The organism is Streptomyces sp. 549 (genome assembly GCF_030124175.1).
GTDB lineage: Bacteria > Actinomycetota > Actinomycetes > Streptomycetales > Streptomycetaceae > Streptomyces.
Genome location: NZ_JASKMT010000025.1, coordinates 1 through 56,493, shown reverse-complemented (window position 1 = coordinate 56,493; position 56,493 = coordinate 1). Strand labels below are relative to the sequence as shown.

At 72.9% G+C, this 56,493-nt stretch carries 49 protein-coding genes and 2 pseudogenes (1 of these 51 only partly in view); 22 read left to right on the top strand and 29 right to left on the bottom strand.

Annotated elements, in window-relative coordinates; all coding sequences use genetic code 11:
* Positions 1-806 carry the 3' portion of a Na+/H+ antiporter NhaA gene (gene nhaA, locus QNO07_RS22515; RefSeq protein WP_283994087.1) on the top strand. 598 nt of this gene lie to the left of the window's left edge, so the window shows 806 of its 1,404 coding nt (coding positions 599-1,404); the start codon falls outside the window, past its left edge; it ends in the stop codon at positions 804-806.
* A gap of 52 nt (positions 807-858) precedes the next feature.
* On the opposite strand, the gene QNO07_RS22510 is transcribed toward nhaA, so the two are convergent.
* Complete coding sequence (locus QNO07_RS22510; protein WP_283994085.1) at positions 859-2,169, bottom strand: DUF5005 domain-containing protein; 1,311 nt, start codon at positions 2,167-2,169, stop codon at positions 859-861.
* Positions 2,170-2,188: 19 nt separating this feature from the next.
* A complete protein-coding gene (locus QNO07_RS22505; RefSeq protein WP_283994084.1) occupies positions 2,189-4,375 on the bottom strand; it encodes an FUSC family protein in 2,187 nt (728 codons plus the stop codon).
* A 184-nt stretch (positions 4,376-4,559) separates the two neighbouring features.
* Here QNO07_RS22505 and QNO07_RS22500 point away from each other — a divergent pair, with 184 nt between their 5' ends.
* The 3 genes from QNO07_RS22500 (at position 4,560) to QNO07_RS22490 (ending at position 6,320) form a co-directional block, all read left to right on the top strand.
* A complete protein-coding gene (locus QNO07_RS22500) occupies positions 4,560-5,771 on the top strand; it encodes a helix-turn-helix domain-containing protein (protein WP_283994083.1) in 1,212 nt (403 codons plus the stop codon).
* A 157-nt stretch (positions 5,772-5,928) separates the two neighbouring features.
* Positions 5,929-6,162, top strand: coding sequence for a hypothetical protein (locus QNO07_RS22495; protein WP_283994082.1), 234 nt, complete (start codon positions 5,929-5,931; stop codon positions 6,160-6,162).
* Complete coding sequence (locus QNO07_RS22490) at positions 6,162-6,320, top strand: hypothetical protein (RefSeq protein ID WP_283994081.1); 159 nt, start codon at positions 6,162-6,164, stop codon at positions 6,318-6,320. The genes QNO07_RS22495 and QNO07_RS22490 overlap by 1 nt, the downstream gene beginning before the upstream one ends.
* Positions 6,321-6,340: 20 nt before the next feature.
* On the opposite strand, the gene QNO07_RS22485 is transcribed toward QNO07_RS22490, so the two are convergent.
* Positions 6,341-6,883: a GNAT family N-acetyltransferase gene (locus tag QNO07_RS22485; RefSeq protein WP_283994080.1), complete on the bottom strand. Its 543-nt coding sequence runs from the start codon at positions 6,881-6,883 to the stop codon at positions 6,341-6,343.
* A pseudogene (locus tag QNO07_RS27755) lies at positions 6,880-8,102 on the bottom strand (NsdA family TPR-like regulatory protein). The gene QNO07_RS22485 and the pseudogene QNO07_RS27755 overlap by 4 nt, the downstream one beginning before the upstream one ends.
* A gap of 139 nt (positions 8,103-8,241) precedes the next feature.
* Here QNO07_RS27755 and QNO07_RS22470 point away from each other — a divergent pair.
* Positions 8,242-8,499: a hypothetical protein gene (locus QNO07_RS22470; RefSeq protein ID WP_283994077.1), complete on the top strand. Its 258-nt coding sequence runs from the start codon at positions 8,242-8,244 to the stop codon at positions 8,497-8,499.
* A gap of 338 nt (positions 8,500-8,837) precedes the next feature.
* Here the strand turns inward: QNO07_RS22470 and QNO07_RS22465 are convergent, their stop codons facing one another.
* The 5 genes from QNO07_RS22465 to iolC form a co-directional block, all read right to left on the bottom strand.
* Positions 8,838-10,334: a CoA-acylating methylmalonate-semialdehyde dehydrogenase gene (locus QNO07_RS22465; protein ID WP_283994076.1), complete on the bottom strand. Its 1,497-nt coding sequence runs from the start codon at positions 10,332-10,334 to the stop codon at positions 8,838-8,840.
* Positions 10,335-10,390: 56 nt separating this feature from the next.
* Positions 10,391-12,355: a 3D-(3,5/4)-trihydroxycyclohexane-1,2-dione acylhydrolase (decyclizing) gene (gene iolD, locus QNO07_RS22460; RefSeq protein ID WP_283994075.1), complete on the bottom strand. Its 1,965-nt coding sequence runs from the start codon at positions 12,353-12,355 to the stop codon at positions 10,391-10,393.
* Positions 12,352-13,368 (bottom strand): 5-deoxy-glucuronate isomerase, encoded by a 1,017-nt coding sequence (iolB, locus tag QNO07_RS22455; protein WP_283994074.1) that lies wholly within the window; start codon positions 13,366-13,368, stop codon positions 12,352-12,354. Before iolB ends, iolD begins: the two co-directional genes overlap by 4 nt.
* A 17-nt stretch (positions 13,369-13,385) precedes the next feature.
* Entirely contained in the window at positions 13,386-14,264 is an 879-nt protein-coding gene (locus tag QNO07_RS22450) for a Cgl0159 family (beta/alpha)8-fold protein (protein WP_283994073.1), read from the bottom strand.
* 68 nt (positions 14,265-14,332) lie between these two features.
* Positions 14,333-15,277 (bottom strand): 5-dehydro-2-deoxygluconokinase, encoded by a 945-nt coding sequence (iolC, locus tag QNO07_RS22445; protein WP_283994072.1) that lies wholly within the window; start codon positions 15,275-15,277, stop codon positions 14,333-14,335.
* Positions 15,278-15,692: 415 nt separating this feature from the next.
* Here iolC and QNO07_RS22440 point away from each other — a divergent pair, with 415 nt between their 5' ends.
* From QNO07_RS22440 to QNO07_RS22415, 6 genes are all read left to right on the top strand, one after another.
* On the top strand, positions 15,693-16,727 hold the full coding sequence (locus QNO07_RS22440; protein ID WP_283994071.1) for a sugar ABC transporter substrate-binding protein: 1,035 nt from the start codon (positions 15,693-15,695) through the stop codon (positions 16,725-16,727).
* Positions 16,727-17,830 (top strand): ABC transporter permease, encoded by a 1,104-nt coding sequence (locus QNO07_RS22435; RefSeq protein ID WP_283994070.1) that lies wholly within the window; start codon positions 16,727-16,729, stop codon positions 17,828-17,830. Before QNO07_RS22440 ends, QNO07_RS22435 begins: the two co-directional genes overlap by 1 nt.
* A gap of 6 nt (positions 17,831-17,836) precedes the next feature.
* Entirely contained in the window at positions 17,837-18,709 is an 873-nt protein-coding gene (locus QNO07_RS22430) for an ATP-binding cassette domain-containing protein (protein ID WP_283994069.1), read from the top strand.
* A gap of 116 nt (positions 18,710-18,825) precedes the next feature.
* Positions 18,826-19,740 carry a sugar phosphate isomerase/epimerase family protein gene (locus QNO07_RS22425; protein ID WP_283994068.1) on the top strand — a complete coding sequence of 305 codons (915 nt, stop codon included), beginning with the start codon at positions 18,826-18,828 and terminating at the stop codon, positions 19,738-19,740.
* A gap of 47 nt (positions 19,741-19,787) precedes the next feature.
* Positions 19,788-20,804, top strand: a complete 1,017-nt coding sequence (locus QNO07_RS22420; protein WP_283994066.1) for a Gfo/Idh/MocA family protein — start codon at positions 19,788-19,790, stop codon at positions 20,802-20,804.
* Positions 20,805-21,218: 414 nt separating this feature from the next.
* Positions 21,219-21,419 (top strand): helix-turn-helix transcriptional regulator, encoded by a 201-nt coding sequence (locus QNO07_RS22415; RefSeq protein WP_283994064.1) that lies wholly within the window; start codon positions 21,219-21,221, stop codon positions 21,417-21,419.
* On the opposite strand, the gene QNO07_RS22410 is transcribed toward QNO07_RS22415, so the two are convergent.
* Entirely contained in the window at positions 21,395-21,520 is a 126-nt protein-coding gene (locus QNO07_RS22410) for a hypothetical protein (protein ID WP_283994063.1), read from the bottom strand. The genes QNO07_RS22415 and QNO07_RS22410 overlap by 25 nt on opposite strands.
* 201 nt (positions 21,521-21,721) lie before the next feature.
* Between QNO07_RS22410 and QNO07_RS22405 the strand changes: the two genes are divergently transcribed.
* Positions 21,722-21,961: a heavy-metal-associated domain-containing protein gene (locus tag QNO07_RS22405; protein ID WP_283994061.1), complete on the top strand. Its 240-nt coding sequence runs from the start codon at positions 21,722-21,724 to the stop codon at positions 21,959-21,961.
* Positions 21,961-24,324, top strand: coding sequence for a heavy metal translocating P-type ATPase (locus QNO07_RS22400; RefSeq protein WP_283994060.1), 2,364 nt, complete (start codon positions 21,961-21,963; stop codon positions 24,322-24,324). The genes QNO07_RS22405 and QNO07_RS22400 overlap by 1 nt, the downstream gene beginning before the upstream one ends.
* Positions 24,325-24,717: 393 nt before the next feature.
* Here QNO07_RS22400 and QNO07_RS22395 read toward each other — a convergent pair whose 3' ends face one another.
* Together QNO07_RS22395 and recD2 are read right to left on the bottom strand one after the other, a co-directional pair.
* Positions 24,718-26,037 (bottom strand): citrate synthase, encoded by a 1,320-nt coding sequence (locus tag QNO07_RS22395; protein WP_502961909.1) that lies wholly within the window; start codon positions 26,035-26,037, stop codon positions 24,718-24,720.
* 120 nt (positions 26,038-26,157) lie between these two features.
* On the bottom strand, positions 26,158-28,398 hold the full coding sequence (recD2, locus tag QNO07_RS22390; RefSeq protein ID WP_283994058.1) for an SF1B family DNA helicase RecD2: 2,241 nt from the start codon (positions 28,396-28,398) through the stop codon (positions 26,158-26,160).
* A 226-nt stretch (positions 28,399-28,624) separates the two neighbouring features.
* Here recD2 and QNO07_RS22385 point away from each other — a divergent pair, with 226 nt between their 5' ends.
* Positions 28,625-29,569, top strand: a complete 945-nt coding sequence (locus QNO07_RS22385; protein WP_283994056.1) for a substrate-binding domain-containing protein — start codon at positions 28,625-28,627, stop codon at positions 29,567-29,569.
* A 186-nt stretch (positions 29,570-29,755) separates the two neighbouring features.
* Here the strand turns inward: QNO07_RS22385 and QNO07_RS22380 are convergent, their stop codons facing one another.
* The gene (locus QNO07_RS22380) at positions 29,756-31,048 is read right to left on the bottom strand and encodes a methyltransferase family protein (RefSeq protein WP_283994054.1); all 1,293 of its coding nucleotides are present in this window, start codon (positions 31,046-31,048) and stop codon (positions 29,756-29,758) included.
* Positions 31,045-32,142, bottom strand: coding sequence for a hypothetical protein (locus QNO07_RS22375; RefSeq protein ID WP_283994053.1), 1,098 nt, complete (start codon positions 32,140-32,142; stop codon positions 31,045-31,047). The genes QNO07_RS22380 and QNO07_RS22375 overlap by 4 nt, the downstream gene beginning before the upstream one ends.
* 74 nt (positions 32,143-32,216) lie before the next feature.
* Here QNO07_RS22375 and QNO07_RS22370 point away from each other — a divergent pair, with 74 nt between their 5' ends.
* Entirely contained in the window at positions 32,217-32,852 is a 636-nt protein-coding gene (locus tag QNO07_RS22370; protein ID WP_283994052.1) for a TetR/AcrR family transcriptional regulator, read from the top strand.
* Between the two features lie 211 nt (positions 32,853-33,063).
* On the top strand, positions 33,064-33,696 hold the full coding sequence (locus QNO07_RS22365; protein ID WP_283994051.1) for a hypothetical protein: 633 nt from the start codon (positions 33,064-33,066) through the stop codon (positions 33,694-33,696).
* A gap of 30 nt (positions 33,697-33,726) precedes the next feature.
* Here QNO07_RS22365 and QNO07_RS22360 read toward each other — a convergent pair whose 3' ends face one another.
* Positions 33,727-35,211, bottom strand: coding sequence for a S28 family serine protease (locus QNO07_RS22360; RefSeq protein WP_283994050.1), 1,485 nt, complete (start codon positions 35,209-35,211; stop codon positions 33,727-33,729).
* Between the two features lie 191 nt (positions 35,212-35,402).
* Here QNO07_RS22360 and QNO07_RS22355 point away from each other — a divergent pair, with 191 nt between their 5' ends.
* A complete protein-coding gene (locus QNO07_RS22355) occupies positions 35,403-35,879 on the top strand; it encodes an NUDIX hydrolase (RefSeq protein ID WP_283994049.1) in 477 nt (158 codons plus the stop codon).
* 156 nt (positions 35,880-36,035) lie between these two features.
* On the opposite strand, the gene QNO07_RS22350 is transcribed toward QNO07_RS22355, so the two are convergent.
* Complete coding sequence (locus QNO07_RS22350; protein ID WP_283994048.1) at positions 36,036-36,839, bottom strand: alpha/beta fold hydrolase; 804 nt, start codon at positions 36,837-36,839, stop codon at positions 36,036-36,038.
* Positions 36,840-37,179: 340 nt separating this feature from the next.
* Here QNO07_RS22350 and QNO07_RS22345 point away from each other — a divergent pair, with 340 nt between their 5' ends.
* Positions 37,180-37,332 (top strand): hypothetical protein, encoded by a 153-nt coding sequence (locus QNO07_RS22345; protein ID WP_283994104.1) that lies wholly within the window; start codon positions 37,180-37,182, stop codon positions 37,330-37,332.
* A gap of 47 nt (positions 37,333-37,379) precedes the next feature.
* Here the strand turns inward: QNO07_RS22345 and QNO07_RS22340 are convergent, their stop codons facing one another.
* Both QNO07_RS22340 and QNO07_RS22335 read right to left on the bottom strand, forming a co-directional pair.
* Positions 37,380-41,114, bottom strand: a complete 3,735-nt coding sequence (locus QNO07_RS22340; RefSeq protein ID WP_283994047.1) for an ABC transporter ATP-binding protein — start codon at positions 41,112-41,114, stop codon at positions 37,380-37,382.
* A 565-nt stretch (positions 41,115-41,679) separates the two neighbouring features.
* A complete protein-coding gene (locus tag QNO07_RS22335; protein ID WP_283994046.1) occupies positions 41,680-42,306 on the bottom strand; it encodes an ATP-binding protein in 627 nt (208 codons plus the stop codon).
* Positions 42,307-42,622: 316 nt separating this feature from the next.
* On the opposite strand from QNO07_RS22335, the gene QNO07_RS22330 reads away from it, so the two are divergent.
* Together QNO07_RS22330 and QNO07_RS22325 are read left to right on the top strand one after the other, a co-directional pair.
* Positions 42,623-42,871: a DUF397 domain-containing protein gene (locus QNO07_RS22330; RefSeq protein WP_283994101.1), complete on the top strand. Its 249-nt coding sequence runs from the start codon at positions 42,623-42,625 to the stop codon at positions 42,869-42,871.
* Between the two features lie 163 nt (positions 42,872-43,034).
* Positions 43,035-43,940 (top strand): Sco1979 family transcriptional regulator, encoded by a 906-nt coding sequence (locus QNO07_RS22325; protein WP_283994044.1) that lies wholly within the window; start codon positions 43,035-43,037, stop codon positions 43,938-43,940.
* A gap of 147 nt (positions 43,941-44,087) precedes the next feature.
* Here QNO07_RS22325 and gdhA read toward each other — a convergent pair whose 3' ends face one another.
* The gene (gene gdhA / locus QNO07_RS22320) at positions 44,088-45,428 is read right to left on the bottom strand and encodes an NADP-specific glutamate dehydrogenase (RefSeq protein WP_283994042.1); all 1,341 of its coding nucleotides are present in this window, start codon (positions 45,426-45,428) and stop codon (positions 44,088-44,090) included.
* A 937-nt stretch (positions 45,429-46,365) separates the two neighbouring features.
* Complete coding sequence (gene speB / locus QNO07_RS22315; protein ID WP_283994041.1) at positions 46,366-47,346, bottom strand: agmatinase; 981 nt, start codon at positions 47,344-47,346, stop codon at positions 46,366-46,368.
* A gap of 114 nt (positions 47,347-47,460) precedes the next feature.
* On the opposite strand from speB, the gene QNO07_RS22310 reads away from it, so the two are divergent.
* Positions 47,461-48,261 (top strand): phosphatase, encoded by an 801-nt coding sequence (locus QNO07_RS22310; protein WP_283994040.1) that lies wholly within the window; start codon positions 47,461-47,463, stop codon positions 48,259-48,261.
* Between the two features lie 19 nt (positions 48,262-48,280).
* Here QNO07_RS22310 and QNO07_RS22305 read toward each other — a convergent pair whose 3' ends face one another.
* From QNO07_RS22305 to QNO07_RS22285, 5 genes and pseudogenes are all read right to left on the bottom strand, one after another.
* Positions 48,281-49,504 (bottom strand): class I SAM-dependent methyltransferase, encoded by a 1,224-nt coding sequence (locus QNO07_RS22305; protein ID WP_283994039.1) that lies wholly within the window; start codon positions 49,502-49,504, stop codon positions 48,281-48,283.
* A 135-nt stretch (positions 49,505-49,639) separates the two neighbouring features.
* Positions 49,640-50,523, bottom strand: a pseudogene (locus tag QNO07_RS22300) (acyl-CoA thioesterase).
* 10 nt (positions 50,524-50,533) lie between these two features.
* Positions 50,534-51,691, bottom strand: a complete 1,158-nt coding sequence (locus QNO07_RS22295; RefSeq protein ID WP_283994038.1) for an acyl-CoA dehydrogenase family protein — start codon at positions 51,689-51,691, stop codon at positions 50,534-50,536.
* Positions 51,692-51,879: 188 nt separating this feature from the next.
* Positions 51,880-53,112, bottom strand: coding sequence for an RNA polymerase sigma factor (locus QNO07_RS22290; RefSeq protein ID WP_283994037.1), 1,233 nt, complete (start codon positions 53,110-53,112; stop codon positions 51,880-51,882).
* 131 nt (positions 53,113-53,243) lie between these two features.
* The gene (locus QNO07_RS22285) at positions 53,244-53,600 is read right to left on the bottom strand and encodes a YciI family protein (RefSeq protein WP_283994036.1); all 357 of its coding nucleotides are present in this window, start codon (positions 53,598-53,600) and stop codon (positions 53,244-53,246) included.
* Positions 53,601-53,853: 253 nt separating this feature from the next.
* On the opposite strand from QNO07_RS22285, the gene QNO07_RS22280 reads away from it, so the two are divergent.
* On the top strand, positions 53,854-54,339 hold the full coding sequence (locus QNO07_RS22280) for a hypothetical protein (protein ID WP_283994035.1): 486 nt from the start codon (positions 53,854-53,856) through the stop codon (positions 54,337-54,339).
* A gap of 138 nt (positions 54,340-54,477) precedes the next feature.
* Here QNO07_RS22280 and QNO07_RS22275 read toward each other — a convergent pair whose 3' ends face one another.
* The 4 genes from QNO07_RS22275 to QNO07_RS22260 all read right to left on the bottom strand — a co-directional run bounded on the left by QNO07_RS22275 (position 54,478) and on the right by QNO07_RS22260 (position 56,146).
* Positions 54,478-54,951, bottom strand: a complete 474-nt coding sequence (locus QNO07_RS22275; RefSeq protein ID WP_349636866.1) for a GNAT family N-acetyltransferase — start codon at positions 54,949-54,951, stop codon at positions 54,478-54,480.
* Positions 54,952-55,149: 198 nt separating this feature from the next.
* Positions 55,150-55,404: a helix-turn-helix domain-containing protein gene (locus tag QNO07_RS22270; RefSeq protein ID WP_349636865.1), complete on the bottom strand. Its 255-nt coding sequence runs from the start codon at positions 55,402-55,404 to the stop codon at positions 55,150-55,152.
* On the bottom strand, positions 55,401-55,937 hold the full coding sequence (locus tag QNO07_RS22265) for a DUF6879 family protein (protein ID WP_283994034.1): 537 nt from the start codon (positions 55,935-55,937) through the stop codon (positions 55,401-55,403). The genes QNO07_RS22270 and QNO07_RS22265 overlap by 4 nt, the downstream gene beginning before the upstream one ends.
* Positions 55,934-56,146, bottom strand: a complete 213-nt coding sequence (locus QNO07_RS22260; RefSeq protein ID WP_283994033.1) for a hypothetical protein — start codon at positions 56,144-56,146, stop codon at positions 55,934-55,936. Before QNO07_RS22260 ends, QNO07_RS22265 begins: the two co-directional genes overlap by 4 nt.
* Positions 56,147-56,493: the final 347 nt, after the last annotated feature.

The window sequence follows — 56,493 nt, the reverse complement described above, 5'->3', positions numbered from 1 at the left end:
GGGCACTGGCCGGCGCGTTCGCCGGCCTCGCCCTGTTCTGGTTCCTGCACCAGCAGTTGGGCGTGCGGGGCTGGTACTACTACGTGCCGCTGGCCGTGACCATCTGGGCGCTGATGTACAACAGCGGCGTGCACGCCACCATCGCCGGCGTGGCCATGGGCATGCTGCTGCGGGTGCGGTCCCGCGACGGCGAGGACCACTCCCCCGCCGAGCGGATCGAGCACCTGGTGCGGCCGGTGTCGGCCGGGGTGGCCGTGCCGGTGTTCGCGCTCTTCGCCGCCGGGGTCGGCGTCAGCGGCGCGGCGCTCGCCGAGGCCGCCCGGCAGCCCGAGGCGATCGGCGTGGTGCTGGGCCTGTTCGCGGGCAAGGTGATCGGCGTATTCGGCGGCACCTGGCTGGCCGCCCGCTTCACCCGCGCCCGGCTCAGCTCCGACCTGGCCTGGTCGGACGTGGCGGGGGTGTCGATGCTGGCCGGCATCGGCTTCACGGTGTCGCTGCTCGTCACCGAGCTGGCGTTCGTCGGTGACGCGGAGACCACCGAGCACGTGAAGGCCGCCGTCCTGATCGCCTCGCTGATGTCGGCCGTCGCCGCGGTGGCGGTGCTGCGCGTCCGGGACGCGAAGTACCGCCGCATGTGGGAGGAGGAGACCCTCGACGAGGACGGCGACGGCATCCCCGACCTGGACCAGCGCGAGGAGGCCGAGCTGCTGGCCCGCGAGCAGGAGGCGGCGCTGCTCGCCGAGCAGCGCGCGGCCGCGGCCCGCGGCGCCCGGCCCGGCGAACGCCCCGGCGGCGACACCCCCTGACCCCGTGGCGCCCCCGCCCGGGTGTGGAGCCGGGAGCGGGCTGCCCGGGGCGTCACTCGCCGGGGCGGCCCAGCTCCAGGCGCACGAACCGCGGCCGGTACAGCGCGACGTCCCGCTGCACCGCCGCCACCGACTCCGGCACGTTCACGTCGTAGCTGAGCACCAGCTCGCGCGGCGGGTCGCCGCCGTCCGGCGCGTCGAGCGCGGGGTGCGCCTGCGGGTTGTAGGGCGCCGCACCGGCCGCCTCGCCGCCGGGCGGCAGCGGCGGCTCCAGCACGTCGGACGGGCCGCGCCACGGGCCCTGCGGCGAGCACGACCAGTACGAGGTGACGGTGGTCAGCCCCCGCCCGTCCGGGCCGCCCGCGTCCGTGGTCAGCAGCAGCCAGGTGCCGCCGCGCCGGACCACGGTGTAGGTGTTGCTGGCGCCGCGCGCCTCGTCGGGGCCGACCGGCAGTTCGGCGGAACGGGCGGCCTCCCGCTGCCAGCGGGAGCCGTCCCACCAGCGCCACGCCGACGGGTCGGCCAGCCGGCCGGGCGGCACCCGCGCCACGTGCGCGCCGGACGCGCCGCCGCGGGCGGTGCCCTCGTCGGCGCCGAACACGTACGTCCAGCCGCCGGAGCGGACCGCGGCCGTGCCGTAGAGCACGCGGCGGGCCGGGTCTGCGTCCTCCGGGGTGTCCACCGGCGTGATCGACTCCACGGCCAGGTCGGGCAGCGACAGCGTCGCCACCTCCGTCGCCCGCGGCACCCCGTAGACCCACTCGCCCGAGCCGGCCTCCCGCTGCCACAGCAGCACCCGCACCACCTGCTCCTCGGCGCCCGGGGTGCGCGGCTCCACCACGGCCTGGACGGGCCAGCGCCACACCTCCCGACCGTCGGCGGCGGCAAGCCCGGGGAACAGCGCACCGGGGCCCGCGCCCAGCACCGTCCGCTCCAGCCGGCCGTCCTCGTCCATCACCAGCGCCGCGTTGCGCACCCACACCGGGCGCTCGTCCCTGGACCGGCCGCCGTGCACCCGGTCCAGGAAGGTGTCGGCGGACAGCCACAGGGTCCGGCCGTCGGGCAGCCGCACCGAGCGGCTGCCGTCGCCGCCGGTCCAGTCGTCCAGGCGGGTGTTGTCGTTGCCGTAGCGGGTGAACTCGCCGGTGGTGCGGCGGTCGGGCTGCCAGCCGGTGACGGCCAGCGGACGGCACGCGTCCGCCCCCCGGTCGTCGCGGTCCTGCCGTTCGTCCCCCGGCACGGTCAGCCAGACCAGCACCAGGGCGGCGACGACCAGCAGGCCGAGCGGGCCTAGCAGCCGGGGCCTTCGGGGCAGCCGGAAGCGCGGGGCGCGGGTGCGGGCGGCGGCTCGCGTCTCGGTCATAGGCCGCCCAGGATACGGATCACCCCGGCGGCGCACCGGAAGACGGACCGGAAGACGGATCGGGCGAGGGCCCGGACGACGGACCGGGCTGCTGCCCTCGGCGTCCGGTCGGGCCGGGGCGCGGGGTGACGGCGGCGGCCAGCTCGTCCAGCGCGTCGGTCAGCAGTTCCGCGACGCGGACCGCGACGCCCTCGGAGTGCTCGGAGTTGCGCCGCCACTCGTCCAGGGCCGTGTGCACGGTGTCCCAGCGCGGCGCGACGCCGGCCCGCAGCGCGTCGGCAGCCGGGCCGGCCGCCGCGGTCAGGGCCCGCGCGAACTGCTCGGCACCCGGGTCGGGCGGCAGGGCGGGGTCCGTGGGCTGCGCCTCCAGCAGCATGGTGACGCGTCCCATGGTCAGCAGCGCGCTCTGCGCCTCGGCCGCGCTGCGCCGGGACAGCCCGCGGTGCCGGACCGGTTCGGCACCGGCCCTGGCAGTGGCCTGCTCCCACTCCGAGCGGGCCGCGCGGGCGTCCAGCTGCGCCTCCCTGACCTGCCGGGGACGGGCCTGGGCCGGCCGGTCCCAGGTGTGCACGACGGCGGCGGCGTAGCGGCAGTTGGCGGCCAGCCAGTCCGCGAGGCGGTCCCGCAGGCGCGGTGTCTCCCAGACGGGCAGCACCGGGTAGGACAGCAGCGCCAGCACACCGCCGACCAGGGTCAGCTCGATGCGCTCGGGAACCGTCTGCGCCCAGTCCTGGCCGACGACGCCGAGCAGGAACACCACGTAGGCGCTGGTCCACCCCGACACCACGCTGTACCCGGTCCGCATCAGCAGGTACAGCGCGAACACGCTCAGCACCGCCAGCGCCGCGCACACCGCGGGCCCGGGGCGGGCCAGCGCGAGCACCACGCCGGCGACCGCGACCCCGGCGACCGTGCCGACCAGCCGGGCGCTGCCGCGCTCGAAGGTCTGCGAGAAGTCGGGGCGCAGCACCATCACCACGGTCAGCGCGATCCAGTAGCCGTGCTCGGGTGAGAGCCAGCCGCCGATCACCTGACCCACCGCCACCACCGCGGCCAGCCGCAGCGCGTGCCGCAGCACCGCGGAGTCGGAGCGCAGTTCGCGACGCACCGCCCGCAGCGCCACCGCGACGGCGCTCGGCCCGCCGGGCCGCCGCAGGTACGGCGGGCGGCCTCCGGCCGTGACCTCGACGGGCTGCTCGGCGGCGTCCACCGCCTCCTCGCTGAGCGCGATCAGCCGCAGCGCTGCCTTGCGGGCGGGCCCGGCTGGCAGCACCGGCCCGTCCGCGGGCACCTTCAGGCTGTCCAACGCGTCGGAGGGCACCCTGACGGGCTCGGCACGGCGGATCGCACGGGCGGTGGAGTCCAGCACGGTCGCCGCCGCGCCGAGCAGTTCCCGTACCCGGTCGCGTTCCGGGCCGTCGGCCGCGGCGCCGCCGACCACGGGGTCGGCGAGGGAGGCGAGCACCGGCCGGAACCGTTCGGCCAGCGCGCGGTAACCGCGCAGCTGGCGGGGACGGCGGCGGGCCTGGCGGGGGCTGACGGCGGCGGCGCTGCGGGCCTCCATCAGCGGCTGCGGGTCGAAGGGCGCCACCGGGTCGTGCCGCAGGCGGCGGGCGTAGTCGGCGACCCCGGCGAGCGCGTCGGCCAGCGCGTCCCGGCGGGCGCCCCAGCGGCGGATCGGGAACACCACGATCAGCCCCGCCTGGACGACCCCGCCCAGCGCGATGGTCAGCGCGTGCAGGCCGGCGTCGGGCACCGAGCCGGGCAGCGTGACGACGATCAGCATGCAGGCCACGGTGAAACCCGCGACCACACCGGAGACCGGCCCCACGGCCCAGGCCATGCCGGCCGCGAACGACCACAGCAGGAGCAGGGCGAAGAACGCTGGCGGGCTGCCCGCCAGCAGGTAGCCGAGGAAGGCGCTCGCCGACAGTCCGGCGGCGGCGCCCAGGGCCAGTTCGGGGCGGGGCCGCCAGCTGCGCTGGAAGGTGGCGATGCCGGAGGCGAACGCGCCGAACGCGGACGATACGGCGAGCGCGGGGGTGCCCAGCCACAGGGCGAGGCCCACCACGAGCGCCACGCCGCAGGCGCCGCGCACGGCGATCAGCGGCGTGAGGGCCGCGCGCTCCACGCGGACCCCGGAGCGCGCGGTGTCGCGCAGCGCCTTCGCCCAGGACCTGAGGGTGTCCCGGCCGGTTGCTGTCATGATCGGCAAGGATACGGAACGGTCCGGGCGAAGGCGGGAGCGGCGGGCGGTGGTGACGCGAGGAACGCCCGGCTGCGAGGTCTGCCCGAGAGCAGCGACGGTGACGCCGACTACGTCTGGACCCTGCCGTCCGTTCGCGGGTAGGACGTAGCTTGGAACCACATCCACCCGGCGGGGGCTGCTCATGCACGAGGAACAGACCAGCATCGGCGACCGGATCGCCCGGCTTCGAAACCGGCGCGACCTGACGCAGGAACGGCTCGCCGAGGCCGCGGGCCTGTGCGTCGACGTGGTCCGCAAGCTGGAGCAAGGTCGTCGGCAGACCGCACGGCTGTCGACCATCAACCGGCTCGCCCGCGCCCTGGACGTCGAACCGTCCGTACTCATCGGACAACCCATCACCTTCGAGGCGCACCGCGACGGTGACAACCCCTCCGTCCTCGCCCTCAGGCAGGCCGTCTCCCCCGTGTCCGATCTCCTCGGGGAGGACAACGACCCGGAGGAACCGCCCAGTATCGGCGCGCTGAAAGCCGCCCTGCGCTCGACCGCCGATGTGCGGCGCAGGGGCGAGATGCACGCCATCGGCCTGATGCTGCCGCAGCTCATCCGCGACGCCCGCGCCGCGGCCCGCGCCCACACCGGCGCCGAGCAGGCCGCCGCCTACGCGGTGCTTGCCGAGGCGTACCAGGTCGCCGCCACCACCTTGACGGCCCTGTCGAAAGAAGACGCGGCGTTCACCGCGATGGAACGAGCGATGACGGCAGCTCACCACTCCGACGACCCGCACCTGGTGACCGTCGGCATCTCGTCCCTGGCGTGGATCTTCACCAAGCAGGGTCGGCTGGAAGACGCCGAACGCATCGCGCTGAAGCGAGCCGAGGCTATCGAACCGGGTTTCCGCTCACCTGAGCTGGACCTGTCCCTGTGGGGCATCCTGCTGCTGCGCGCAGCGACCGCGGCCGTACGGCAGGGACGCCACGACACAGTGACGGAACTGCTGAACATGGCGACGGCGGCCGGCGCGAGGATCGGCCGTGACCGCCTGGACTACGGCACTCCCTTCGGCCCGACGAACGCCGGAGTCGCGAAGGTCAACTTCCTGGTGGAGATGGAGCAGGGCGCGCAGGCGCTGAGCGCGGCCCGGCAGGTACCCGAGGTCGGGAAGTTGCCGCCGACGTGGCGGGCCCGCTTCCACGTGGACCGGGCGTTGGCGTATTCCGACCTCGGCAAGGACGACCTCGCCACACGCGCGCTACTCACCGCGGAGAGCGACGCCCCCGAGTGGATGCGCTACCACGGGACCGCCCGGCGGGTCGTCGCTGAACTCCGCAGCAGGGAGCGGCGCCGCACCTCCACGGTGACCGAACTGGCCGATCGCCTGCACCTGGACGGCTAGCTAGGACGAGGTGTCCTACCCTCGCGGGAGAATAGGGCGGAGCGTCACTGTTCCCTCACTCTGCGCGCCCATAGCGTGCGCTCACTGACAGCGGCACCGGCCGGAACACCCCGACAGGCCGACCGGTTCCGCCTCGCCGAGCAGTGAGGACACACGGATGCTCCACGCCTGCAAGGTTCTGTGCGGGGCCCGACGCCCCCCGTGGCAGGACAGGCCCGAAGACCTGGACGAACGGCTGCCCTGCGCCCGCCAGGCCCACCACGACGGCCCGCACGCGGACGCCGACGGCCGCACCTGGATCATCACCACCGCAGAAGTCCGCTACGCGCTGTCGGTGGTCTTCGCCGCCGAGGCCCTGCGTGACGCGCTCACGGAGGAGTTGGCCCCGTGATGTGGCTGCGCGTGTACCGTCTCCGGCCGGACGGCAGCCGCGTCACCGTGGTGCGGACCACCACGCGGCCCACCCGCGACGGCCGGTTGCCGCTGACGCTCGCCTGGCCGCCCTGTGCCTGCCCCCGCTGCCGGAAGCAGCCACCGGGCGCCGACTGACAAGCTGGAGCTGCTCCGGCTCAGCGGTCCAGCACCATCGCGCACAGGTCCGGCGCCCCTTCGAACGGCACCACGTCACCCACCGTCCGGTACCCCCACCCCTCGTACAGGGCTCGCACCTTGCTGTGCGCCCTCTGAACCAGCAGCGTGACCCGGTGCTCCGGACGGGATCCGATCAGCGCATCGTGGAGGGAGCGGGCCGCGCCGGTCTTCCGCCACGGTGTGCGCACCATCAGCTCGGACAGGGCGAAGGTTCGCGCACCGCTCTCCGCGGTGAACTCCGCGGGCAGCGGCGGATTCACTTCCGCCCACCAGGCCGTGTCCGGGCCGAGCGGAGCACCGTAGGCGTAGCCGACCGGCACACCCTGGTCGTAGCCGACCACGCACGCGAAGCCCTCCCGACCCGACCAGTGGTCCACGAACTCCGCGAACACCTCCCGGCCCGCGAGCGGGTCGCCGCTGCCCTCGTACACCTCGTCATGGACATCGAGGAGAAGCGGGCGGATCGCGGCGGCGTCAGCGTGGCCGTACTGCCTCAGATCAAGCTCGGCGCGTCTCGTCACGGTGCCCCTTCCCTGCGCTCAGCAGCGGCCATCACCCGCTCCATACGGGCAGCCATACGGCTGCTCACCACCCCGGACGCTCGAACGTCGCCCACCGTGGCGGCGGCCCGGCCGGCGTCGCCCTGGGCAAGCTGAAGCTCGGCGAGCAGCACCGTGTAGTACGCCCGGTTGCGGGTGAAGCGCCCTTCGAGCAGGTCAAGTGTGTGGGCGGCCTGTTCCTCGGCACGCCCGTACAGGCCGGCGCTCTGGTGCGCGAGCGCGGCCAGCCCGGACAGCTCCGCCGGGGTGAGGAACGCCAGCCACGACGCCGCGCCCACCGGGTCGGCCCGGTCGTACACCCGCTCAGCGGCAGCCAACTGCCGGCCCATGCCCGCGGGATCGCCTGTCTGCGCGAGGCAGTCCGCGAGGCGGGCATGCAGCAGCGCGCGAGCAGCGGCTGAGCACGGACGTGCCGCTCACCCAGGGCGGCCCGGTTGATGCGCGCCGCCTCGGCCGGGCGCCCGGTGTGCTCGGCCTGGACTGCGAGGTCGGACCAGGCGCGGGTGACGGCGACCGGGTCACGGGCCAGCAGAGCGGCTTGCAGGGCTTCGTTGCGCAACTGCGCGGCACGGGCATGGTCGCCGCAGTCGTACGCGGACCATCCGGCGCAGGCCGCCACGTCGGCGACAGCGCGTTGCAGGGCGCGTTCGACGCGCTCACCGTAGAGGCAGTGGTCCAAGGCGCGGTGGAGCCGGTTCAGGAAGTCGGTGGCGACGTGCGCCAGGGCACCGCCGCCGAGCCCGTTGAAGTGGGCGTCCAACAGCGTGATCGTGCCGTGGATGCGGTCCATGTCCGTCCTGCCGATACGTCCGCGCTGTGGTGTCTGGTCAGTGCCGAGGGCGGTGGCGAGAGACGCGGCGATGAAGGTCCGGCGCTGCACGGGGTGCCGGTCCTGCGCGGGCGCTGGCCGGGGCGCTGCGGGCGGCGGTGCGGCCTTGCGTGGCACGAAGCCCATGTCCTGTGGGGGGCGGTCGAAGATGTGCTGAAGGGGCCGAAGGTAGCGGGACCACGGCCACTGCACTTCGCCGGAGATCCAGCGCCTCACGTGCCGGTCGGTGCAGTTCGCCGGAGTGCCGAACTCGTCCTCGGCGGCGCGGTTGACTTCGTCGGCGAGTTGCTGGTGGGTGTAGCCGAACTCGCTGAGCAGCCTCTCCAGCGTGGTGTTCCGCCGCTTCACCATGGCCGTGTCCCCCTGTGTGCTTGCCCTCGACCGTAGTCCTACCGATGTGGCCCGTCCGGTGAAACCGTCCGGTCCGCTGTCGGTAACTGGGGTGGTTGTGTCCTGATGGCCTACCGGACACTTCCGGGAGTCTCGACGCATGACCACACACCGCCCACGTCGCCCGGTGAACACCCCGACGGTCCCCTGCGGGGCGCTGCGTCCGCCGTGGCAGGACGGGCCCGGAGACGCTGGCGAACGGCTGCCCTGCGCCCGCCCAACCGACCACAACGGGGCCCACACGGACGCCGACGGCCGGACCTGGATCATCACCACCGCCGAGGTGCGCTACGCCCTGTCCGTCCTGTTCGCCGCCGAGGCCCTGCGTGACGCGCTCGCCGAGGAGTTGGCCCCGTGATGTGGCTGCGCGTGTACCGTCTCCGGCCGGACGGCAGCCGCGTCACCGTGGTCCAGCGCACGGTGCGGCCTACCCGCGACGAGCAGCTGCCGGTGACGCTGGCCTGGCCGCCGTGCGCCTGCCACCGCTGCCAACCAGCAGCGGCCGGCCGATAGACCGGGCCGCCTGCGCCATGCCCCCGGCGAACGGCGCGGGCGGCCCGCGCAGGGGCGGCCCCGGGCGCGTACGTGGATCCGCGCACCCGGGGCCGCCTCCATCCGTTTTGCGGCTCCCTGCCGTCCGCTCGTTGGCCTGACGCCGCGCAACGTGGCCCGTCAGCGGGCATCCGGCAGGGCTGCTCAGTGGTTGCTGGGGAAGCCCAGGTTGATGCCGCCGCTGTCGGCCGGGTCGGGCCAGCGGGTGGTGATGACCTTGCCGCGGGTGTAGAAGGCGATGCCGTCGTTGCCGTAGACGTGCAGGTCGCCGAAGAGCGAGTCCTTCCAGCCGCCGAAGGAGTGGTAGCCGACCGGCACCGGGATGGGCACGTTGACGCCGACCATGCCGGCCTCGACCTCCAGCTGGAACCGGCGGGCCGCGCCGCCGTCCCGGGTGAAGATCGCGGTGCCGTTGCCCCAGCGGGAGCTGTTGATGAGCTGGAGCGCCTCCTCGTAGGTGTCGGCCCGCACCACGCACAGGACGGGTCCGAAGATCTCGTCGCGGTAGGCGTCGGCGTCGGTGGGCACCTTGTCGAGCAGGGACACGCCGAGGAAGAAGCCCTGCTCGTGGCCCTCGACCCGCAGCCCTGTGCCGTCGACGACGACCTCGGCGCCCTGCGCCGCGGCGCCGCGCACGTAGCCGGCCACCTTGTCGCGGTGCTCGGCGGTGATCAACGGGCCCATCTCGGACGCCGGGTCGTTGCCGGGACCGATGCGCAGCGCACGGGCCCGCTCGGCGATCTTGGCGACCAGTTCGTCCCCGGTGGCGCCGACGGCGACGACGACGGAGACGGCCATGCAGCGCTCGCCGGCCGAGCCGTAGGCGGCGTTGATGGCGTTGTCGGCGGCGAAGTCCAGGTCGGCGTCCGGCAGGACCAGCATGTGGTTCTTGGCGCCGCCGAGCGCCTGCACCCGCTTGCCCGCGGCGACCGCGCCGGCCTGGATGTAGCGGGCGATGGGCGTGGAGCCCACGAAGGACACCGCCGCCACGTCGGGGTGCTCCAGCAGCCGGTCGACGGCGACCTTGTCGCCGTTGACGACATTCAGCACGCCCTCGGGAAGCCCGGCCTCGGCGGCCAGTTCCGCCAGCCGGTAGGAGGCGGAGGGGTCCTTCTCGCTGGGCTTCAGCACGAAGGTGTTGCCGCAGGCCACGGCCAGCGGGAACATCCACATCGGCACCATGGCGGGGAAGTTGAAGGGCGTGATGCCCGCGACCACGCCGATCGACTGGCGGATGGAGGCCACGTCGACCCGGGTGGAGACCTGCGTGGACAGCTCGCCCTTGAGCTTCTCCGGGATGCCGCAGGCCAGTTCGACGATCTCCAGGCCGCGCGCCACCTCGCCCAGCGCGTCGGAGTGGACCTTGCCGTGCTCGGCGGTGATCAGGCTGGCCAGCTCGTCGCGGTGCGCGTCCAGCAGCTCGCGGTAACGGAACAGGATCGCGGTGCGGCGCGACAGCGAGGTCTGGCTCCAGGTGCGGTACGCGGCGGAGGCGGCGGCGACGGCGGTGTCCACCTCGGTGGCGGACGCCAGGGCGACGCGGGTGGTCTGCTCCCCGGTGGCCGGGTCGTACACCGGGCTGTGGTTGCCGGAGGTGCCGTCTACCGGCTTGTTGTCGATCCAGTGGCCGACGGTCTTCATTCGGTGCTCCTTCTGCGCGGCGGTAACGCGCGGCGGCGGATCTGCGGGACGGCCGTTCACGGCGTGGCGGGCGGTCGGGTTCCGGCGGAGGTGCCGGGGGCGGCGGACGGGCGGGGATCTGCGGACGGGCCGGGTTCCGGGGCCTGCGGCGGGGTGAGCGGGCGGCGGCGGGCGGCGACCTGGCGCTCGTACTCGGCGCGGGCCTTGCGGGCGGCCGGGCGGGTGGCGGTCCCGGCCACGGGGACGTCCCACCAGGCCTGCGCGCCGGGCGCGGTGGGGCTGGTGTCGGTCTCGACGTACACGCAGGTGGGGCGGTCGGAGGCGCGCGCGGTGGCGAGCGCCTGCCGCAGTTCGGCGACCGTCTCCGCGCGCAGCACGTCCATGCCGAGCGAGGCCACGTTGGCGGCGAGGTCCACCGGCAGCGGGTCGCCGGTGTAGGTGCCGTCGGCGGCGCGGTAGCGGTAGGCGGTGCCGAACCGCTCCGCGCCCGTCTCCTCGGCGAGGTTGCCGATGGAGGCGTAACCGTGGTTCTGCAGCAGCACCAGGTTGACGTTGATCCCCTCCTGTACGGCGGTGACGATCTCGGTGGGCATCATCAGATAGGTGCCGTCGCCGACGAGGGACCACACCGGGGTGTCGGGGGCGGCCAGCCGCACGCCGATGCCCGCGGGGATCTCGTACCCCATGCAGGAGTAGCCGTACTCCAGGTGGTACTGGCGCGGTGAGCGGGCCCGCCACAGCTTGTGCAGGTCGCCGGGGAGCGAGCCGGCCGCGTTGATCACCACGTCCTCGTCGCCGACGACGGCGTCCAGCGCGCCGAGCACCTGCGGCTGGGTGGGCCGCCGGGTGTCGTCCTCGGCCGCGTAGACGGCGTCCACCGTGCGCTCCCAGCGTTCCTTCGCCGCCCGGTACTCCTCGCGGTAGGCGTCGGGCAGCCGGTGGCCGGCGAGGGCTTCGGTGAGCGCCTCCAGTCCGGCGCGGGCGTCGGCGACCAGCGGCAGCGCGCTCTGCTTGTGCGCGTCGAAGGCGGTGGTGTTGAGGTTGACGAACCGCACGCCGGGGTGGGTGAAGAGGGTGCCGGAAGCGGTGGTGAAGTCGGAGTAGCGGGTGCCGACGCCGAGCACCAGGTCCGCCTCGCGGGCCAGCGCGTCGGCGGTGGCGGTGCCGGTGTGGCCGATGCCGCCGACGTCTGCGGGGTGGTCGTGGCGCAGCGAGCCCTTGCCGGCCTGGGTGGACGCCACCGGGATGCCGGTCGCGTCGGCCAGCGCCCGCAGGGCCTGCTCGGCCTCACTGTGGTGCACACCGCCGCCGGCGACGATCAGCGGGCGCCGGGCGGCGCGCACGGCGGCGGTCGCGGCGGCCAGTTCGGTGGCGTCCGGTGCGGGGCGGCGGACCGCCCAGACGCGCTCCGCGAAGAACTCCTCCGGCCAGTCGTACGCCTCGGCCTGGACGTCCTGGGGCAGCGCGAGGGTGACGGCGCCGGTCTCGGCCGGGTCGGTGAGCACCCGCATGGCCTCCAGCGCGGCGGGGATCAGCGCCTCGGGCCGGGTGATCCGGTCGAAGTAGCGGGAGACGGGCCGCAGCGCGTCGTTGACGGAGACGTCCCCCGCGCCGGGTGCCTCCAGTTGCTGGAGCACCGGGTCGGCGACGCGGGTGGCGAAGGTGTCGCCGGGCAGCAGCAGCACCGGCAGCCGGTTCACGGTGGCCAGGGCGGCGCCGGTGACGAGGTTGGTGGCGCCGGGGCCGATGGAGGTGGTGACGGCGTGCACGCGCAGCCGGTTGCTGTGCCGGGCGTAGCCGACGGCGGCGTGGACCATGGCCTGTTCGTTGCGGCCCTGGAGGTAGGGCATGGTGTCCTGGTGCTCCAGCAGCGCCTGGCCGATGCCGGCGACGTTGCCGTGCCCGAAGATGCCCCAGGTGGCGTTGACAAGTCGCTGCCGCCGGCCGTCGCGGCTGGTGTACTGGGCGGTGAGGAAGCGGACGAGCGCCTGGGCGACCGTGAGCCTGCGGACGGACGTCACCGGCCCCCCTCCTTGTCCTTCGTCTGCGGTGCGGATTCCCGCCCCTGATGTGCGGATTCACTCGCCTGATACATCGGTAGCCTCGAATCCACTGGTGTTTCTCCCCATGCACGACGGATCCACGCGTGGTCAGGATGGTCGCAGATAAGCCAGCCGCGATCCAGACCCGGGCCGGCCATGACGTTGAGGTAGTACATGTCGTGGCCCGGCGCGGCGATGGACGGGCCGTGCCATCCGTCGGGGATGAGCACCGCGTCACCGCTGCGCACCTCGGCGAGCACGTCGGTGCCGCGGCCCCTCCCCGAGGGGCTGACCCGCTGGTAGCCCAGGCCGGGTGTGCCGTCGTGCGGGGCGATCTCGAAGTAGTAGATCTCCTCCAGCTCCGACTCCTCCCCGGGCCGGCACTCGTCGTGCTTGTGCGGCGGGTAGGACGACCAGTTGCCGCCGGGGGTGAGCACCTCCACGGCGATGAGCCGGTCGGCCTCGAACACGTCGGCCGCGCCGAAGTTGTTCACCTGGCGCGAGCAGGTGCCGCTGCCGCGCAGCTCCACGGGCACGCCGGAGGCGGGTCCGTAGCGGGCGGGCAGCCGCCGCTCGCAGCGGGCGCCGGTGAGCGCGAACCGCCCGCCACGCTCGGAGGCCAGCTCGGCGTCGGCGTCGCGGGGCAGGTAGGCGAAGTCGGTGACGGCCTCGAAGACGCCGGGCCGCCCGTGCAGGTCGAAGACCTGCCCGTCGACGGCGACCGTGCAGGCACCGGCGAGCGGCAGCACGATCCACTCGCTGTCGCCGGTGGGGAAGGCGTGGCGTCCGCCGGGCGGCAGTTCGACGATCCGCAGCGAGCTGTGCCCCCAGCCGGCCCGCTCGGGGTCGACGTCCAGGGTGTAGGGGCCGCGCGCGGCACTGCCGGCCGGCAGGTGGAAGCCGCCGTCCGCCTCGGTGCGCTGGGCGGCTTCGGGGTGCTGGGCGGCTTCGGGGTGCCGGGTGGTGTCGGTGCGTCGGGTGGTGTCGGTCATGGTGTCAGCCTCCCCTCTCAGAGCAGTCCCACGGCGGTGTCGACGGCGCCGCCGACGTCACCGTCCGCCGGGTAGAGCAGGGACCGGCCGACGACCAGGCCCTGCACGGTGGGCAGGGCGAGTGCCTTGCGCCATTTCTCGTAGGCGCCGTCCTGGTCGCCGTTGACCTCGCCGCCGAGCAGCACCGCGGGCAGCGTGGACGTCTCCATGACATGTGCCATGTCGTCGACGTCGTTGGTCACCGGCACCTTCAGCCAGGTGTAGGCCGAGGTGCCGGCCAGCCCGGAGGCGATGGCGATGGACTTGGTGACGGCTTCGGCGCTGAGGTCGTTGGTGACCTTGCCGTCGCTGCGCCGGGACATGAACGGTTCGACGAAGACGGGCAGGCGGTGGGCGGCCATCTCGTCCACCGCCCGGGCGGTGGAGAACATGGTGCTCAGCGAGCCCCGGTCCTCGTAGTCGATGCGCAGCAGCAGCTTGCCGGCGTCGAAGTGCAGGCGCGCGAGGTCCTCGGCGCGGTGGCCGGTGAAGCGGTCGTCCAGTTCGAAGGTGGCGCCGGCCAGGCCGCCGCGGTTCATCGAGCCGATCACGACCTTGTTCTCCAGCGCGCCCAGCAGGAGCAGGTCCTCCAGGATGTCGGCGGTGGCGAGCACTCCGTCGACACCGGGCCGCGAGAGCGCGAGGGTCAGCCGTTCCAGCAGGTCCGGGCGGTTTGCCATGGCCAGGTGCCGGGTGCCGACGGCGAGCGCGCCGCGGGCGGGGTGGTCGGCGGCGACGATCATCAGCCGTCCGGAGTCACCGAGGAGCGGGCGGCGGGCGCGCCGGTCGGCGGCCTCTGCGATGGCCTCCGGGTGCCGGGCGCGCACCCGGACGAGGTCGGAGATGCTGATGCTCAAAGCGTGCTCCCTGTCGGAGGTAGCGGGGCGCCCTCCGCGGGGAGGGGAAGGCGTGGGGCGGCCGGGCGTCAGCCGGCGAGGAGTTCTTCGACCTCGGAGGCGAAGGGCATCGCGGAGGAGCAGGCGAGGCGGGAGGCGACCAGCGCGCCGGCGGCGTTGGCGAAGCGCATCATGCGGTCGAGGTCCCAGCCGGCGAGCAGGCCGTGGCAGAGCGCGCCGCCGAAGGCGTCGCCGGCCCCGAGCCCGTTGACCACCTCCACGGGGTGCGGCGGCACCTCGGCTGAGCGTCCGTCGCGGTGCACGGCGAGCACGCCCTTGGGGCCCTGCTTGACCACGGCCAGCTCCACGCCGGCGGCCAGCAGCGCGTCCGCGCAGCCCCACGGGTCGCGCACGCCGGTGGCCACCTCGCACTCGTCGAGGTTGCCGACGGCGACGGTGACGTGTTCGAGCGCCTGCCGGTAGTAGGGGCGGGCGCCTGCGGGGTCGGCCCAGAACATCGGCCGCCAGTCGAGGTCGAAGACGGTGTGGCCGCTCCCGCCGCGGGAGGCCAGCGCGGCGAGTGTCGCCGAGCGGCTGGGCTCCTCGCACAGGCCGGTACCGGTGACCCACAGGATGCGGGCGGCGCCGAGTGCGGCGTGGTCGAGTTCGGCCGGCCGGATCTCCAGGTCCGGTGCCTTGGGCTGCCGGTAGAAGTAGAGCGGGAAGTCGTCGGGCGGGAAGATCTCGCAGAAGGTGACCGGGGTGGGCAGCCCGGGGACGGCGGTGACCCACCGGTCGTCGACGCCGAACCCGCGCAGCGCCTGGTGGCAGTAGTCGCCGAACGGGTCGGCGCCGGTGCGGCTGATGAGCGCGGCGGACCGGCCCAGGCGGGACGCGGCCACCGCCACGTTGGTGGGTGATCCGCCGAGGAACTTCCCGAACGTCTCGACCTGCGGCAGCGGCACACCGGTCTGGAGCGGGTAGACGTCCACCCCGATGCGGCCCATCGTGATGACGTCGAGTGGCTCGGTCATGGCTGCTCTTTCCTCGGCTTCCACCGGTTCGCCGCCCCTGCTCGGGGTGGCCGTCGTCTGTCGGTTCGCGGGCGGGCGGGGCGAGCCAGGTGAGGCGAGGAGGCCCGCAGTGACTCAAGATGTAGACCCGGCTCCCGGCCGCTGTCAATAATTTGTCCTTACATTCGGACGTCCGGACCCCAAAGCGTCGTCGGCGTTATCGTGCTGTTACGTCAAGATGAAGTGTTGTCCTGACAAAGTCTTGACAGCGCCACTCCTCAAGGAGTCGAATCCAGACCAGCAAACGGTGACGTTTCCGGTCGACGACCGAAGGCGTCCCCCATGGCCCCCGGAATGTCGTCCCTCCCCCACGGTCCGGCGGGTCCCCTCCCTCCGCTTTCTCTCCCCTCCACTCACCCGAAGTGAGGTCAGGACCATGAAGCGCACCATCCGTCCGGGCTCGGCCGCCCGCAGCTCCCGTTCCACCACGGCGGCATTCGTCGCCGGAGCCGCCGCCGTCGTTCTTCTCGCGGGCTGCTCCAGTGACTCCGGCGGCATGCAGTCCCAGGAGGGCTCCGACGAGTCCGCCGCCGGGAAGGCCGACACTCCGCGCATGAAGATCGCGATGATCACCCACGCGGCCCCCGGCGACACCTTCTGGGACATCGTGCGCAAGGGAGGCACCGCCGCGGCTGCCAAGGACAACGTCGAGCTCGTCTACTCCAGCGACGAGAAGGCGGCCGACCAGGCGAACCTGATCCAGAACGCCATCGACCAGAAGGTGGACGGCATCGCGATCACCGCCGCCAAGCCGGAGGCGATGAAGGCCGCCGTGGAGAAGGCGCAGGCGGCCGGCATCCCGGTGGTCGGCTTCAACGCCGGACTCGACCAGTGGAAGGAGATGGGACTGCTGTCCTACTTCGGCCAGGACGAGGAAGTGGCCGGTGAGGCCTTCGGCAAGCGCCTCAACGACGACGGTGCCAAGCACGCCATCTGCGTCATCCAGGAGCAGGGCCACGTGGCCCTGGAGGCGCGCTGCGCCGGTGTGAAGAAGACCTTCGAGGGCACCACGGACATCCTGTACGTCAACGGCAAGGACATGCCGTCGGTGAAGTCGACCATCGAGGCCAAGCTCCGCCAGGACAAGTCGGTCGACCGGGTCGTCACGCTCGGCGCGCCCTTCGCGCTGACCGCGGTGGACTCGGTGAAGGAGTCCGGCAGCAAGGCGGAGGTCGCGACCTTCGACCTCAACAAGGAACTCGTCGGCTACCTCAAGGACGGCCGCATCGCCTTCGCCGTCGACCAGCAGCCCTACCTCCAGGGCTACCTGGCCGTCGACACGCTGTGGCTGTACAAGAACAACGGCAACTTCAGCGGCGGCGGCGAGCAGCCGGTGCTGACCGGCCCCGCGTTCGTCGACGAGGACAACATCGAAGAGATCGGCAAGTTCGCCGAGAAGGGCACCCGGTGATGTCCATGGCGCAGGCAGCCACCCCGGCCGCCGACCCCGCCGGTACGCCCCCCGCCGCCCCGGCGGCGGGGGGCCCCGGCCCGGCCGGCAAGGACGGCAGGACGGCCCGGCGCTCGCCGGTGCACCGCCTGCTGGGCCGGCCCGAGATCGGGGCACTGATCGGGGCCGTCGCGGTATACGTCTTCTTCTTCAGCGTGGCCCCCTCCTTCCGCCAGTTCGACTCGCTGGCGACCGTGCTCTACCAGTCCTCCACCATCGGCATCATGGCGCTGGCGGTGGCCCTGCTGATGATCGGCGGCGAGTTCGACCTGTCCGCCGGCGTCGCGGTCATCACCTCCGCCCTCACCGCCAGCATGTTCGCCTTCCAGCTGTCGATGAACGTCTGGGTGGGCGTGGCCTTCGCCCTGGTGGTGTCGCTCGCCGTCGGCGCGCTGAACGGCTTCCTGCTGATCAAGACGGGGCTGCCGAGCTTCCTGGTCACACTCGGCACCTTCCTGATGCTGCAGGGCGCCAACCTGGCCGTCACCAAGCTGGTCACCGGCAACGTCGCCACCGACTCCATCCGCGACATGGACGGCTTCTCCCAGGCGCAGGCGGTGTTCTCCTCCTCCGTCAGCATCGGCGGCACCAGCATCCGCGTCACCGTGCTGTGGTGGCTGTTCTTCGCGGCCGTCGGCACCTGGGTGCTGCTGCGCACCAAGTACGGCAACTGGATCTTCGCCGTCGGCGGCAACCGCGACAGCGCGCGGGCGGTGGGCGTGCCGGTCGCCTTCACCAAGATCACCCTGTTCATGACGGTCGGCTTCGCCGCCTGGTTCGTCGGCATGCACCAGCTGTTCGCGTACAACACCGTGCAGTCCGGCGAGGGTGTCGGCAACGAGCTGCTCTACATCGCGGCGGCGGTCATCGGCGGCTGCGTGCTGACCGGCGGCTACGGCTCGGTGGTCGGCCCGGTGATCGGCGCCTTCCTCTTCGGCATGGTCACCCAGGGCATCGTCTACGCCAACTGGAACCCCGACTGGTTCAAGTTCTTCCTCGGCGCGATGCTGCTGCTCGCCGTCCTCGTCAACCTGTACGTGCGCAACCAGGCCACCCGGAGGTGACCCACGATGGCGACTTCCCCCGCTGACCGCCCGTCCCGCTCCGAGGCGATCGTCGAACTGCGCGGCGTCGGCAAGTCCTACGGCAACGTCCGCGCGCTCAGCGGCGTCGACCTGACCGTCCGGCCCGGCCGGGTGACCTGCGTGCTCGGCGACAACGGCGCAGGCAAGTCCACCCTGATCAAGATCGTGTCCGGACTGCACCAGCACTCCGAGGGCGAGTACCTCATCGAGGGCCGCCCGGTGCGGCTGTCCACCCCGCGTGAGGCGTTGGACCACGGCATCGCCACCGTCTACCAGGACCTGGCCACCGTGCCGATGATGCCGGTGTGGCGGAACTTCTTCCTCGGCTCCGAACGCACCCGCGGCGTGTGGCCGTTCCGCCGGCTCGACATCGCCGAGATGAAGCGCGTCGCCGACGCCGAGCTGCGCCACATGGGCATCGTGCTGGACGACCTGGAGCAGCCGATCGGCTCGCTCTCCGGCGGCCAGCGGCAGTCGGTGGCCATCGCCCGGGCCGTGTACTTCGGCGCCCGGGTGTTGATCCTCGACGAGCCGACCGCGGCCCTGGGCGTCAAGCAGTCCGGCGTGGTGCTCAAGTACATCGCCGCCGCCCGCGAGCGCGGCCTCGGCGTCATCTTCATCACCCACAACCCGCACCACGCCTACATGGTCGGCGACCACTTCGCGGTGCTGCGGCTGGGCGCGCTGGAACTGAACGCCGCCCGCAGCGAGGTCACGCTGGAGGAGCTGACCAACCACATGGCGGGCGGCGCCGAACTCGCCGCGCTCAAGCACGAGTTGTCGCAGGTCAGCGGAGTGGACGTCGAGGAGCTGCCCGAGGAGACCGAGCTGAAGGCGTCCGGCACCTCCCGCGGCTGAAAGCGCGCGTCCGCACGCCGCCTGACACGCCGCACCGGGCCCGCCCCGGCGCACACCGCTCCCCCACCCGCACGTTCCCCGGTCCGGCCAGGACCGGGTGAGAGGAGACACCCGTCATGACAGCCCCCGGCCTCCCCGTCCTGGACCGGCTCCGCATCGGCTCGGCCCCCGACTCCTGGGGTGTGTGGTTCCCCGACGACCCGCAGCAGGTGCCCTGGCAGCGGTTCCTCGACGAGGTGTCGGGCGCCGGCTACGACTGGATCGAGCTCGGCCCCTACGGCTACCTGCCCACCGACCCGGCCCGGCTCACCGACGAGGTGCAGCGCCGCGGCCTGAGCGTCTCCGCCGGCACCGTCTTCACCGGACTTCACCGCGGCCCGGCCGTGTGGGACGCGACCTGGGCCCACGTGTCGGAGGTCGCCCGGCTGACGAAGGCGATGGGCGCCGGGCACCTGGTGGTCATCCCGTCCTTCTGGCGCGACGACAAGACGGCAGAGCTGATCGAGCCGCCGGAGCTGACCGGCGAGCAGTGGTCGCAGCTCACCTCCGGCATGGAGCGGCTCGCCCGGCGCTGCCGTGAGGAGTTCGGCCTGGACATCGTGGTCCACCCGCACGCCGACACGCACATCGACACCGAGGAGCACGTGGTGCGCTTCCTCGACGCGACCGACTCCGACCTGGTCAACCTGTGCCTGGACACCGGCCACTACGCCTACTGCGGCGGCGACAGCGTGAAGCTGATCGAGACCTACGGCGAGCGCATCGGCTACCTGCACCTCAAGCAGGTCGACCCGGACGTGCTGGCCGACGTGGTGAAGAACGGCACCCCGTTCGGCCCGGCGGTCCAGCAGGGCGTGATGTGCGAACCGCCGCTGGGCGTGCCCGCGCTGGGCCCGGTGCTGACCGCCGCACAGAAGCTGGACGTGGACCTCTTCGCCATCGTCGAGCAGGACATGTACCCGTGCCCGCCCGACCAGCCGCTGCCCATCGCCGAGCGCACCCGCCGCTTCCTGCGCTCCTGCGGCGCCTGACCGCCCACCCCGCCCCCGCCCCCGCCCCCGCAGACGAAGGACGAACCATGAACCAGGGCTCCGTCGGCATCGCCGTGATCGGCACCGGCAAGATGGGCGCCGACCACGTGCGCCGACTCACGCACGTCACCAGCGGCGCCCACGTGGCGGCGGTGGTGGACCTCGACCACGCCAGGGCCTCCGCGCTGGCCGACGGCGTGGACGGCTGCACCGCGTACACCGACCCGGCCGCCGCGATGGACGCCGACGGTGTGGACGCCGTCCTCATCGCCTCCCCCGGCCCGGCCCACGAGCAGGCGCTGCTGGACGCACTGGCCAGGGACCTGCCGGTGCTGTGCGAGAAGCCGCTCACCCCGGACGCCGAGAGCGCGCTGCGGGTGCTCAAGGCCGAGCAGGAACGCGGCCGGCGGCTCATCCAGGTCGGTTTCATGCGCCGCTTCGACAGCGAGTACCTCCAGCTCAAGGAGCTGCTGTCGCGCGGCGAGCTGGGCCGGCCGCTGATGCTGCACTGCCGGCACCGCAACGCCTCGGTGCACGACTACTTCACCAACGAGATGCTCATCAACGACGCCGTGGTGCACGAGATGGACTGCGCCCGCTGGCTGCTGGAGCAGGAGATCACCGCGGTCAGCGTCTTCCGGCCGACGGCGAACTCCGGTGCCCCCGAGGGCCTCAGCGACCCGCAGCTGGTGGTCTTCGAGACCGACGCCGGCGCGCTCGTCAACGTCGAGATGTTCGCCACCTGCGGCTTCGGCTACCAGGTGCAGGCCGAGGCGGTCTGCGAAGGCGGCACGGCCCGCATCGGCGAGGGGCACGGCATGCTGACCAACCGGGCCGGGCGCTGGGGTGGCGACATCACCCAGGACTTCATCGGCCGGTTCGCCGAGGCCTACGACCGCGAGTTGCAACGCTGGGTGGACGCCACCCGCGAGGGCCGCACCACCGGGCCGAGCGCCTGGGACGGGTACGCCGCCGCCGCGGTCTGCGAGGCGGGCGTCACCGCGCAGGCCACGGGCCGGCGAACCACCGTCGACATGATCGAACGTCCCGCCTTCTACCGCTGAGGCACCCCCCCCCAGGTCTCCTACCTGTACTGCGCGCCGCACACCTTCCACCACGGCGACGACGCGCCATGGAGCCCTCGGTGTTCATGCGCCGCCGGATCGACGAGTACCTGGCGGGGTGGGGCTGAGTCCGGCGGCGCACCAGCGGGGCCAGCCTCGGAACGGCCTGGGACCGGCCTGGCAACGGCACTGCGACGCACTGGAACCGGAAGCCTGTCGGTGATCGTCATATGGGCTGACCGGCCATCCCAGGTGCCACACGCGTAACAGGCGTTGCCGACCGGTCACAGCCGTCACCGTTACGCGGGTTTCCGGTCACAGCGGATCAACAGCGGTCCGTGCTTGTCACGCTGCGTGTCGCCACGAGCACAGACTGACAGGGCATCACCGGACTCACCCGTGGAGGTGCCCTACATGACCGAGCGACGCCTGTGGTCCTACAAGGAGATCGCCGCACACATCCAGGTCCAGCCGGACACCGTGCGCAGCTACGGAAGGCACGGCCTGCTGCCGCCGCCCGACCTCGTCGAGGGCGGCAGGCCGTACTGGTACACGGACACCATCGCCGACTGGGTGGCCCGCAGGCCCGGTCACGGCGGACGACGCGACGCCTGACCAAGCACCACCAGCACCACCAGCACCACCAGCTCCACCAGCTCCACCAGCTCCACCAGCACATCGATCGAACAGCCCAGGGGCCCCTGCCACCGCAGCACGCGGCGGCCGGGGCCCCTGGGCGTGCGCGGGCGCACGGCGCGCGGACCGGGCCTGCCCGGCGACCGGCGCGGCACACCCCGCGAGACCCCGCCCGCGGTCCGCCGCGCCCGGGCCGACACTCCTCACCCATGCCCGACGGAATACCGTGGGGGGGTATATGGTTGCCAGTGTCGGAAGCACCCGCAATCCCTGGAGGGGTCATGAGCACCCAGCAGCCCAACACCACCGCCGTCTACAAGGTCACCGGCATGACCTGCGGACACTGCGAGGGCGCGGTCGTCGGTGAGGTCTCGCAGATCGAGGGCGTCGCCGCCGTCGAGGCCGCCGCCGCCTCCGGCCTGGTGACGGTCACCTCCGCCGTGCCCGCCGACGCCGCGTTCGACGAGGCCGTCGCCGCGGCCGTGGACGAGGCCGGCTACGAGCTTGTCGGGAGGGTGTGATGACCGGCGCACGCACGCGCGCACCCGCCGGGCCGACGACCGCTCCGCCGCCCGGCCCGACCGGGGCCGGCGACCCCGGGACCGGCGGCCCCGAGCACCGTGTGGCGCTCACCGTCGGCGGTATGACCTGCGCGGCCTGCGCCGCCCGGATCGAGAAGAAGCTCAACCGGATGGAGGGCGTCGAGGCCAGCGTCAACTTCGCCACCGGCACCGCCAGCGTCGACTACCGGGACGGCGTCACCGTCGCGGACCTGATCGGCACCGTCGAGCGCACCGGCTACACCGCCGAGGCCCCGCCCCAGCCGGCCGTGTCAACCGATGCGGCGGCGCCCGGGACCGCCGGCGCCACCGCATCGGCCGGGCAGGCGGACGAGGACGCGCCGCTGCGGCAGCGCTTCCTGGTGTCGCTGGTGCTGTCGGTTCCGGTGATCCTGCTGGCGATGGTGCCGCCGTGGCAGTTCGACAACTGGCAGTGGCTCTCGCTCACCCTCACCGCGCCGGTCGTCGTCTGGGGCGGGCTGCCGTTCCACCGCGCCGCCTGGACCAACGCCCGGCACGGCGCCGCGACCATGGACACCCTGGTGTCCATCGGCACCTCCGCGGCCCTGGGCTGGTCGCTGTGGGCGCTGTTCTTCGGCCACGCCGGCATGCCCGGCATGCGGCACGGCTTCGACTTCACCGTCTCCCGGGGCGACGCCGGCTCGGCGATCTACCTGGAGGTCGCCGCCGGGGTCACCACCTTCCTGCTGCTGGGCCGCTACCTGGAGGCCCGGTCCAAGCGCAGCGCGGGCGCCGCGCTGCGCGCCCTGATGGAGCTGGGCGCCGGAGAGGCGACCGTGCTGCGCGACGGGCGCGAGGAGCGGGTGCCGGTCGGGCAGCTGGCGGTCGGCGACCGCTTCCTGGTCCGTCCGGGCGAGAAGATCGCCACCGACGGCGTGGTCCGTCAGGGCCGGTCGGCCGTCGACGCCTCGATGCTGACCGGCGAGTCCGTGCCCGTGGACGTCGCCGCGGGTGACGCGGTGACCGGTGCGACCGTCAACGCGGGCGGCCGGCTGGTCGTCGAGGCGACCCGGGTCGGCGCCGACACGCAGCTCGCCCGGATGACCCGCATGGTCACCGAGGCGCAGAGCGGCAAGGCCGCGGTGCAGCGGCTCGCCGACCGGGTGTCGTCGGTGTTCGTGCCGGTGGTGCTGCTGATCGCGCTGGGCACGCTCGCCGGCTGGCTGTGGCTGAGCGGCGACGTGAGCGCCGCCTTCACCGCCGCCGTGGCCGTGCTCATCATCGCCTGCCCGTGCGCGCTGGGCCTCGCCACGCCGACCGCACTGCTGGTGGGCACCGGGCGCGGCGCCCAGCTGGGCATCCTGATCAAGGGCCCGGAGGTGCTGGAGTCCACCCGCCGGGTGGACACCGTGGTGCTGGACAAGACCGGCACCGTCACCGAGGGCCGGATGCGGCTGGACGGCGTGCACCCGGCCCCCGGCGTCACCGAGGAGGAGCTGCTGCGCCTGGCCGGCGCCGTGGAGCACGCCTCGGAGCACCCGGTGGCGCGCGCGGTGGCCGCCGGGGCCGCCGAGCGGCTGGGCACAGCTCTGCCGGACCCGGAGGAGTTCACCTCCGTCGCCGGGCTCGGCGTGGTGGGCGTCGTGGCGGGCCGGACGGTCCTGGCGGGCCGGGAGGGCCTGCTGCGGGACCGCGGTGTGCCGCTGCCCGACTCGGTGGCGGCTGAGCGCGGCACGGCCGAGCAGGCGGGCCGGACGACTGTGCTGGTGGCGTGGGGCGAGCCGGACGGGGGCGCGCCGGTGGTGCGCGGCCTGCTGACGGTCGCCGACACCGTGAAGGAGTCCAGCGCCCAGGCCGTGCGGGAGCTGCGTTCGCTCGGGCTGGAGCCGGTGCTGCTCACCGGGGACAACCGGGCGGTCGCCGAGTCGGTTGCCCGCAGCGTCGGCATCGGGCCCGAGGCGGTGTACGCCGAGGTGCTGCCGCAGGACAAGGTGGACGTGGTCCGGCGACTCCAGGAGGAGGGCCGCACGGTGGCCATGGTCGGCGACGGCGTCAACGACGCCCCGGCGCTCGCCCAGGCCGACCTGGGCCTGGCGATGGGCACCGGGACGGACGCGGCGATCGAGGCCGGCGACCTGACGCTGGTCCGCGGCGACCTGCGGGTGGCGGCGGACGCGGTGCGGCTGTCCCGCCGCACCCTGACCACCATCAAGGGCAACCTCGTGTGGGCCTTCGGCTACAACGTGGCCGCGCTGCCACTGGCCGCGGCGGGGCTGCTCAACCCGATGATCGCCGGCGCGGCCATGGCCTTCTCGTCGGTGTTCGTGGTGCTCAACAGCCTGCGGCTGCGGCGCTTCCGCTGACCCGCCGGTCGCGGCCGGGCCCGGAAGGCCGCCGGCCCGGCACGCGAAGTCGCGGACCGGGCCGGAGAACAGGAGAACGCCCCGTCACGAGTCCCCCCACGGGCCCGTGCACGGGGCGTTCCCTTCTTCCCGGTCGGATTCCCCCCACGGGATCCGCGCCGGGCGTCTGCGAGGCCGCTTGCGCCTCCGGGACGGCCGCTCAAAGCCTCCGGACGCGCTCGGCACAACGCGGCAGCAACGCCGCCGGGTGTCGCTGCCAACCCGTGAGACCCACGAGGGGGCCGGATGGTTGCCCTGGAAACCGGTGTGACCTACGTCTCCTTCACGACGCGGCACGGCCCCGGTCCGCAGGGGACCGGGGCCGTGCCGACGCGGGATGCCCGCAGCGGTGGGTCAGCGCTGCTCGACGGGCACGTAGTCGCGCTCGACGACACCGGTGTAGATCTGCCGCGGACGGCCGATCCGGGAACCCGGCTCCTTGATCATCTCGTGCCACTGGGCGATCCAGCCGGGCAGCCGGCCGATGGCGAACAGCACGGTGAACATGCTGCTCGGGAAGCCCATGGCGCGGTAGATCAGGCCGGTGTAGAAGTCCACGTTGGGGTAGAGGTTGCGCGAGACGAAGTAGTCGTCGTTGAGCGCGTGCTCCTCCAGCTTGAGCGCGATGTCCAACAGCTCGTCGGACTTGCCCAGGGCGGCCAGCACGTCGTGCGCGGCGTCCTTGATGATCTTCGCCCGGGGGTCGAAGCTCTTGTAGACGCGGTGCCCGAAGCCCATCAGGCGAACGCCGTCCTCCTTGTCCTTCACCTTGCGGATGAAGGCCGAGACGTCGCCGCCCTCCCGCTGGATGCTCTCCAGCATCTCCAGCACCGCCTGGTTGGCGCCGCCGTGCAGCGGGCCCCACAGTGCGCTGATGCCCGCGGAGATGGAGGCGAACATGTTCGCCTGCGAGGAGCCGACCAGGCGCACGGTGGACGTGGAGCAGTTCTGCTCGTGGTCCGCGTGCAGGATGAGCAGCTTGTCCAGCGCGCTCACCACGACCGGGTCCAGGCCGTACTCCTCGGCCGGCACCGAGAAGGTCATGCGCAGGAAGTTCTCGACGTAGCCGAGGTCGTTGCGCGGGTAGACCACGGGGTGGCCGATGGCCTTCTTGTAGGCGTAGGCCGCGATCGTGGGGAGCTTGGCCAGCAGCCGGATGGTCGAGAGGTGGCGCTGCTCCTCGTCGAACGGGTTGTGGCTGTCCTGGTAGAACGTGGACAGCGCGCTGACCACCGAGGACAGCATCGCCATCGGGTGCGCGTCCCGGGGGAAGCCGTCGTAGAAGCGCTTGACGTCCTCGTGCAGCATCGTGTGCTGGGTGATCTGGTTGCGGAACCCGGAGAGCTCGTCCACGCTGGGCAGCTCGCCGTTGATCAGCAGGTAGGCCGTCTCCAGGAACGTGCCACGCTCGGCGACCTGCTCGATCGGATATCCGCGGTAGCGGAGAATGCCTTTCTCGCCGTCGAGAAAGGTGACCGCTGATTTGACGCCTGCGGTGTTGCCGTAGCCCGAATCCAGGGTCACCAGACCGGTCTGGGCGCGGAGCTTGCCGATGTCGAACCCACGGTCACCGACCGTGCTGTCCACCAGCGGGTAGCTGTACTCGTCGTCTCCGTGCCGCAGTACTACTGCGTCGTTGTCGCTTGCGCGGTGTTCGCTCACGTCATCCCTCACCGACGTAGTGCCTCTTCCTCGAGGTGCCCTGACTGCCTCCACTGTCCCCCATTTGACGCTGTGCGGTGCACTCGGGGTCGGCCAAAGGGCTCGTCGGTGGCACCCAGTGCCGCAGGAAAGCTACGCCTCCCGCGGTGCGAACCGCAATCGGTGGTCGAGCGCGGTCCACCGCCGACCGGCCGAGACGGTGCGTACCGCCTGCCCCAACGCCCTCTTCGACCCCACCAGGACCACCAACCGCTTGGCCCGGGTGACGGCCGTGTAGAGCAGGTTGCGCTGGAGCATCATCCACGCGCCGGTGGTGACCGGGATCACCACCGCCGGGTACTCGCTGCCCTGCGACCGGTGGATCGTCACCGCGTAGGCGTGCGCCAGCTCGTCCAGCTCGTCGAAGTCGTAGCCGACCTCCTCGGCCTCGTCGGTGAGCACCGTCAGCCGCTGCTCCACGGTGTCGATGCCGGTGACGTGGCCGACTGTGCCGTTGAAGACGCCGTTGGCGCCCTTGTCGTAGTTGTTGCGCACCTGGGTGACCTTGTCGCCGACGCGGAAGACCCGGCCGCCGTAGCGCTTCTCCGCCAGCCCCGGGCGGGCCGGGGTGACGGCCTGCTGGAGCAGGCCGTTCAGCGCGCCCGCCCCGGCCGGGCCCCGGTGCATGGGCGCCAGCACCTGCACGTCGCGCCGCGGGTCGAGCCCGAACCTGGCCGGCAGTCGGCGGGCCGCCACGTCCACCGTGAGCAGCCCCGCCTGCTCGGTGTCCTCCTCGACGAACAGGAAGAAGTCCGCGAGGCCCTGCGTGAGCGGCGGCTTGCCGGCGTTGATGCGGTGCGCGTTGGTGACCACGCCGGACTCCTGGGCCTGCCGGAAGATCCGGGTCAGCCGCACCGCGGGGATCGGGCCGCCGTCCGCCAGCAGGTCGCGCAGCACCTCTCCGGCACCGACCGAGGGCAGCTGGTCAACGTCGCCCACCAGCAGCAGGTGGGCGCCGGGCGCCACCGCCTTGACCAGCTTGTTCGCCAGCAGCAGGTCCAGCATCGACGCCTCGTCCACCACGACCAGGTCGGCGTCCAGCGGCCGGTCCTGGTCGTAGGCGGCGTCACCGCCCGGCTTGAGCTCCAGCAGCCGGTGCACGGTGGAGGCCTCCGCGCCGGTCAGCTCGGCCAGGCGCTTGGCGGCCCGCCCGGTGGGCGCGGCCAGCACCACCCTGGCCTGCTTGGCGCGGGCCAGCTCCACCACCGAACGCACCGTGAAGGACTTGCCGCAGCCCGGCCCGCCGGTGAGCACCGCCACCTTCTCGGTGAGCGCGAGCCGCACGGCGGCCCGCTGCTCCGGGGCCAGCTCCGCCCCGGTCCGCCCGGCCAGCCAGGTGAGGGCGCGGTCCCAGTCGACGTCGCGGAACGCGGGCAGCCGGTCCTCCCGGGCGCGCAGCAGCGCGCGCAGCCGGCCGGAGAGCGACAGCTCGGCGCGGTGGAAGGGCACCAGGTACACCGCGGTGATCTCCCCCGCCGGGTCCTGCGGGTCCGGCACCCGCTCGCGGACCACCCCCTCCTCGTCTGCGGCCAGCTCGCCGAGGCAGTCGATGACCAGGCCGGTGTCCACCTGGAGCAGCTTCACCGCGTCGGCGATCAGCTGCTCCTGCGGCAGGTAGCAGTTGCCCTGGTCGGCGGACTGGGACAGCGCGTGCCGCAGCCCGGCCTTGGCCCGTTCGGGGCTGTCGTGCGGAATGCCGACGGCCTGCGCGATGCGGTCCGCGGTGAGGAAGCCGATGCCCCACACGTCGGCGGCCAGCCGGTAGGGCTGCTCGCGGACGACGCGGACGGAGTCGTCGCCGTACTTCTTGTAGATGCGCACCGCGATGGACGTGGACACCCCGACGCCCTGGAGGAAGACCATCACCTCCTTGATGGCCTTCTGCTCCTCCCAGGCGGCGGCGATCTTGGCCGTCCGCTTGGGGCCGAGGCCCGGCACCTCCACCAGCCGGCCCGCGTCCTCCTCGATGACGTCGAGCGTGTCCACGCCGAAGTGCTCCACGATGCGGTCGGCGATGCGCGGCCCGATGCCCTTGATCAGGCCCGAGCCGAGGTAGCGCCGGATGCCCTGCACGGTGGCGGGCAGCACGGTCTCGTAGTTCTCCACGGTGAACTGGCGGCCGTAGGAGGGGTGCGAGCCCCAACGGCCCTCCATGCGCAGCGACTCGCCCGGCTGCGCGCCGAGCAGCGCGCCGACGACCGTCAGCAGGTCCCCGTCGGGGCCGGCGTCCCGGCGGCGGGCGGGGGCGACCCTGGCCACGGTGTAGCCGTTGTCCTCGTTGGCGTAGGTGATGCGCTCGAGAACGCCTTCGAGCACCGTCAGTGGCAACGACATGGACCGAAGGTAGCGCCCCGGACCGACAGCCCGGCAGGGCCCTGCCCCGGAGCGGGAGCGGGTGCCCGGAGAGGGGCGGTCGGCGGCCCGGGGAAGTCGCGGGCCGCGACGAAATGATCACGCAGTGCCGCGGCAACCGCTACATTGACGGCTCCCCGCGCCGACCGCGCGGCTCGCTTCGAGGAGTTCGCTTCCCCAACTGCCTTCCAGCGCAAGGAAATCCAGCATGAACAAGCGCAAGTTCACCACCGCTGCGGCACTGGTCGCGGCAGTCGTCGCCCTGCTGCCGGCCTGCGGCACCGAGTCCGGGGCGGTGGACGCGGGGGACCGGGGGCAGGTGCGGCTGGCGCTCTCCCTGCCGCGCACCGACGGCGCGTTCTTCACCGAACTGGTGGCCGCGGCCCGCGCGGAGGCGGCAACGCAGGGTGTGGAGCTGGACGTGGTCGACGCGGGTGACGACGTGGGCGAGCAGCGTTCGCAGCTGGGCACCCTGGCCCGGCAGGGCGCGCACGCCCTGATCGTGGACGCGGTGGAGACCGGGCCGATCGCGGAGTGGCTGGCGACGGCCGAGGGACGACGGGTGCCGGTCGTGGCGGCCGACCGGCCGCTGCCGGGTGCGGACGTGGCGTCCACGGTGGCGTCGGACCACGATCCGGGCGGCCGACTCGCCGCCGAAGCCCTGGCCGAGGCGCTGGAGGAGTCCGGCCCGGTGGTGGTGCTGCGCGGCGGCAAGGCGGTGTCGGCGTCCCGTGACCGGGGGGCCGGCTTCACCGCACGGCTGGGCGACTTCCCCGGCATCGAGGTGGTGGGCGCGGCCACGGCGGGCTTCGACCGCGACCGCGGAGCGGACGCCATGAAGGACCTTCTGGGTGAACACCCCGACCTGGCAGGGGTGTTCGCGGAGAACGACGAGATGGCGCTGGGCGCCGTGCGGGCCCTGGGCGACCGGGCAGGCGACACCGTGCAGGTGGTCGGCTACGACGGCACCCGGGACGCCCTCGCCGCGATCGCACGCGGCACCCTGGCCGCCTCGGTGGCGCAGCAGCCCGCCGAACTGGGCAAGGTGGCGGTGCGCAACGCGGTACGGGCCGCGCGCGGGGAACCGGTGGACGCGCGCATCCTGGTGCCGGTGTCGCTGGTCACCGCGGACAACGTCGCCGACTTCCGCTGACCTGCGGCCCCGGACCGCACATGCTGCGAGGGGCCCGGCCGCGTACGGCCGGACCCCTCGACACCCCCTCGGAACATCCGGTGGCTCCCCCTCCGCCAGAAGTCCCGATGCAAGTGAGACACCCGAACGTCACCAAGGGTTGTACGTCCGCCACGGAAATCTTTCCGGCGGCCCAGGGCGCCCGCCTCACCCGTGCGGCTGCGGAGCCGGCGGCTCCGCCGACGCCGGGGTGAGGTCGCGGGGGCCGGCGCCGAAGGCGTCCGCGCACAGCTGCGCGAACCAGCCCAGGCCCGGCACCGCGAGCAGCCAGCCGGCCAGCGCCCAGCCCAGGTGCAGGTGGCCCAGCAATCGCCCGACGGCGGCGACGCCTTCGGCCCGCACCCGGCCGTCGTCGCTCTCGTAGGTGAGGCGGCGCAGCCGTCCCGGGTGCTGCTCGGCGGGCACGATCCGCAGGGCGACCGGGCGTCGGCGGGTGATCCAGCGGCCGAACCCGGAGCAGGGCGTGCACGTCGCGGCGACGTACAGGCGGGCGCCGGCGGTGCCCGGCCAGGGCCGCAGCCGCGGCACCCAGGCGCGCACCCCGGCCCGGTAGTCGTCCCAGCCCTCACCGTGCCGGTCCCGCAGCCAGGCGTTCTCGTGCCAGTCCGCCAGCCCCGCGCCGTAGGCGAAGGCGGTGGCGGCTGCCGCCAGCAGCCGCCAGTCGCCGGCCGCCGCACCGAGGACGAGGAAGGTCAGCACGATGGACAGCTGCATCGGGTTGCGCACGTAGGCGTACGGGCCGCTGGTGACGAGCCGGACCGGAGGGTCGTAGGGCACCGGCGTGCCGCCGCCGCGCTGGACGAACTCCCGGACCGCCACCACCCCCAGCAGCAGCGGCACCGCCACCACCTGCGCGACCAGGGTGAGTCCGGTGACACCGCCGGGAATCCCCGGCCCGGTCGTCAGCAGCGGTAGCCCCACCATCAGCGCCCCGCTGAGCAGCATCTGGGCCCCGGCCCGGCGGGCGGTGTGGCGGCGCTGCAGCGTCCAGCGGCCCAGCAGCAGCCCGGGGACCAGGCAGACCAGCACCGCCGCCGCCTCACCCAGCAGCCAGGCGTCGCCGAGCCGCACCACGGGGTCGGCCAGCGGCATCGCGACCAGGTCGAGCCAGGCCAGGGCGGCCACCGTGAGCAGCAGCGGCAGCCGCCCGTCCAGCGGTCGGCGCAGCAGCACCGGCACCGCGCCCCACAGCAGCGCCCAGCCCAGCAGCAGGTCCACGGGCAGACCGGCGACGGTGCCGCCGTCGGCGTGGAAGGTCCACCACCCGGCCCGCACGGCGAGCAGGTTGACCGCCGGCAGCGTCACCGCCTGCCAGGCGGTGGCGACCAGGGCCGCTCCGAGGGCCCGGTGGGCGGGTGGCCGGTGCACGGCGAGCGCGGTCACGGCCAGCAGCGGGACGAACAGGCACGCGGCCCTGATCAGCAGCGGATCGCCGCTCATCGTGCGTCGCCGACTGCGTCGGCAGCGGTGTCGGCGGCGGGTTCGGCACCAGCTTCGGCAGTGGTCTCAGCAGTGGTCTCAGCAGTGGTGGTGAAGGTGTCGGCGAGGTATCCGGCGGCCTGGGTCATGCCGTAGCGCTGCAGCGGGCCGAAGTACCAGCCGGGGTCGTAGGTCCGGTGGTAGTGCAGCCGCCAGGTCAGTTCGGTGCTCCGGCCGCCGTCCACCGCACGCCAGCTGACCTCGGCGGTGCGCAGGTCCAGCCACCGGGCGAGGGTGGTGTCCTCGGTGACGTCGAAGACGGCGTGCGCCGCGCCGCTGCGGGTGACGGTGAGGACCATGGCGCGCGGTGTGGCCTGCGCGTTGACGGCGAGGGTGCGGCGCGGGGTGAACTCGACGCTCCGGGAGTCGCCGACGTCCAGGCCGGTGCCGGTGGCGTGCAGCGGCCGGGGGAACGGGACGCGGCGCAGGAACACGGGTGCCGGGTCGTCGAAGGCCGGCTCGCCTGCCAGGGCCCGCGCGACCTGCTCGGGTGTCGCCTGCACGGTCCGGGTCGCGGACACCGTTTCGGCGCGGGGCATCTGCCAGGCGCCACTGCCCTCCAGTGACAGCGCGAACACCGCCAGCAGGGGCAGCACGACAACGGCGTTGGCCCGGCCCCGGCGCCGCCGGGCGGCGTCGGCGGACTTGCCGATGAGGACGGCGACGAGCAGGAACAGCGGCGCGGCCATCAGCAGGCACACCATGCCCTCACCGAGCAGCGGTCCGGCCAGTGCCAGCCCGACGCTGACCGAGGCGACCGCCGTTCCGGTGGCGCTCTTCGGCCGGGCGGTCAGGGCGACGGCCAGCGCGATGAAGGCGGGCAGCCCGACGTAGAACAGCGCCGTCTGCTCCAGCTCCCCCGTGTTCAGGATTCTGACGGCGCCCATCGCCGCGAACAGGGCCAGCAGCACCGAGGCCAGCACCCAGCGCGCGTTGCCGGGCGGCGCGGGCCGGTCCGGCCGCCGGTGCTGTGCTGCGTCGGTCCCGTCAGTCCCGTCGGACCCGTCGGACCCGTCGGGGCCACCTGCTGTGTACGGCTCGGACTCCTCGACCATGCCCCACCCCTTCATCGATCGGTTTAACCACTTGATTAAACCGTATGATGAATCGCAGCCGAAGGGAAAGTCGTATGACGCAGGACACCAAGGACCGCCTGATCGACGCGGCCATCACCGTGATCACCACACAGGGCTACGGGGCCACCAGCGCGCGCTCCATCGCCAAGGAGGCGCAGGTCAACTCGGCGCTGGTCTTCTACCACTTCGGCGGCGTCGACCCGCTGCTGCTCGCGGCGCTCGACCGCTCCTCGGCGGAGCGCATGGCCCGGCACCGGGAGACGGTGGCGAAAGCGCGCACCCTGGAGGATCTGGTGGAGGCCGCCACCACCATCTACCGCGACGACGTGGAGGGCGGGCACATCACGCTCTTCACCGAGCTGGTCGCCGCGGCCCTGGCCAAGCCGGAGCTGCGCAGCGAGGTGAGCCGCCGGGGCGAACCGTGGCTGGAGTTCGTCGAGTCCACCATCGAGCGGGTCATCGGCGGCAGCCCGCTGGCCGCGCTGATCCCGCCGCGGGACGCCGCGAACGCGGCCCTCACCTTCTATCTCGGCGTCAACCTGTTCACCGTGCTGGACACCGACCGGTCGCGCACCGACGCCGTCTTCGCCATGGCCCGACGCCTCGCCCCCCGGGCCCGACTGCTCACCATGCGCCTCCCCCGGCGGCGCACCCCGCGGCCGAAGACCACTCCGCCCGAGGCCGGTTGAGCCCGTGAGGCGTCCGGGGTGCGTAGTTGCGGCACGCGTGCCGGATGGACGGCGTGGACCGGTCCGCCTACGCCGTAATCCCGGCGCACTCCGGGCGCACTCCCGCACCAGCGGCGCAATCGGGCCCGTCCCCCTGGCGGCGTCGGTGCCGCCCGCGTCACGCTGGCAGGGGTCCGCTGGGGGTGGGCCCGGGAACCAGCCGGGGGGCGGCATGCGGGGCGGGGCACTGAGGGCGGTGCTGAGCTGCGGGGTGCTGCTGGCGCTCGCGGGCACGGCCGGATGCACGGCACAGGCACGCGGCGCGACGGCGGCGACACCAGCCGCCCCCTCGGCGCCCGGAGGCGGTCCGGCGCTGTCGGAGCCCTTCCTCGCGGAGGGCGCGTGCAGCACGCGGCAGGGCACGGTCGAGGAGGTCGCGTGCGACAGCGAGCGCGCGGTGGCCCGGGTCACCGCCCGCCACCGGACGCCTGCCGGGAGCGGACCGAGGTGCCCGGCGAGGACCGACTTCGTCCTGCACGTCACCGAGCGCACGCCCGCGGCCGACGAGGACGGCGACGGTTCGGTGTCCCCGGGCTACGCCTGCATGCGCAAGCTGCGGCCCCCGCACCCGGGTGATCCGGGTGGTGGCGGCGGGCCGCGGACCATCACCGGCGACTGCCTGCGCTCCACCGGGCGCGGCCAGGTGAAGGAGACCGCCTGCGAGCCGGTGGACGGCGGGGTGAAACCCCAGTTCCTGGTGACGCGGATCGTCACCGACCGGTCGGCCTGCCCGGCCGGCACCGTGCTGCACGTCATGGTCGGCGGCAACGCGCCGGTGGGCTGCGCCCGGTCACTGCGGCAGTGACCGGGCACAGCGCTCACCTGCGGTCGGACGTCACGGCAGGGCCGGAGGCCGCCGCTCGGTCATCGGCGCGTCCAGCGCCGGGTCGGGCGCCGCGAGCGGCTGCGGCGCGGCGGAACGGGCAGCCGGGGAGGCCGGGGTGACGTCGATGCCGACCCACCGGAGCAGCATCCGGGTGGCCTGCGCCCGGTCGTCGTCAGCCAACTGGGCGATGTTCGCGCCGTGGTTGGCACCGGGAGCGGTGAACACCTTCGCGTCGCGGTTGCGTTCGCCCACCCGGAACGGCTCGGCCCGCCACGGGTCGTTCTCGCCGTTGACGAACAGCATCTGCGAGGAGTGCCGCTGCACCCAGCGGTCGATGTCGCGCATCGCGTGCCGGTCGAACCGCGGCATGGGGATCTCGCGCGGCACCGCGTTGCGGGGGTGCTGGATGCCGGGGTAGCGGAGCAGCCCGTCGAGCTGCGTGGTGCTCACCGACGGCCAGCCCAGCTGGGTGCCCGCCTGGTAGAAGTACGGCGAGTAGGGCAGCAGGCCCTGGTCAGTGCCGAAGTCGAAGCCGACGGTGGCGTCGATCCAGTCGTACAGCTCGTCGGTGGTGGCGTCCGCGCCCGGCACCGTGGCGCACCGGTTCTCGCCCTGGTACTGCCAGAAGGCGTACACCACGTCCATGGCCAGCACCTCGTAGGCGCGGTCCGCGGAGCCGTAGAGCGTGAACGTGAGGTTGTTGTCCTGGGCCCACTTGGCGTAGCGGTCGACGATCTCGCCGCGGCGCAGGAACGCCTCCCGCTCGGCGGTGGCGAGCCGTGCGCGGCACTCGGCCGAACCCACCGAGGCGAAGAACCGGTCGTAGGCCGAGTCCTCGTTGTTGTCCACGTTGTTGGGCGCCACGTAGGCGACCGTGCCGGCCATGTCCCGCGGGTAGAAGCGCCGGTAGTAGGTGGCGGTCATGCCGCCCTTGCTGCCGCCGGTGGACACCCACTTGCTGCTGTAGATGCCGCGCAGCGCGGTGAAGATGCGGTGCTGGTCGCTGGCGGCCTGCCAGATGTCCAGCTTCCTCCAGTCGGCGGTGTCCGGGCGGGACGGGGCGAAGTACCGGTACTCCATGGAGACCTGGTTGCCGTCCACCATCCGGGTCGGCTCGCTTCGCGCCGGGTTGGTGTTCAGCCCGTAGCCCGAGGTGAAGAAGACGGTGGGCCGGTCGTCGGCCCGGTGCAGCACGGTGATGCGCTGCTTGAACGTGCCGCGCCGGGGCTTGCGGTGGTCCACCGGCTGCTCGAAGTTCAGGACGAAGAAGCGGTAGCCGTCGACCGGCTTCTCCTCGATCAGGCTCATGCCGCGGATCGCCAGCAGGCGGTCCTTGATGTCGGTGCTGCTGGTGCCGTTGGTGCCCTCGGCACCGGAGGTGGCGGCCTGCCCGTCGGGCCCGGCCGCGGTGGCGGCCCCCGCCGACGCGGTACCGACGGCCAGCGTGCTTATCAGCACGACCAGCGACAGCACCCATGCGAGCGATCTGCGCATACTCAACTCCCCGGGGGTTTCCCTGGATTCGCACATGGTCGCGGCGAACCTATCGGCGCGGGTGCCGCCACGCCAGCCCCTCTCGCCCCTCCCGGGCCGTGTCGCCGCGAGTGGCGGGCAGCGGACCAGTACGGCAGCCCGCCCGCCACCGGCGGCGACGCTTGCCCGCGGGGCCTGGCTACCCTCGGGGCATGACCGACGCCGTGCCGCTGCCGCTCGCCTCCGGCCCCCGCCAGATGAACCTGCTCGCCGTCGACCGGGTACCGGAGGACTCACTGCCGGCCGCGTACGTGCTGGTCGCGCTGCGGCACTCCGGCCGGCTGCTGATGGTGCACGAGCGCGACCGCTGCTGCTGGGAGCTGCCCGGCGGCGGCCTGGAGCCCGGCGAGACGGCCCGGGAGGGCGCGGTGCGGGAACTGTACGAGGAGACCGGGCAGCGCGTCGCACCGGACGCGCTGCGCTTCGCCGGCTACGTGACGACGGCGATCGGCCCCGAGCAGCGGGTGCTGCGCGGCGCGCTGTTCGCCGGGGAGACGGAGGCGCCGATGCCGTTCGCCGCCGGTGAGGAGATCGCCGGAATCCACTGGCTGGCGGAGGGCGCGGAGCTGCCCTCCTCGGCCGAAGTGCAGACGGTCGACGTCTATCTGGCTGCGCTCACCCGCCCCTGACCCGTACCGTCTGCGCATGCCACGACCGGCGGGGGTCGACTCTCAGGGTGAGTATCCGTAGCGAATGGCCGCTGCGGGGAGTTCTTTGGCAGCCAACACTCGCGACAGCCGGTAGGCGCGGTCCGTGCCGGACCTCGCGGTCGGCATGACCGGCGGTCAGGCTTTCGACTCCATGAACGAGGTGATCGTGTCGGTGAGGAGTTCCGGTGCGGTGTCCATGGCCATGTGCCCCTGACCGGGGAGCACGCCGATTCGGCCGTGCTGAAGGAGCGAGCACAGCTCCCTCGCCTGCGGTCGCAGACTCTCCTCGTTCTGCCCGCCGATCAGTAGCAGCACCGGAGTGCTGATCGAGCGGAGGTCGGCCTCGGACAGCGTGATCGACGCATCGGTGCGCAGTTCGCGTGGGAGCGTGTGCGCGGCGGCCAGCCTGCCCGCCCACATCGGCTGCCCCCGCATCCACTCGACCTGCTCCTGGGTCAGCCCGACGAGCTCCCGCATGAGCAGCGTGACAGCGCCGTCTTCGTCGCCGGCGTCGAGCAGGGCCTGGACCCTGTCGGGCGCGTCTCCTTCGCCGAACGGCATCGGCCCGCCCTCGACGGCTGGCCAGCCCTCGTAGCAGACGGCGCGTGTGATGGCCGCCGTGCGCATGGTCGCGCCGAGGGCGATCGGCCCGCCGTACGAGTGGCCGAGAACCGTCACGCCGCTGCCGATCGCCTCCGCAACCGCTGCGATGTCGTCGTACTCCCGCTCGATCGAGTAGCTCTGGCCATCCGAACTCAGGCCTCGACCACGGCGGTCGACGAGATGCAGTGCGAACCGGTCGGACAGCTTCGAGGCGTACGCTCCCCACCGCGTGTGGTCGGCTCCTGCTCCGTGGACCAGGACGAGCGGCTCGCCGCGACCGGTTGTGGTCCAGCCGATCCGGGTGCCGTCGCGCGAGATCACAGACCTGGCGTCCATCAGGCTCTCTTCTCGAAGGTCAGTTGGCGGACAGGACCGGGACGGAGGCCGTCACGCGCGGCCTTCCGGAAAAACGATCACGCGTCAACAGATACCGGTCCTCCGGACCCACGTCACACGTTTCACCTGTACGAGGGCGTGGCGGGACGCGGGGCACCAGCACTGCTACAGGCAGGCGCGCGGTCCGGCGTCCTGGCCATGGCCATGGCCAGCCACGGGTGAGGCGCTGGTGAGGCGGTTGCCTTCCGCGTGCGGCAAGCCGGTGGGCGGTCGGCTGGCCGGCCTGGACCGGATGCCGTGCAGGACGGCGGTGAGGTCCGCATCACCCGGGACGGGGACGGTGACCGTGCTGCGCGGCTCCCGGGCGGACCGGTTCCTCGCCGAGGTCACCTCGGGCGACGCGCAGTTGGTGCTGCGCGGTGGACGGGGAAGTTGCGCCGCGGCAACGAGCGCACCACCCACGACCACCTCGCGCAGCCGCCACCGCCGCTGACCCGTCCGGGCGCGGCGGAGGCGGCCGTAGGGCGGCGGCCCGTCGTGTCACCGCACGCGCTGCGGCTGCTGCTCGTGCTCGCCGGTGAACGTCCGCCACAGCCGGGCGTACCGGCCGTCGAGCGCCAGTAGTTCGGCGTGTGTGCCGTCCTCCACGGCCCGCCCGTGGTCCAGGACCACCACCCGGTCCGCCCGGGCGGCGGTGGTGAGCCGGTGCGCCACGACGAGCGTGGTGCGGCGCCCGGCGAGCCGGTCGGTGGCCTGGTTGACCAGCGACTCCGTCGCCAGGTCCAGGGCGGCCGTCGCCTCGTCGAGCAGCAGCACGTCGGGGTTGACGAGTTCGGCGCGGGCGAGGGCGATCAGCTGCCGCTGCCCCGCCGAGAGGTTCCGGCCGCGCTCGGTCACCTCGTGCAGGTAGCCGCCTGGGAGCGCGGCGATCATGTCGTGCGCGCCGACCGCGCGGGCGGCGGCCTCCACCTCGGCGTCGCTCGCCTCGGGGCGGCCGTAGGCGACGGCGTCGCGCACCGTGCCGGGGAAGAGGTACGGCTCCTGCGGCACCACGCCGAGCCGGTGCCGGTACTGGGTGAGGTCCAGTTCGCGCAGGTCCGTGCCGTCGGCCAGGACGGTGCCCGAGGTCGGGTCGTAGTAGCGGGCGACCAGCTTGACCAGGGTTGACTTGCCGGCGCCGGTCTCGCCGACGAAGGCCACGGTCTGCCCGGCCGGGATCGTCAGGTTCAGGCCCTCCAACGCCACGGCCTCCTTGGTGTCGCCGTCGGCGCCGGTGTAGTGGAAGTGCACGTCGCGGAACTCGATCTCACCGGTCAGGCGCCGCACGGGGGCGGCAGCGGCAGCCGGCGGGGTGGACGACGGCTCGCGCAGCAGCTGCTGGATGCGGCCCAGCGACACCGCGGCCTGCTGGTAGCCGTCGAAGACCTGCGACAGCTGCTGCACGGGGGCGAAGAACAGCTCGATGTACAGCAGGTAGGCGACCAGCGCGCCCGCCGTCAGCGTGCCGTCGCTGACCCGGCCCGCACCGACGACGAGGACGGCCGCCGTCGCCAGCGAGGCGAGCAGCTGCACGAACGGGAAGTACACCGAGATCAGCCACTGGCCGCGGACCCGGGCCCGGCGGTAGCCGTCGCTGCGGGCGGCGAACCGGTCGGCGCCGGTCTCCTCGCGGCGGAACGCCTGCATCATGCGCAGCCCGGCGACCGACTCCTGCAGGTCGGCGTTGACCACGCTGACCCGCTCACGGGCCAGCTCGTACGCCTTGACGCTCTGCCTGCGGAAGAAGACCGTGCCGATGACCAGCGGCGGCAGCGTCGCGAACACGACGAGGGCGAGCTGCACGTCGATCACCAGCAGCGCGACCAGGATGCCGAAGAAGGTCAGCAGCGAGACGACCGCGGTGACCAGGCCGGTCTGGAGGAAGGTGGAGAGCGCGTCCACGTCGGTGGTCATGCGGGTCATCACGGCGCCGGTGAGGTTGCGCTCGTAGAAGTCCAGACCCAGCCGCTGCAGCTGGGCGAAGATCTTGACGCGCAGCGCGTACAGCACCCGTTCGCCCGTACGGCCGGTGAGCCGCATCGACGTGACCTGGGCGGCCCACTGGAGCACGACCACCACCAGGGCCAGCCCGGCGGCCACCCACACCGCGGAGAGCGCCGCCCGGCCCACGCCCTCGTCGATGCCGTGCCGGATCAGGACCGGCAGCAGCAGCATCGCGACCGCGTCCAGCGCCACGAAGCCCAGGGCGACGGCGAGCGGCTTGCCGAAGCCGCGCAGCAGCCGGCGCAGCCCGTAGCTCTGCTCGCGGCGTTCGGCCTGGTCCTCGTCCACGTCGGGTGCGTCGGTGGCCGGCGGCAGCGCGGCGACCTTGGCGAGCAGGTCGGGGCTGCCGGGCAGGGCGCCCAGTTCGGCGCCGAAGCTGCCCGGCCGTCCGCTCTGCGCGGCGGCGGTGACGTGTCCGTCGACCTGGCCCGTCCGGGCCGGTGCCTCCCGGCGGACCCACAGCTCGGGAGTGACGCCGCCCACCGCGCGGTGGCTGTCGTGGCCGGCCAGCCCGGCCGGGTCGCGGTCGACGTCGCCCAGCTCGTCGGGGTCGGTCAGCAGCCTGCGGTACAGGTCGCAGCGCGCGGTGAGTTCCTCGTGCGTGCCGACGTCGGCGAGCCGGCCGCCGTCGAGCACCGCGATCCGGTCGGCGAGGGCGAGCGTGGACTGGCGGTGGGCGATCAGCAGCGTCGTGCGGCCGGCCATCACACCGCGCAGCGCCTCGTGGATCTCGTGCTCGATCCGGGCGTCCACCGCGGAGGTGGCGTCGTCGAGCAGCAGCAGCCGCGGGTCGGTGAGGATCGCGCGGGCCAGCGCGATGCGCTGCCGCTGGCCGCCGGACAGCGTCAGCCCCTGCTCGCCGACGGGCGTGTCGTAGCCCTGGGGCAGGGCGGAGACGAACTCGTCGGCCTGGGCGGCGCGGGCGGCGGCGCGCACGTCCTCGTCTGTGGCGTCGGGCGCGCCGAAGGCGATGTTCTCCCGTACCGAGTCCGAGAACAGGAAGCTGTTCTCGGGCACCAGGCCGATGGCGGAGCGCAGCGAGCCAAGCGTCAGGTCCCGCACGTCGTGCCCGCCGACCCGGACCGCGCCGCCGGTGGCGTCGTAGTAGCGCGGCAGCAGCATGGACACGGTGGACTTGCCGCTGCCGCTGGTGCCGACCACGGCGACCGTCTCACCCGGTTCGATGCGCAGGCTGAAGCCGTCGAGCACCGGGTGGTCGGGGTCGTAGCCGAAGGTGACGTCGTCGAACTCCACGGAGGCGTCCGCGTCGGCGGGCAGCTCGCGGGCGTCGGGCCGCTCGGACATCTGCGGCTCGGTGTCGATGAGGTCGAAGATGCGCTCGGCGCCGGCGCGGGCCTGCTGGCCGATGGTGAGCATCGCGGCCAGCATGCGTACCGGGCCGACCAGCTGCGCCAGGTAGGTGGAGAAGGCGACGAAGGTACCGAGTGTGATCTCGCCGTTGACGGCCAGCCAGCCGCCGAGCGCGAGCATGGCGACCTGGCCGAACGAGGGCACCGCCTGGAGGGCGGGGGTGTAGCGGGCGTTGAGCCGGACGGTGCGCAGGCGGGCGGCGAACAGCGTGCGGCTTATGTCGCGCAGCTTGCCCGTCTCCTGATGCTCCTGGCCGAAGCCCTTGACCACGCGCACGCCGGTGACGGCGCCGTCCACGACGGACGCCACCGCGCCGGCCTGCTGCTGGGCGTACCAGGTGGCGGGGAAGAGCCGCTTGCGGCTGCGGTCGGCGATCCACCACAGCAGCGGGAAGACGGCGAGCGAGACGAGGGTGAGCAGCGGGGAGAGCACCACCATCACCACGAGGGCGACGGCGAACAGCAGCACGTTGCCGATCATCATCGGCAGCATGAACAGCACGCTCTGGACGAGCTGGAGGTCGCTGGTGCCCCGGCCGACGACCTGGCCGGTGGACAGCTCGTCCTGGCTGCGCCCGTCGAGCCGGATGACGGCCCGGTACATGGCGGTGCGCAGGTCGTGCTGGACGTCCAGGGCGAGGCGGCCGCCGTAGTAGCGGCGGATGTAGGTGAGCCCGTAGATGACGACGGCCGCGGCTATCAGCAGGCCGATCCACAGCGCCATCGAGCCGCCGTCACCGCCGTCGAGCACGACGTCGTCGATGATGACCTTGGTCAGCAGCGGCGTCAGGGCCATGACGCCCATGCCGGCGAGCGACGCACCCAGCGCCAGCAGGACGTTGCGCCGGTACCGCCAGCACATCCGCCCCAGCCGCCGCGTCCATCCCGCACCGGGCGCGGTCTTCCCGCCCCCCGCCTCCGCGGGGTCTCCCCCGGTGCCGGTCCCCCCCGCTGTGCTTGCCGCCACGCCGTGTCCCTCCGGTGAGTGAATGCGAGTCCTGCCGGATGATCCAACGCCGCCGACCGCCGTTTTCATCCCGCGCACTCCGTCACGACGGTGGTGCACGCCTGTGCACGCCTGTGCACGCCTGTGCACGCCTGTGCACGCCTGTGCACGCCTGTGCACGCCGGTGCGTGCCGCCGGGACGGCTAACGGGAGCGGGTGGGGACGGGAGTGCGGAAGGGGCGGCTCCGGCCACCGCGCACCGGGGCGGGCAGCGTGCCGGACGGGCCTCGCGTCGCACTGGAGCACCGCGTCGGGGCCCGGGCGAGGCGGCACGTGGGCGGGAGCAGCGGCCCCGAGCGGGTACGCGAAGGAAGGCGAAGGGACGCGCGGGGGTGCGCAGGAAATGAGTGAAGCCGGGGGCACGCGGCCGGGAAGGGCTGAGGGGAAGAGGTGGCGCGGGGAGCGGGAGCGGGCGGGGCGCTCAGTCGGCGGTGCGGCCCTCGGTGGGCTGGAGGGCGAGGGTGTCCAGCCAGCCGGGTCCGCTGCCGCCGAGTATCTCGGTGAGCAGCAGTAGGCGGGTCAGAGGATCCCACTCCGCGTCCGGCAGGTCGCCGGGCGGGGCGCAGGGGTCGCCGAGGCGGGAGAACCTGGCCCAGACGGCCTTGCCGAAGGGGCCGGGGTCGGTCCAGCCCCAGTCGTCGCTGAGGCAGTCGACTATGTGGAGGCCCCGGCCGGACTCGGCGAGTTCGCCGGCCTCCCGCACCGCGGGGGCGGCGGTGCCGGAGTCGATCACCGCGCACAGCACGGTGCCGCCCTGGCGCAGCAGGCTGAGCAGCACGGGCTGCGCCAAGGGGTTCTCCCAGGGGCAGGCGCTGTGGCTGAGGGCGTTGGTGACCATCTCCGAGACGGAGACGGCGACGCTGTCGCCCAGTTCCTCCATGCCCCAGCCGGTGAGGGCGGAGTGCGCGAAGCGGCGGGCCTGGCCGGCCGAGCGGGGGCCCGACTCCAGCGTCCACGCCGCGAACCCGGACGTGGCCGCGGGGCCGGCGACAGGAGCCGGTCCGGCCGCGGCGGCCGGGGGCGCTGCCGGAGAGGGCCCGGAGGCCACCGGGTGCTCGGTTTCCGGCGGGGCGGGGACCGCGCCCCGCACCAGCGACAGTGGGTGGAGTCCGGCTCCGGAACCGCTGGCCGTTCCGGGGGCGCCATGACTCGCCCACCTTGCTGGTTGTGCCGTCATCACGAACCCCGCAGCCGTCTCTCTGGGTGCTGGTGGAACACGCTTGCGGATCCATACTCGTGCACATGTACTTACGGCTGCAAGTGCGGATGCAAGTACATGTGCAAGAACAGGGACTTGTGAGGCAGTATTCGGCCAGAGATCATCACGGGGCGCGGGGGCCTCGAGTTAAGAGAAGGGGCAGATGATGCAGCAGATCGACAACGGCGTGCCGGCTGGACGGCTTGAGGGCGCCGTGTGGCGGAAGAGCCGCCGCAGCAACCCCAGTGGGAACTGCGTCGAACTGGCAGGACTGGCCGACGGGGCCGTCGCGGTGCGCAACTCCCGGCACCCGTCCGGACCCGCACTGGTCTACACCGAGGCGGAGATGGCCGCCTTCATCCGGGGGGCGAAGGACGGCGACTTCGACGACCTGATCGGAGCCGCTGGGGCCTGACGGCCCTCCCGAGCCGCCCCGGCGCGTCGGGCCGTCCACCCGGCGGCTGCCGCCGGTACATGCCACCGGCACGCACCCGCCGCACCTGCACCGCTGTACAACCCGCGCCGCCCAGTGGGACACTGGGCGGTCATTTCATCACTCAGAGCATGCAGGAGCAGGCGTGACCTCAGCTCAGCCGGAGCAGGACTCCCCCGTGCGCCGGGTGCTCGCCCAGCCCAGGGGCGGGCCCACGGTTCTGCGGATAGTGCTCGGCACCCACCTGCGGAGGCTGCGTGAGGCAAGCGGGATCACCCGCGAGGCCGCAGGGGACGCCATCCGGGGCTCGCACGCCAAGATCAGCCGCCTGGAGCTCGGCCGCGTCGGCTACAAGGAGCGCGACGTGGCCGACCTGCTGACGCTGTACGGCGTGCAGGACGAGACCCAGCGCGAGGAGTTCCTCACCCTTGCCCGGCACGCGAACAACCCCGGCTGGTGGCACAAGTACAGCGACGTGCTGCCGAGCTGGTTCGAGACGCTGCTGGGCATGGAGGAGGCCGCCTCGCTGATCCGCACCTACGAGGTGCAGTTCATCCCCGGCCTGCTGCAGACCGCCGACTACGCCCGCGCGGTGACCAGGCTCGGCCACGCGAGCGCGTCCGAGGCGGAGATCGAGCGGCGGGTGGCGCTGCGCATGCGCCGCCAGGAGCTGCTCTCCCGGCCCCAGGCCCCGCGCCTGTGGGCCGTCATCGACGAGGCCGCGCTGCGGCGCCCGCTGGGCGGGACGGCCGTGATGCGCGAGCAGATCCAGCACCTGCTGCAGGTCGCCGAGCAGCCCAACGTGACGCTGCAGGTGGCGCCGTTCCGCATCGGCGGGCTCGCCGCGGCGGGCGGACCCGTCACCATCCTGCGGTTCCACGAGCCCGACCTGCCGGACATCGTCTACCTGGAGCAGCTGACCAGCGCGCTCTACCTCGACAAGCGGTCGGAGGTGGAGACGTACATGGTCGTCATGGACCGGCTGTGCGCCGCCGCCGAGACCAACGACCGGACGGCCGGCTTCCTGTCGGACCTGGCGAAGGACTACTGACCGGCCGGAACGTGCAGCCGCCCGGCCGCGGTGCCCTGCGGGCGAGGCGCGGCCCGGAATCGGGTCGGCCCGGAATCGGGCCGACCCCCGTCCTCGGTCGGATCAGGCTCGGGCCCAGTTCAGGCCCTCGTCCAGATCAGCCCCCGGTCAGATCAGCCCCTGGGCGAGCATCGCGTCGGCGACCCGGTTGAACCCCGCCAGGTTCGCCCCGGTCACGTAGTCGCCGGGGCAGCCGTAGTGCTCGGCGGACGCCGCGCAGGTGGTGTGGATGTCCCGCATGATCCCGGCGAGCTCCGCCTCGACCTGGGCGAAGCCCAGCGGCTCGCGGCCCGCGTTCTGCCGCATCTCCAGCGCGCTGGTGGCCACTCCTCCGGCGTTCGCGGCCTTGCCCGGGCCGAACGCCACGCCGGCCTCCTGGAAGACCCGCACCGCCTCGGGTGTGGTGGGCATGTTGGCGCCCTCCGAGACGGCCTTCACGCCGTTGCGGACGAGGGTGAGGGCCGCGTCGGCGTCCAGCTCGTTCTGGGTGGCCGACGGCAGCGCCACGTCGGCCGGCACGTCCCACACCTGGCCGTCAGCGACGAACCGCGCCGAGCTGCCGCGCCGCTCGGCGTAGACGTCGACGCGGGCGCGCTCCACCTCCTTGACCTGCTTGAGCAGGTCGAGGTCGATGCCCTTCTCGTCCACCACGTAGCCGCTGGAGTCGGAGCAGGTCAGCACGTTGGCGCCCAGTGCGAGCGCCTTCTCGATGCTGTAGAGGGCCACGTTGCCGGAACCGGACACCACGACCTGCTGGCCGTGCAGGTCCTCGCCCCGGGCGCGCAGCATCTCCGCCGTGAACAGCACGTTGCCGTAGCCGGTGGCCTCGGTGCGGACCGGTGAGCCGCCCCAGCCCAGCCCCTTGCCGGTGAGCACCCCGCCCTCCCAGCGGTTGGTGATCCGCCGGTACTGGCCGAAGAGGTAGCCGATCTCGCGCCCGCCCACACCGATGTCGCCGGCCGGCACGTCGGTGTGTTCGCCCAGGTGCCGGTGCAGCTCGGTCATGAACGCCTGGCAGAACCGCATGACCTCCGCGTCGGACCGGCCGCGCGGGTCGAAGTCGCTGCCGCCCTTGCCGCCGCCGATACCCAGACCGGTGAGCGCGTTCTTGAAGATCTGCTCGAAGCCCAGGAACTTGACGATGCCCAGGTTGACCGAGGGGTGGAACCGCAGCCCGCCCTTGTAGGGACCCAGCGCACTGTTGTACTCCACCCGGAAACCGCGGTTGACCTGGACCCGGCCGGCGTCGTCCTGCCACGGCACCCGGAAGATGATCTGGCGTTCGGGCTCGCAGATCCGCTCCACGATGCGCGCCTCGACCAGTTCGGGCCGCTCCGCCAGCACCGGTCCAAGCGATTCCAGCACCTCTCGTGCCGCCTGGTGGAATTCGGGCTCGCCGGGATTCCGGCGGAGGATCTCCTCGTAGAGCTGCTCGGCGCCAGTGGCCACATCGGCTCCTCTCCCCCTGACCGTGACCGCTCAGGGTGTCCGCGGGTGTGCGGTGCACAACGTCCCACCAGCGTGGCGCACCGGCCGGGGCCGGTCGGGGGTTTTGTGACGGACGTGACAGCGGTGGATCCGACGGCGAAGGCCGCGCGTCGGACCCGATCCGCTGGGCACGGTCCGGCGGCGCCACGGGCCGGGAGGACCGGGGCCGACGGGCGGCCCGCACTCCGAGTACCCTCGACCCGCGGACCGGAAAACGGATGGAACCCGCGTGGAGCACCCGGAGAGCGCGGGGGCACACCGGGGGCGCGGAAAGCAGACCGCGACAGCGCCGGGGGAAAAGGAACGGTCCCGGAGAGTCAGGCCTCTCTCCAGGACCGTTCACAGGGGCGTCGGGCCGGTGGCACAGGCGAGCCAGCACCCCCCACAGGGCCAGCACCGCCGCCTAGCTTTCGACACCCCGTCCCGCGGGATTACGTCTGCGAGTCTGCCGAGAATCTCCACGCTTTGCACATCGACCGAACAGAATCAGTAACGTTGGGTATTAAAGGAGTGGCAGGAAGTGAGGCGTCGGCGAGCGCCACACGTCTCCCGGCACCCGCACCCACCAGGGACGATGCCCGGATTCTGAAATTCCGGATAGCTCACCCGATGTCAAGCAGGCCTTCCAGGCCGCCTCGAACACGGCCGAAAACAATCGGAAACGACCCCGAAACGCGGCACCCGCCGGTGGCATAGCCGCTGGCAGCGGGCGTGACGCGAGGTCACCCTCCCCGCCCCGGGACGGTTTCCCCGCCGTCCGAAAACCCGCCGTACGCTGCGCGTACTCCCACTCGCCACCCGCCGCCCGCCCGTATGCGGTAGACCGTCGCCCGGTCAGGACCCGCCCGGAACGCGACCGGCATGCGAGCGAAACACGTTCCGGGGCGGTTCCCGTCTCTCAGCGGGCGGCGGCGATCTGCCGGGCCATGATCGTGGTCAGCTCATAGGCGGTGTGCGACGCGGCCACCGAGGTGATCTCGGCGTGGTCGTAGGCCGGGGCCACCTCCACCAGGTCGGCGGAGACCAGGTGGCAGTCGGACAGGCCGCGCAGGATCTCCAGCAGTTCCCGGGAGGTCAGCCCACCGGCCTCCGGCGTGCCTGTGCCCGGCGCGTGCGCGGGGTCCAGTACGTCGATGTCGATGGAGACGTACAGCGGACGGTCGCCGACCCGCTCGCGCAGCTGCTGCGCCACCTCGTCCACACCGCGGCGCATGACGTCCGCCGCGGTGACGATGCCGAAGCCCATCTTCTCGTCGTCGTCGAGGTCCTTGCGGCCGTACAGCGGCCCGCGGATGCCGACGTGGGACAGCGCCTCGGTGTCGAGGATGCCCTCCTCCACCGCCCGCCGGAACGGGGTGCCGTGCGTGTACTCGGCACCGAAGTAGGTGTCCCAGGTGTCGAGGTGGGCGTCGAAGTGCAGCAGGGCCACCGGGCCGTGCTTGCGGGCCACCGAGCGCAGCAGCGGCAGCGCGATGGTGTGGTCGCCGCCGAGCGTCATCAGGCGCGCACCGGTGTCGAGCAGGGCGTCGGCCGCCTCCTGCACGGTCTCCACGGCCTCGTCGATGTTGAACGGGTTCGCGGCGATGTCCCCCGCGTCGGCGATCTGCGCCAGCGCGAACGGCGAGGCGTCCTGCGCCGGGTTGTAGGGACGCAGCAGCCGGGACGCCTCACGGATGGCGTTGCCACCGAAGCGGGCGCCGGGCCGGTAGGACACACCGGAGTCGAAGGGGACACCGACCACCGCGACGTCCGCGGTGCCGACCTCGTCGAGCCGGGGCAGGCGCGCGAAGGTCGCCGGGCCCGCGTACCTGGGCACACGGGAGGAGTCGACCGGGCCGCGGGGCTGCGGGGCTGGGGTGGGGGTGCTCTCGCTGCTCATGGCCCCGAGCGTAGGCAGCCTGCGGGCAACCGCCACATGGACGTTTCTGAGCGGGGAGGTGCCTCGTTTTGGACACGGCGTCCATCGGCGGACGCCAGGCGACACAATGGCAGCATGCCGCTGCCCACCGCCCCCGCCGCGCCCTCCCGGGCCGAACTCGCTGACCATCTCGTGCACGCCCGCATAGCCGGCGACGTCGCGACCCCCCGGGAGAACAACCTGGACCACTACCGCAGGCTCGCCAACGGCGACCGCCACTACTGGCTCGGGCTGGAGCTGGCGGACCGGTGGACCGACGAGCAGGACGTGCTCGCGGTCATGGCGGAGCGCGTCGGTGTCATCGACGACCCCCGCCACCGCAGCGGGCAGGACACCATCGACCCGCAGCTGACGCTGGACGCGCTGGACCGGGCCGCGCTGCGGCTGCGCAAGGCAGCGGACGGCGGCGAGCGGGTGCTCTTCGCCACCGGCCACCCCGGCGGCCTGCTGGACGTGCACAGCTCGGTGGCCGGCGCGTTGCGCGCCGCCGGATGCGACGTGGTCCGCATCCCGATGGGCCTGTACGCCGACGACGGTGTGGTGGTCCAGCTGGCCGACGTCGCGATGTACGAGCGCGGGGCCACGCTGTGGCACACCCACTCCCCCGAACCGATGCGGGAGATCCTCGCCGGGCTGGAACGCGACGGGCAGCCGCGGCCCGACCTGGTGTTCGCCGACCACGGCTGGGCGGGCTGCGCGGCCCAGTACGGCATCGACACGGTCGGCTTCGCCGACTGCAACGACCCGGCGCTGTTCCTCGGCGAGGCCGAGGGCCGGCTGTCGGTGGCCGTCCCGCTGGACGACCACGTCGTCAACCCCCGGTCCTACGAGCCGCTGACCGCCTACCTGCTCGCCGCCGCCGAACTGGCCGGCTGAGCCGACCGGACGCCCCCGCTCAGGCGGGCCGGTGGGCGACGTACACGCAGTTCATCGGGTCCTCGGGGATGTCGTGCAGCGCCACAGGGGCGAAGCGGGCGTCCGCGAGCATGCGCTGGGCCTGCTCCACACCCCAGACGGTGCCGAGTCCGGCGCCGCTGCGGGCCAGGGAGACCGTCATGCAGTGCAGGGTGCTCACGCCGTAGAGCCAGGGCGCCATCGGGTTGCCGATGTTGCCCTCAAGACTGCTGGACGCCTTGATGTCGACCATCACCAGCACGCCGCCCGGCCGCAGCGCCTCGTACGCCCGCGCGAGTACCGCGTCCGGTGCGGCCTGGTCGTGCACCGCGTCGAAGGCGAAGAGCACGTCGAACGGCGGGTCGGCGGGCAGCTCGGTGACGTCCAGCACCTCGAAGTCGGCGTTTCCCAGACGCCACTCGGCGGCCTCCGCCCGGCCCCGCTCGACGGCGTCCGCGGCGAGGTCGTACCCGGTGAAGTGGGAGGCGGGGAAGGCCGCCGCCAGCACGTTGACGGCGTGACCGGTGCCGCAGCCCAGGTCCCCGGCCCGGGCTCCGGCCGCGAGCCGGTCCGGCACGTCACCGGTCAGCGGCAGCACCACGCTCAGCAGCCGGCCGTCGAAGTCCCCGCGGGAGGACTCGTCCATGACGTCGGTGAACTCGGGCCGGTAGGCCTCGTACGGCACACCGCCGCCCTCCCTGAACGCACGGGCGACACCGGGGACGTGCTGCGCCAGCAGCGTCGTGATCCGGCTGTAGGGAGCCAGGTTGAGCGCGCCCTCACCGGTGAGGCACACCGCGTGCTCCGGGGGCAGGGCGTAGCGCCCCGTCTTCGGCGCGTACTCCACCAGGCCGCCGGTGACCAGCGCGCCCAGGCACTCGCGCACGTACCGCTCGGTCAGCTCGGACCGCTCCGCGAGCTGCTCGCTGGTGCCGGGGCCCGCGGCCAGCTGCTCCAGCAGGCCGGTGCGGTACGCGAGGTCGATCATCAGGTTGAGCATGCCCGCGGCGTAGGTCTCGAAGAGCCGGCCGGCGAACTCCTCCACCCGGGCCTCGTCCAGCTCGGGGCCGCTCCCGGGCCGTCCTTCGGGCGCGGGCGCCGGATCGCCCGCGGGAGCCGGCGCCGGGCCGCCACCGTCGGCGGACGCCGGATCACTGCTGCGGACGGGGTCCGGCCGGGCCGCCTGCGCTGAGCCGGGCTCGGCCGGTGCGGATCGCTGCTTCATCTCGCTGCCCTCCTGCCGTGCCGCGCGGGCCTGCCGCCTGCGCGGCACTGCTGACGCTAGTCCGGCGCGACGCGTTCCGCCTCGGCCATAAGGACCATTCACTCCATAGCGGGCAGATCCGCCTTCCCAGGCTGGTCAGTCGCGCGGGACCCGGACCACGCCCTCCTGGATGACGGAGACCGCCAGGCGGCCGTCGGCGGTGAAGATGCGGCCCTTGCCGAGGCCCCGGCCGCCCTGGGCGGTGGGGCTCTCCTGGTCGTAGAGCAGCCACTCGTCGGCCCGGAACGGGCGGTGGAACCACATGGCGTGGTCCAGGCTGGCGCCGACCACGTCGCCGACCGCCCAGCCGCCCCGGCCGTGCGCGAGCAGCACCGAGTCCAGCAGCGTCATGTCGGACACGTAGGTCGCCAGGCAGGTGTGCAGCAGCGGCTGGTCCTGGGCGCCCTGGAGCTTGCCGTTGGTGCGGAACCAGACCTGGGAGCGCGCCTCGCCCGGCTGCCGTCCGGCGGCGGCGTAGGGCGGCTCCTTCACGTACCGCAGGTCCACCGCGGCACGGGCCTGCGCCAGCCGGTCGGCGACGCCGGGATCGGCGAACAGGTGCGCGTACCGGGGCAGCAGCTCGGCGGAGGTCGGCAGGGTCTCCGGGTCGGGGGCCGACGGCATCTCCTCCTGGTGCTCCAGCCCGTCCTCGGCCAGTTGGAACGACGCCGAGAGGTGGAAGATGGGCTGACCGTGCTGGACGGCAACGACCCGGCGTGTCGTGAAGGAGCGGCCGTCCCTGATCCGGTCCACGGTGTAGACGATCGCCGCGCCGGGGTCGCCGGCCCGCAGGAAGTAGGCGTGCAGCGAGTGCGCCGGTCCTCGGGCACGGTCCGGCCCGCCGCGACCAGGGCCTGCGCGGCGACCTGCCCGCCGAAGACCCGGGGTACGACGGACGGGTGGCTGGCGCCGCGGAAGATGTCCCGCTCGATCCGCTCCAGGTCCAGCAGACCGAGCAGGGAGGTGAGTGCGTCCGACACGGGGCAGACCCTACAGGCCCATGGACTTGGCGATGATCGACCGCATGACCTCGCTGGTGCCGCCGTAGATGCGGGTGACCCGGGTGTCGGCGTACAGGCGGGCGATCGGGTACTCCCGCATGTAGCCGTAACCGCCGTGCAGCTGGAGGCACTTGTCGATGACGCGGGCGGCCGTCTCGGTGGTGAACAGCTTCGCGGACGCGGCGTCCGCCGGGGTCAGTTCGTCGGCGTCGAGCGCGTCCAGCGCCCGGTCCACGACGGCCTGCATGGCGTCCACGTCGGACTTGCAGTCGGCCAGCACGAACTTGGTGTTCTGGAAGGAGGCGACCGAGCGGCCGAAGACCGTGCGGTCGCTGACGTACTCCTGGGCGAAGCCCACGGCGGCGGCGGCCTGCGCGTAGGCGCCCAGTGCGATGCCCAGACGCTCCTGCGGAAGGTTGTGGGTGAGGTAGGTGAAGCCCTTGCCCTCCTCGCCGAGCAGGTCCGCGACCGGCACTCGCACGTCGGTGAAGGAGAGTTCGGCCGTGTCGGAGGTCTTCAGCCCCAGCTTGTCCAGGGTGCGGCCCACCGCGTAGCCCTCGCTGGTGGTGTCGACGACCAGGATGGAGATGCCGTTGCGCCGGTCGTCCGGGTCGACGGGCGACGTGCGGCAGCAGACCAGCACCCGGTCGGCCTGCACGCCGCCGGTGATGAACGTCTTGGCGCCGTTGAGCACGTAGTGCGTACCGTCCTCGGACAGCTTGGCCGTGGTCTTCATCCCGGCCAGGTCGGAGCCGGTGCCGGGCTCGGTCATGGCGATGGCGGTCATCATCTCGCCGGTGACGAACGACGGCAGCCAGCGCTGCTTCTGCTCCTCGTTCGCGTACTTGAGCAGGTACGGCAGGCACAGCGCGGTGTGCACGCCGGAGCCGCCGAAGCTGACGCCGACGCGGGCGCACTCCTCGCTGATCACGGCACTGAACTTGAAGCTCGTCTCCCCGGCGCCGCCGTACTCCTCCGGCACCTCGATGCCGAAGACGCCCAGCTCCCCCAGCTTCTTGTACAGGTCGCGGGGCACGTAGCCCTGCGCCTCCCACTCGGAGTAGTACGGCACCACCTCGGAGGCGATGAAGTCGCGGATGGTCTGACGGAACGCCTCGTGGTCCTCGTTGAACACCGTGCGCCGCATGGCTCGCCTCCCGGAGATGATGTCGAAGCGCCAATGTCTAAGCGCTTGCTCAGTCGAAGCTACCCAGCCGCCCGCCACCCTGTCCATAGCCGGACCGTGCCTTGAGGGGGCACGGCGGGCCTTGGCTGGCCTGTGCCGAGCCGGGGCGGGGCGGGGCGGGGCCGAAGCCGCGGGATGGCGGGTGCGGGTCAGCGGCAGCGGGCGGCGCGGGCGTGCAGCAGGTCGCGCTCGCGGGCGTTGCGGGTCAGGGACGCGGCCTGCTCGAACTCCACCCGCGCCTCCGCCGCCCGCCCGAGCCGGGCCAGCAGGTCACCGCGCACGCTCGGCAACAGGTGGTAGCCGCGCAGCGCGGGGTCGCCGCCCAGCGCGTCGACGACGGCCAGGCCCGCCGCCGGGCCGTCCACCATCGACACCGCCACCGCCCGGTTCAACTCCACCACCGGGGAGGGGTTCAGCGCCGCGAGTCGGGCGTAGAGCGTCGCGATGGTCGGCCAGTCCGTGTCCTCGTACCGCACCGCCTGCGCGTGGCAGGCGGCGATCGCCGCCTGGAGCGTGTACGGACCCGGCGGCCGGCCGGTGGCGGCGGCCCGTTCCAGCGCCGCGAAGCCGCGCCGGATCAGCAACCGGTTCCAGCGGGTGCGGTTCTGGTCGGCGAGCAGCACGGGCTCACCGCCGGGACCGGTGCGGCTCGTGGACCGGGACGCCTGGATCTCCAGCAGCGCCACCAGGCCGTGCACCTCACCCTCCTTCGGCATCAGGGCGGCCAGCACCCGGCCCAGGCGCAGCGCGTCCTCGCAGAGCGCGGGACGCAGCAAGTCGTCCCCCGAGGTCGCCGAGTAGCCCTCGTTGAAGATCAGGTAGATGACCTCCAGCACGGAGTCGAGCCGCGCGGCCCGGTCCGCGCCGCAGGGCACCTCGAACGGCACGCCCGCCTTGGCCAGGGCCCGCTTGGCCCGGACGACGCGCTGCGCGATCGCCGCCTCCGTGGCGAGGCACGCCCGGGCGATCTCCTCGGTCGTCAATCCGCCCAGCAGCCGCAGCGTGAGCGCGACGCGGGCCTCGGTGGCGAGCACCGGATGGCAGGCGGTGAAGACGAGCCGCAGCAGGTCGTCGTCGATGGCGTCGGGATCCGTCAGCGCCGGGTCGGCGGTGTCCGGCGGCGGCACGTCCGCCAGGGTGCGGCCGACCTCCGCCAGCTTGCGCGCGTAGGTCTCCCGGCGGCGGACCAGATCGATCGCGCGGTGCTTGGCGGTGGCCGTGAGCCAGGCGCCCGGCTTCTCCGGGACACCCGACTCCGGCCACTGTTCCAACGCGGCGACCAGCGCGTCCTGCGCGATCTCCTCGGCGATGCCCACGTCCCGGACGATCCGGGTGACACCGGCGATGATGCGCGCGGACTCGATCCGGAAAACCGCTTCCACCGTGCTAACTACCGTCACGGGCACCCATCAGAGCAGCCCCGCCGGGCCCGGGCAAGCACCGTCGGCGGCCGGAGCGGTCAGCTCCGCGATCAGCGCTCCGTGATCAGCCCTCCGCGATCAGGCCTCCGTGATCAGCCCTCCGCGATCTGCCGGACCTCGGCGGTGACGGTCCAGTAGTCCTCGTGGGTCTGCAGGAAGCGCTTCGTCCACTCGACGGCCTCGGCCTTGTCCTTGGCCTGCACGATGGAGTAGCCGCCGACGACCTCCTTGGTCTCGGTGAACGGCCCGTCGGTGACCGTCAGGTTGCCGCCGGACCAGGTGACCCGGCTGCCCTCCGAGCTGGGGGTGAGGCCGGCCGTGTCGAGCATGACCCCGGCCTTGGTGATCTCCTCCAGCAGCGCGCCCATGCGCTCCTGCATCTCGGGGCTCGGACCCTCGGCGGGCGCGTTCCGCTCGTCGATGCGGATCATCGTCAGAAAGCGCGGCATGGTGACTCCTCGGTCGGGAGGGCGGGGCCGTTCCCCGCCTCTCACCCCTACGTCGAACGGGCAGGCCCCGGATCGACAGCCTCGCGAGAGTTCTTCGCGGATTTTTCCCGCCCGCCTCTCCGGGACCCTGCGGTGCCGAATCTCGTCCGGGGGGATCGGCACGGAATGCCCGCGAAGGGCGACCAGAGCGGCAATACACTCTGCCGCGGTGCCTCACGACCGATCACGGAAGTACGAGCTAGGGAGGACCCGCATGACCACCCTCGCGGTGACCGGACACATGGACCTGACCCCCGACACCGTGCCCACGATCCGGGAGGCGCTGCGCACGCTGCTCCGCGCGCACGGCGACGGACCGCTCGTCGGCATCTCGTGCATCGCCAGGGGAAGCGACAGTCTGTTCGCCGAGGCGGTGATCGACGCCGGTGGCAGCCTGACCGTCGTCATCCCCTCCCAGGACTATCGCGAGCGCAAGGTGAAGCCGGAGCACGCCGCACTCTTCGACCGGCTCACCGCAGCCGCGGACGAGGTGCTGACGATGCCGCACGCGTCGGCCGACCGGGCCGCGTACGAGGCCGCGAACCGGGTGCTGCTGGAGCGGGCGGACCGGCTGGTGGCGGTCTGGGACGGCCAGCCGCCCACGGGCAAGGGCGGCGGCACCGCCGACGTGGTGGCCGAGGCCCGCGCCACCGGCGTCCCCGTCGAGGTGGTGTGGCCCCCGGGCGCAGTGCGCGGCTGACAGCATCCAGTCCTCCAGGACGGACAGAGCGCTGCCGCTCGCTGCACAGCCCGGGGTGAGCGTCGCTTGATCTTCGCCCTGAGTCCGTGACGGGTGCGGCGGCGCCCTATCCGGGGTCCTGTCCGGGGTCCTGTCCGGTCAGAGCAGCGCCTTTGCCATCACGTGCTCTCTGGTGACGCCGTCAGACAGCAAGTCCCCGAGTTCTCCCGTGGCGCTGAACCCGTGGCGCTGGTAGAAGGCGATGGCATGGCCATTGTCCGGGAGCACCGCGAGTTTCAGGGTGGTGGCGCCCGACTGCCGGTTCCAGGTCTCGACCGCTGACATCAGCCGGTCTCCGACACCGCGACCTCGCGTTCCGGGACTGACCCCATACGGACCGTAGCTCGCGTGTGACGCCGTCTGCGGGAACGCCGCTGGCCATGCCAACGGCTCGGCCGTCCAGCAACGCGACGACGTGGTGGGCGCCTGGCATCTCCAGACGGGCACGCCACCGCCCCTGTGCCAGTCCGCAAGCCGGGTCTTGAATGCGTGCGGCGCCTCGGCCAGCGCAGCGCGGCGGACCTCTCGCCACAGTGGCCAGTCGTCAGTCGTGAGAGCCCGCAGCGTCACCATGCCAGCGAGTCTGCCGCAACGCCCGAGAGGCGGTCCAGGCATCAGCTCGCCCCGGACAGGGCCGTCGACTTGCCGTGATGGCAGGGGCAGTCGCCGTGCTCATGGGGGCAGCGGCGTGGTCGTCAGGGAGCCAGTTCCTCGGTGAGTGCTTCACGCAGGGCCTCCGCGGCGAACAGCACGGACAGGGCGTAGCGGACCTCAGCGGAGGTGATGATCCAGGGCCCGCAGCCGGGCGTGCAGGTCGTCGGTGGCATCGGGGGCGCCGGCGGCTCGCGCCCAGGTGTCCAGGTCCGTGCGGCTCGCGGTCTGCTTGCCCAGCTCAAGGCGGGAAACCTTCGACGCCGGCCAGCCGGTTGCGGCGGCAAAAGCCTTGCCGGTGAGGCCGCTGTCGGTGCGCAGTTCGCGCAGCCGCGCACCGAGAGCGACCCGGGCGTGCTGGAAGTCCGTGCTCACCTCGCCGACGGTACCGCCGCACGGAAGGTGGCGGTCGGGATCGCATGGTGCCATGCGGCGTCGCGGACCTGGCAGGCGTGCACGACGGCGGCCGGGTCCTCGGTCACCTGCACGCCGAGTGTCACGTCCTGGTCGTCAAAGACGAACCGGACCAGGACGCGGGAGTCGAACAGCCAGAAGTCGGCGGCCGGGAGGGCCAGCCGTTCGGCGTCGGCTCGCCAGAGGTTGCGGATGTCCTCACCGGCGGCGACGTTCCCGGCCCCGGTGGCGAGCAGGAACCGCTGCCCCTCGGTCGGCGGGTCGTCGACCAGGCGCACCCGCTCGAAACGTTTGCCCTGCCGGATCTGGGCGCGGACGTTGCGGTGCCAGGGGTTGTCCGGGGCGAACGTGAAGTCGGCGCCTCTGCGGGACGGCTCCCAGTTGGGGCTGTTCCGGTCGGAGGCGTAACCGCGGCGGGTCTCCAACCGCCATGCGGTGTGCTGGAAGTCCCGGAAAAGGTGGGCGGCGGACTCGAAGGGTTCCAGCGCGGTCACGGCTGCGGCTCCCGGGGGGCGAAGCGGGTGAGCAGTTCGCGGGGGATGACGACGAACGTCTCGGAATCCTTCACGTCCCGCAGTTGCGCCAGGTGCCCGGGGTCGGTGAGACGGTCGCCCTGGACGACGATGTCACCGGTCTCGGTGTCCTCGTAGAGGGTCGGGCAGTCGCCGTTCTCCGAAGTGGTCCCGATGAACCTGAGCGCCATGGTGGGTTCCTCCCGGTCATGTGGCCAGCCCTCAGGATGGGGAACGGGACCCGGGTCGCGCTGCCCGATTGCTCGAAATTGCCGGTCGTCCGGCTCAGCGCCGCCGTTGCGCGCAATCAGCGAACCGGGATACGGAAGCCGCCGTGCGTGGCGGGACCCGCTGAGGGGCGGGGGAGCCGCCGAGGCTCGTCGGCTCCCGTCTTGTTCACAGGGTCGGGTGCAAGGCCAGGATCGGGTACACGAAGAAGACCCGGCCTGCTTTCGCAGACCGGGCCTTGATCAACCAGGGTGAGTGACGGGACTTGAACCTGTTTCGTGAACATACTGTGACCTGCGACGATGCCGAA

Coding starts and splice junctions, on each gene's coding strand:
- QNO07_RS22510 (WP_283994085.1), bottom strand. CDS start 2,169: ATGACCGAGACGCGAGCCGCCGCCCGCACCCGCGCCCCGCGCTTCCGG.
- QNO07_RS22505 (WP_283994084.1), bottom strand. CDS start 4,375: ATGACAGCAACCGGCCGGGACACCCTCAGGTCCTGGGCGAAGGCGCTG.
- QNO07_RS22500 (WP_283994083.1), top strand. CDS start 4,560: ATGCACGAGGAACAGACCAGCATCGGCGACCGGATCGCCCGGCTTCGA.
- QNO07_RS22495 (WP_283994082.1), top strand. CDS start 5,929: ATGCTCCACGCCTGCAAGGTTCTGTGCGGGGCCCGACGCCCCCCGTGG.
- QNO07_RS22490 (WP_283994081.1), top strand. CDS start 6,162: ATGTGGCTGCGCGTGTACCGTCTCCGGCCGGACGGCAGCCGCGTCACC.
- QNO07_RS22470 (WP_283994077.1), top strand. CDS start 8,242: ATGACCACACACCGCCCACGTCGCCCGGTGAACACCCCGACGGTCCCC.
- QNO07_RS22465 (WP_283994076.1), bottom strand. CDS start 10,334: ATGAAGACCGTCGGCCACTGGATCGACAACAAGCCGGTAGACGGCACC.
- iolB (WP_283994074.1), bottom strand. CDS start 13,368: ATGACCGACACCACCCGACGCACCGACACCACCCGGCACCCCGAAGCC.
- iolC (WP_283994072.1), bottom strand. CDS start 15,277: ATGACCGAGCCACTCGACGTCATCACGATGGGCCGCATCGGGGTGGAC.
- QNO07_RS22440 (WP_283994071.1), top strand. CDS start 15,693: ATGAAGCGCACCATCCGTCCGGGCTCGGCCGCCCGCAGCTCCCGTTCC.
- QNO07_RS22435 (WP_283994070.1), top strand. CDS start 16,727: ATGTCCATGGCGCAGGCAGCCACCCCGGCCGCCGACCCCGCCGGTACG.
- QNO07_RS22430 (WP_283994069.1), top strand. CDS start 17,837: ATGGCGACTTCCCCCGCTGACCGCCCGTCCCGCTCCGAGGCGATCGTC.
- QNO07_RS22425 (WP_283994068.1), top strand. CDS start 18,826: ATGACAGCCCCCGGCCTCCCCGTCCTGGACCGGCTCCGCATCGGCTCG.
- QNO07_RS22420 (WP_283994066.1), top strand. CDS start 19,788: ATGAACCAGGGCTCCGTCGGCATCGCCGTGATCGGCACCGGCAAGATG.
- QNO07_RS22415 (WP_283994064.1), top strand. CDS start 21,219: ATGACCGAGCGACGCCTGTGGTCCTACAAGGAGATCGCCGCACACATC.
- QNO07_RS22405 (WP_283994061.1), top strand. CDS start 21,722: ATGAGCACCCAGCAGCCCAACACCACCGCCGTCTACAAGGTCACCGGC.
- QNO07_RS22400 (WP_283994060.1), top strand. CDS start 21,961: ATGACCGGCGCACGCACGCGCGCACCCGCCGGGCCGACGACCGCTCCG.
- recD2 (WP_283994058.1), bottom strand. CDS start 28,398: ATGTCGTTGCCACTGACGGTGCTCGAAGGCGTTCTCGAGCGCATCACC.
- QNO07_RS22385 (WP_283994056.1), top strand. CDS start 28,625: ATGAACAAGCGCAAGTTCACCACCGCTGCGGCACTGGTCGCGGCAGTC.
- QNO07_RS22380 (WP_283994054.1), bottom strand. CDS start 31,048: ATGAGCGGCGATCCGCTGCTGATCAGGGCCGCGTGCCTGTTCGTCCCG.
- QNO07_RS22375 (WP_283994053.1), bottom strand. CDS start 32,142: ATGGTCGAGGAGTCCGAGCCGTACACAGCAGGTGGCCCCGACGGGTCC.
- QNO07_RS22370 (WP_283994052.1), top strand. CDS start 32,217: ATGACGCAGGACACCAAGGACCGCCTGATCGACGCGGCCATCACCGTG.
- QNO07_RS22365 (WP_283994051.1), top strand. CDS start 33,064: ATGCGGGGCGGGGCACTGAGGGCGGTGCTGAGCTGCGGGGTGCTGCTG.
- QNO07_RS22360 (WP_283994050.1), bottom strand. CDS start 35,211: ATGCGCAGATCGCTCGCATGGGTGCTGTCGCTGGTCGTGCTGATAAGC.
- QNO07_RS22355 (WP_283994049.1), top strand. CDS start 35,403: ATGACCGACGCCGTGCCGCTGCCGCTCGCCTCCGGCCCCCGCCAGATG.
- QNO07_RS22350 (WP_283994048.1), bottom strand. CDS start 36,839: ATGGACGCCAGGTCTGTGATCTCGCGCGACGGCACCCGGATCGGCTGG.
- QNO07_RS22340 (WP_283994047.1), bottom strand. CDS start 41,114: ATGTGCTGGCGGTACCGGCGCAACGTCCTGCTGGCGCTGGGTGCGTCG.
- QNO07_RS22330 (WP_283994101.1), top strand. CDS start 42,623: ATGCAGCAGATCGACAACGGCGTGCCGGCTGGACGGCTTGAGGGCGCC.
- speB (WP_283994041.1), bottom strand. CDS start 47,346: ATGAGCAGCGAGAGCACCCCCACCCCAGCCCCGCAGCCCCGCGGCCCG.
- QNO07_RS22310 (WP_283994040.1), top strand. CDS start 47,461: ATGCCGCTGCCCACCGCCCCCGCCGCGCCCTCCCGGGCCGAACTCGCT.
- QNO07_RS22305 (WP_283994039.1), bottom strand. CDS start 49,504: ATGAAGCAGCGATCCGCACCGGCCGAGCCCGGCTCAGCGCAGGCGGCC.
- QNO07_RS22295 (WP_283994038.1), bottom strand. CDS start 51,691: ATGCGGCGCACGGTGTTCAACGAGGACCACGAGGCGTTCCGTCAGACC.
- QNO07_RS22285 (WP_283994036.1), bottom strand. CDS start 53,600: ATGCCGCGCTTTCTGACGATGATCCGCATCGACGAGCGGAACGCGCCC.
- QNO07_RS22280 (WP_283994035.1), top strand. CDS start 53,854: ATGACCACCCTCGCGGTGACCGGACACATGGACCTGACCCCCGACACC.
- QNO07_RS22275 (WP_349636866.1), bottom strand. CDS start 54,951: ATGGTGACGCTGCGGGCTCTCACGACTGACGACTGGCCACTGTGGCGA.
- QNO07_RS22260 (WP_283994033.1), bottom strand. CDS start 56,146: ATGGCGCTCAGGTTCATCGGGACCACTTCGGAGAACGGCGACTGCCCG.